At 64.3% G+C, this 53637-nt stretch carries 61 protein-coding genes, 1 pseudogene and 1 riboswitch (2 of these 63 cut by a window edge); of the genes and pseudogenes, 30 read left to right on the top strand and 32 right to left on the bottom strand.

The features are described 5' to 3' along the window. From ACNJX8_RS15630 to ACNJX8_RS15620, 3 genes are all read right to left on the bottom strand, one after another. Nucleotides 1-269, bottom strand: the start of a protein-coding gene (locus ACNJX8_RS15630) for a sulfurtransferase (protein ID WP_128938699.1). Its footprint begins 610 nt before the window's first position; 269 of the gene's 879 nt are visible here — the first part of the coding sequence; it begins with the start codon at nucleotides 267-269; its stop codon lies beyond the left edge, outside the window. Nucleotides 270-345: 76 nt separating this feature from the next. Further along, nucleotides 346-1479, bottom strand: a complete 1134-nt coding sequence (locus ACNJX8_RS15625; RefSeq protein ID WP_439361294.1) for an acyl-CoA dehydrogenase family protein — start codon at nucleotides 1477-1479, stop codon at nucleotides 346-348. A 37-nt stretch (nucleotides 1480-1516) separates the two neighbouring features. Continuing rightward, complete coding sequence (locus ACNJX8_RS15620; protein WP_439361293.1) at nucleotides 1517-2059, bottom strand: OsmC family protein; 543 nt, start codon at nucleotides 2057-2059, stop codon at nucleotides 1517-1519. Nucleotides 2060-2305: 246 nt separating this feature from the next. Between ACNJX8_RS15620 and ACNJX8_RS15615 the strand changes: the two genes are divergently transcribed. After that, nucleotides 2306-2965, top strand: a complete 660-nt coding sequence (locus ACNJX8_RS15615) for a TetR/AcrR family transcriptional regulator (protein WP_128938701.1) — start codon at nucleotides 2306-2308, stop codon at nucleotides 2963-2965. A 125-nt stretch (nucleotides 2966-3090) separates the two neighbouring features. Here the strand turns inward: ACNJX8_RS15615 and ACNJX8_RS15610 are convergent, their stop codons facing one another. Further along, complete coding sequence (locus ACNJX8_RS15610; RefSeq protein ID WP_439361292.1) at nucleotides 3091-4290, bottom strand: TrmJ/YjtD family RNA methyltransferase; 1200 nt, start codon at nucleotides 4288-4290, stop codon at nucleotides 3091-3093. A 329-nt stretch (nucleotides 4291-4619) separates the two neighbouring features. Here ACNJX8_RS15610 and ACNJX8_RS15605 point away from each other — a divergent pair, with 329 nt between their 5' ends. Beyond that, nucleotides 4620-5834, top strand: coding sequence for an NADP-dependent isocitrate dehydrogenase (locus ACNJX8_RS15605; protein ID WP_439361291.1), 1215 nt, complete (start codon nucleotides 4620-4622; stop codon nucleotides 5832-5834). Nucleotides 5835-5989: 155 nt separating this feature from the next. Next, nucleotides 5990-6490: a DUF3455 domain-containing protein gene (locus tag ACNJX8_RS15600; RefSeq protein WP_439361290.1), complete on the top strand. Its 501-nt coding sequence runs from the start codon at nucleotides 5990-5992 to the stop codon at nucleotides 6488-6490. A 16-nt stretch (nucleotides 6491-6506) separates the two neighbouring features. Here ACNJX8_RS15600 and ACNJX8_RS15595 read toward each other — a convergent pair whose 3' ends face one another. Next, nucleotides 6507-7739 carry a cyclic nucleotide-gated ion channel gene (locus ACNJX8_RS15595; RefSeq protein ID WP_128932880.1) on the bottom strand — a complete coding sequence of 411 codons (1233 nt, stop codon included), beginning with the start codon at nucleotides 7737-7739 and terminating at the stop codon, nucleotides 6507-6509. 6 nt (nucleotides 7740-7745) lie between these two features. After that, entirely contained in the window at nucleotides 7746-10424 is a 2679-nt protein-coding gene (alaS, locus tag ACNJX8_RS15590; protein WP_439361289.1) for an alanine--tRNA ligase, read from the bottom strand. Between the two features lie 235 nt (nucleotides 10425-10659). After that, nucleotides 10660-10751, top strand: a riboswitch (glycine riboswitch). A gap of 163 nt (nucleotides 10752-10914) precedes the next feature. Here alaS and gcvT point away from each other — a divergent pair. The 3 genes from gcvT to gcvP all read left to right on the top strand — a co-directional run bounded on the left by gcvT (nucleotide 10915) and on the right by gcvP (nucleotide 15471). Beyond that, nucleotides 10915-12063, top strand: coding sequence for a glycine cleavage system aminomethyltransferase GcvT (gene gcvT / locus ACNJX8_RS15585; protein ID WP_439361288.1), 1149 nt, complete (start codon nucleotides 10915-10917; stop codon nucleotides 12061-12063). A gap of 10 nt (nucleotides 12064-12073) precedes the next feature. Then, nucleotides 12074-12442, top strand: coding sequence for a glycine cleavage system protein GcvH (gene gcvH / locus ACNJX8_RS15580; RefSeq protein WP_439361287.1), 369 nt, complete (start codon nucleotides 12074-12076; stop codon nucleotides 12440-12442). 161 nt (nucleotides 12443-12603) lie between these two features. Beyond that, nucleotides 12604-15471, top strand: a complete 2868-nt coding sequence (gene gcvP, locus ACNJX8_RS15575; RefSeq protein WP_439361917.1) for an aminomethyl-transferring glycine dehydrogenase — start codon at nucleotides 12604-12606, stop codon at nucleotides 15469-15471. 140 nt (nucleotides 15472-15611) lie between these two features. Here gcvP and ACNJX8_RS15570 read toward each other — a convergent pair whose 3' ends face one another. The 5 genes from ACNJX8_RS15570 to recA form a co-directional block, all read right to left on the bottom strand. After that, nucleotides 15612-15965, bottom strand: coding sequence for a hypothetical protein (locus tag ACNJX8_RS15570; RefSeq protein ID WP_439361286.1), 354 nt, complete (start codon nucleotides 15963-15965; stop codon nucleotides 15612-15614). Beyond that, entirely contained in the window at nucleotides 15944-16585 is a 642-nt protein-coding gene (locus ACNJX8_RS15565) for a hypothetical protein (protein ID WP_439361285.1), read from the bottom strand. Before ACNJX8_RS15565 ends, ACNJX8_RS15570 begins: the two co-directional genes overlap by 22 nt. A 204-nt stretch (nucleotides 16586-16789) precedes the next feature. After that, the gene (locus ACNJX8_RS15560) at nucleotides 16790-17788 is read right to left on the bottom strand and encodes a hypothetical protein (protein WP_439361283.1); all 999 of its coding nucleotides are present in this window, start codon (nucleotides 17786-17788) and stop codon (nucleotides 16790-16792) included. Nucleotides 17789-17798: 10 nt separating this feature from the next. Further along, nucleotides 17799-18014: a hypothetical protein gene (locus tag ACNJX8_RS15555; RefSeq protein WP_208758131.1), complete on the bottom strand. Its 216-nt coding sequence runs from the start codon at nucleotides 18012-18014 to the stop codon at nucleotides 17799-17801. A gap of 326 nt (nucleotides 18015-18340) precedes the next feature. After that, nucleotides 18341-19426, bottom strand: a complete 1086-nt coding sequence (gene recA, locus ACNJX8_RS15550; protein ID WP_128932875.1) for a recombinase RecA — start codon at nucleotides 19424-19426, stop codon at nucleotides 18341-18343. A 384-nt stretch (nucleotides 19427-19810) separates the two neighbouring features. Here recA and ACNJX8_RS15545 point away from each other — a divergent pair, with 384 nt between their 5' ends. Beyond that, complete coding sequence (locus ACNJX8_RS15545; protein ID WP_439361282.1) at nucleotides 19811-19978, top strand: hypothetical protein; 168 nt, start codon at nucleotides 19811-19813, stop codon at nucleotides 19976-19978. Nucleotides 19979-20042: 64 nt separating this feature from the next. Here the strand turns inward: ACNJX8_RS15545 and ACNJX8_RS15540 are convergent, their stop codons facing one another. Beyond that, entirely contained in the window at nucleotides 20043-20333 is a 291-nt protein-coding gene (locus ACNJX8_RS15540; RefSeq protein WP_439361281.1) for a hypothetical protein, read from the bottom strand. 143 nt (nucleotides 20334-20476) lie between these two features. Between ACNJX8_RS15540 and ACNJX8_RS15535 the strand changes: the two genes are divergently transcribed. Beyond that, nucleotides 20477-20644 carry a hypothetical protein gene (locus ACNJX8_RS15535; RefSeq protein WP_164934493.1) on the top strand — a complete coding sequence of 56 codons (168 nt, stop codon included), beginning with the start codon at nucleotides 20477-20479 and terminating at the stop codon, nucleotides 20642-20644. A gap of 794 nt (nucleotides 20645-21438) precedes the next feature. On the opposite strand, the gene ACNJX8_RS15530 is transcribed toward ACNJX8_RS15535, so the two are convergent. Further along, entirely contained in the window at nucleotides 21439-21744 is a 306-nt protein-coding gene (locus tag ACNJX8_RS15530; RefSeq protein WP_245474140.1) for a DUF2798 domain-containing protein, read from the bottom strand. Between the two features lie 262 nt (nucleotides 21745-22006). Between ACNJX8_RS15530 and ACNJX8_RS15525 the strand changes: the two genes are divergently transcribed. Then, the gene (locus tag ACNJX8_RS15525) at nucleotides 22007-22195 is read left to right on the top strand and encodes a hypothetical protein (protein WP_091889179.1); all 189 of its coding nucleotides are present in this window, start codon (nucleotides 22007-22009) and stop codon (nucleotides 22193-22195) included. Between the two features lie 162 nt (nucleotides 22196-22357). Continuing rightward, nucleotides 22358-22603 (top strand): DUF6894 family protein, encoded by a 246-nt coding sequence (locus tag ACNJX8_RS15520; protein WP_128932872.1) that lies wholly within the window; start codon nucleotides 22358-22360, stop codon nucleotides 22601-22603. Nucleotides 22604-22701: 98 nt separating this feature from the next. Here ACNJX8_RS15520 and ACNJX8_RS15515 read toward each other — a convergent pair whose 3' ends face one another. Then, the gene (locus ACNJX8_RS15515) at nucleotides 22702-22956 is read right to left on the bottom strand and encodes a hypothetical protein (RefSeq protein ID WP_164940180.1); all 255 of its coding nucleotides are present in this window, start codon (nucleotides 22954-22956) and stop codon (nucleotides 22702-22704) included. A gap of 100 nt (nucleotides 22957-23056) precedes the next feature. Beyond that, nucleotides 23057-23350 (bottom strand): hypothetical protein, encoded by a 294-nt coding sequence (locus ACNJX8_RS15510; protein ID WP_128956109.1) that lies wholly within the window; start codon nucleotides 23348-23350, stop codon nucleotides 23057-23059. 123 nt (nucleotides 23351-23473) lie between these two features. On the opposite strand from ACNJX8_RS15510, the gene ACNJX8_RS15505 reads away from it, so the two are divergent. Beyond that, nucleotides 23474-23683 (top strand): hypothetical protein, encoded by a 210-nt coding sequence (locus tag ACNJX8_RS15505; RefSeq protein ID WP_164939634.1) that lies wholly within the window; start codon nucleotides 23474-23476, stop codon nucleotides 23681-23683. Nucleotides 23684-23720: 37 nt separating this feature from the next. Then, the gene (locus ACNJX8_RS15500; protein ID WP_091889104.1) at nucleotides 23721-24185 is read left to right on the top strand and encodes a PaaI family thioesterase; all 465 of its coding nucleotides are present in this window, start codon (nucleotides 23721-23723) and stop codon (nucleotides 24183-24185) included. A gap of 81 nt (nucleotides 24186-24266) precedes the next feature. Here the strand turns inward: ACNJX8_RS15500 and ACNJX8_RS15495 are convergent. Continuing rightward, nucleotides 24267-24562, bottom strand: a pseudogene (locus tag ACNJX8_RS15495) (HdeA family protein). A 177-nt stretch (nucleotides 24563-24739) separates the two neighbouring features. On the opposite strand from ACNJX8_RS15495, the gene ACNJX8_RS15490 reads away from it, so the two are divergent. After that, nucleotides 24740-24982, top strand: coding sequence for a PilZ domain-containing protein (locus tag ACNJX8_RS15490; protein WP_091889108.1), 243 nt, complete (start codon nucleotides 24740-24742; stop codon nucleotides 24980-24982). Between the two features lie 44 nt (nucleotides 24983-25026). Here the strand turns inward: ACNJX8_RS15490 and ACNJX8_RS15485 are convergent, their stop codons facing one another. Together ACNJX8_RS15485 and ACNJX8_RS15480 are read right to left on the bottom strand one after the other, a co-directional pair. Continuing rightward, nucleotides 25027-27063 carry a pyrroloquinoline quinone-dependent dehydrogenase gene (locus ACNJX8_RS15485; protein ID WP_439361280.1) on the bottom strand — a complete coding sequence of 679 codons (2037 nt, stop codon included), beginning with the start codon at nucleotides 27061-27063 and terminating at the stop codon, nucleotides 25027-25029. Between the two features lie 13 nt (nucleotides 27064-27076). After that, nucleotides 27077-27307, bottom strand: coding sequence for a hypothetical protein (locus tag ACNJX8_RS15480; protein ID WP_091889110.1), 231 nt, complete (start codon nucleotides 27305-27307; stop codon nucleotides 27077-27079). A gap of 154 nt (nucleotides 27308-27461) precedes the next feature. On the opposite strand from ACNJX8_RS15480, the gene ACNJX8_RS15475 reads away from it, so the two are divergent. Together ACNJX8_RS15475 and ACNJX8_RS15470 are read left to right on the top strand one after the other, a co-directional pair. Further along, complete coding sequence (locus ACNJX8_RS15475; RefSeq protein ID WP_439361279.1) at nucleotides 27462-27866, top strand: hypothetical protein; 405 nt, start codon at nucleotides 27462-27464, stop codon at nucleotides 27864-27866. A gap of 110 nt (nucleotides 27867-27976) precedes the next feature. Further along, on the top strand, nucleotides 27977-28309 hold the full coding sequence (locus ACNJX8_RS15470; RefSeq protein ID WP_128932866.1) for a hypothetical protein: 333 nt from the start codon (nucleotides 27977-27979) through the stop codon (nucleotides 28307-28309). Nucleotides 28310-28388: 79 nt separating this feature from the next. Here the strand turns inward: ACNJX8_RS15470 and ACNJX8_RS15465 are convergent, their stop codons facing one another. From ACNJX8_RS15465 to ACNJX8_RS15455, 3 genes are read right to left on the bottom strand one after another with little or no spacing between them, the layout of a single operon-like run. Beyond that, nucleotides 28389-28745 carry a carboxymuconolactone decarboxylase family protein gene (locus tag ACNJX8_RS15465; RefSeq protein WP_128938715.1) on the bottom strand — a complete coding sequence of 119 codons (357 nt, stop codon included), beginning with the start codon at nucleotides 28743-28745 and terminating at the stop codon, nucleotides 28389-28391. 20 nt (nucleotides 28746-28765) lie between these two features. Then, the gene (locus ACNJX8_RS15460; RefSeq protein WP_439361278.1) at nucleotides 28766-29233 is read right to left on the bottom strand and encodes a DUF6691 family protein; all 468 of its coding nucleotides are present in this window, start codon (nucleotides 29231-29233) and stop codon (nucleotides 28766-28768) included. A gap of 5 nt (nucleotides 29234-29238) precedes the next feature. Then, nucleotides 29239-29667, bottom strand: coding sequence for a YeeE/YedE family protein (locus tag ACNJX8_RS15455; protein ID WP_439361277.1), 429 nt, complete (start codon nucleotides 29665-29667; stop codon nucleotides 29239-29241). A gap of 93 nt (nucleotides 29668-29760) precedes the next feature. Here ACNJX8_RS15455 and ACNJX8_RS15450 point away from each other — a divergent pair, with 93 nt between their 5' ends. From ACNJX8_RS15450 to ACNJX8_RS15440, 3 genes are all read left to right on the top strand, one after another. Beyond that, nucleotides 29761-30081, top strand: coding sequence for an ArsR/SmtB family transcription factor (locus tag ACNJX8_RS15450; protein WP_128932862.1), 321 nt, complete (start codon nucleotides 29761-29763; stop codon nucleotides 30079-30081). 32 nt (nucleotides 30082-30113) lie between these two features. Continuing rightward, nucleotides 30114-31553 carry a cytochrome c oxidase accessory protein CcoG gene (gene ccoG, locus ACNJX8_RS15445; RefSeq protein ID WP_128932861.1) on the top strand — a complete coding sequence of 480 codons (1440 nt, stop codon included), beginning with the start codon at nucleotides 30114-30116 and terminating at the stop codon, nucleotides 31551-31553. Between the two features lie 164 nt (nucleotides 31554-31717). Further along, a complete protein-coding gene (locus ACNJX8_RS15440; RefSeq protein WP_439361276.1) occupies nucleotides 31718-32881 on the top strand; it encodes a GNAT family N-acetyltransferase in 1164 nt (387 codons plus the stop codon). A 1-nt stretch (nucleotide 32882) separates the two neighbouring features. On the opposite strand, the gene ACNJX8_RS15435 is transcribed toward ACNJX8_RS15440, so the two are convergent. Continuing rightward, complete coding sequence (locus ACNJX8_RS15435) at nucleotides 32883-33548, bottom strand: DsbA family oxidoreductase (RefSeq protein WP_439361275.1); 666 nt, start codon at nucleotides 33546-33548, stop codon at nucleotides 32883-32885. A 166-nt stretch (nucleotides 33549-33714) separates the two neighbouring features. Between ACNJX8_RS15435 and ACNJX8_RS15430 the strand changes: the two genes are divergently transcribed. Then, a complete protein-coding gene (locus tag ACNJX8_RS15430) occupies nucleotides 33715-34515 on the top strand; it encodes a thioesterase family protein (protein ID WP_439361274.1) in 801 nt (266 codons plus the stop codon). On the opposite strand, the gene ACNJX8_RS15425 is transcribed toward ACNJX8_RS15430, so the two are convergent. Both ACNJX8_RS15425 and ACNJX8_RS15420 read right to left on the bottom strand, forming a co-directional pair. Then, nucleotides 34503-35327, bottom strand: coding sequence for a helix-turn-helix domain-containing protein (locus ACNJX8_RS15425; protein WP_439361273.1), 825 nt, complete (start codon nucleotides 35325-35327; stop codon nucleotides 34503-34505). The two genes, ACNJX8_RS15430 and ACNJX8_RS15425, sit on opposite strands and share 13 nt — an antisense overlap. 40 nt (nucleotides 35328-35367) lie before the next feature. Next, nucleotides 35368-36189, bottom strand: a complete 822-nt coding sequence (locus ACNJX8_RS15420) for a helix-turn-helix domain-containing protein (protein ID WP_128932856.1) — start codon at nucleotides 36187-36189, stop codon at nucleotides 35368-35370. 101 nt (nucleotides 36190-36290) lie between these two features. Here ACNJX8_RS15420 and ACNJX8_RS15415 point away from each other — a divergent pair, with 101 nt between their 5' ends. Continuing rightward, nucleotides 36291-36521, top strand: a complete 231-nt coding sequence (locus ACNJX8_RS15415) for a hypothetical protein (protein WP_128932855.1) — start codon at nucleotides 36291-36293, stop codon at nucleotides 36519-36521. A 31-nt stretch (nucleotides 36522-36552) separates the two neighbouring features. Continuing rightward, the gene (locus ACNJX8_RS15410) at nucleotides 36553-36951 is read left to right on the top strand and encodes a hypothetical protein (protein WP_128938722.1); all 399 of its coding nucleotides are present in this window, start codon (nucleotides 36553-36555) and stop codon (nucleotides 36949-36951) included. Between the two features lie 209 nt (nucleotides 36952-37160). Here the strand turns inward: ACNJX8_RS15410 and ACNJX8_RS15405 are convergent, their stop codons facing one another. Further along, entirely contained in the window at nucleotides 37161-37736 is a 576-nt protein-coding gene (locus tag ACNJX8_RS15405) for an SET domain-containing protein (RefSeq protein WP_128932853.1), read from the bottom strand. Between the two features lie 238 nt (nucleotides 37737-37974). Further along, nucleotides 37975-38703, bottom strand: coding sequence for a TetR/AcrR family transcriptional regulator (locus ACNJX8_RS15400; RefSeq protein ID WP_439361272.1), 729 nt, complete (start codon nucleotides 38701-38703; stop codon nucleotides 37975-37977). 106 nt (nucleotides 38704-38809) lie between these two features. Between ACNJX8_RS15400 and ACNJX8_RS15395 the strand changes: the two genes are divergently transcribed. The 6 genes from ACNJX8_RS15395 (at nucleotide 38810) to ACNJX8_RS15370 (ending at nucleotide 43247) form a co-directional block, all read left to right on the top strand. Continuing rightward, nucleotides 38810-40204, top strand: coding sequence for a carotenoid oxygenase family protein (locus ACNJX8_RS15395; RefSeq protein WP_128932851.1), 1395 nt, complete (start codon nucleotides 38810-38812; stop codon nucleotides 40202-40204). A 136-nt stretch (nucleotides 40205-40340) separates the two neighbouring features. Continuing rightward, nucleotides 40341-40604, top strand: coding sequence for a hypothetical protein (locus tag ACNJX8_RS15390; protein WP_128956102.1), 264 nt, complete (start codon nucleotides 40341-40343; stop codon nucleotides 40602-40604). Nucleotides 40605-40681: 77 nt separating this feature from the next. After that, the gene (locus ACNJX8_RS15385; protein WP_439361271.1) at nucleotides 40682-41257 is read left to right on the top strand and encodes a hypothetical protein; all 576 of its coding nucleotides are present in this window, start codon (nucleotides 40682-40684) and stop codon (nucleotides 41255-41257) included. Between the two features lie 12 nt (nucleotides 41258-41269). Then, on the top strand, nucleotides 41270-41824 hold the full coding sequence (locus ACNJX8_RS15380) for an inner membrane-spanning protein YciB (protein ID WP_439361270.1): 555 nt from the start codon (nucleotides 41270-41272) through the stop codon (nucleotides 41822-41824). A 190-nt stretch (nucleotides 41825-42014) separates the two neighbouring features. After that, nucleotides 42015-42311, top strand: a complete 297-nt coding sequence (locus tag ACNJX8_RS15375) for a hypothetical protein (protein WP_439361269.1) — start codon at nucleotides 42015-42017, stop codon at nucleotides 42309-42311. Between the two features lie 15 nt (nucleotides 42312-42326). After that, nucleotides 42327-43247, top strand: coding sequence for an SH3 domain-containing protein (locus ACNJX8_RS15370; protein ID WP_439361268.1), 921 nt, complete (start codon nucleotides 42327-42329; stop codon nucleotides 43245-43247). Between the two features lie 149 nt (nucleotides 43248-43396). Here ACNJX8_RS15370 and ACNJX8_RS15365 read toward each other — a convergent pair whose 3' ends face one another. Beyond that, nucleotides 43397-45052 carry a fumarate hydratase gene (locus ACNJX8_RS15365; protein ID WP_439361267.1) on the bottom strand — a complete coding sequence of 552 codons (1656 nt, stop codon included), beginning with the start codon at nucleotides 45050-45052 and terminating at the stop codon, nucleotides 43397-43399. Nucleotides 45053-45265: 213 nt separating this feature from the next. Here ACNJX8_RS15365 and ACNJX8_RS15360 point away from each other — a divergent pair, with 213 nt between their 5' ends. The 3 genes from ACNJX8_RS15360 (at nucleotide 45266) to ACNJX8_RS15350 (ending at nucleotide 47045) form a co-directional block, all read left to right on the top strand. Beyond that, entirely contained in the window at nucleotides 45266-45739 is a 474-nt protein-coding gene (locus ACNJX8_RS15360) for a hypothetical protein (protein WP_128932844.1), read from the top strand. Between the two features lie 340 nt (nucleotides 45740-46079). After that, entirely contained in the window at nucleotides 46080-46253 is a 174-nt protein-coding gene (locus ACNJX8_RS15355) for a hypothetical protein (RefSeq protein WP_164934497.1), read from the top strand. 117 nt (nucleotides 46254-46370) lie between these two features. Next, nucleotides 46371-47045, top strand: coding sequence for a methyltransferase family protein (locus tag ACNJX8_RS15350; protein ID WP_439361266.1), 675 nt, complete (start codon nucleotides 46371-46373; stop codon nucleotides 47043-47045). Nucleotides 47046-47073: 28 nt separating this feature from the next. Here ACNJX8_RS15350 and ACNJX8_RS15345 read toward each other — a convergent pair whose 3' ends face one another. The 5 genes from ACNJX8_RS15345 to flhB all read right to left on the bottom strand — a co-directional run. Continuing rightward, nucleotides 47074-47781 carry a glutathione S-transferase gene (locus ACNJX8_RS15345; RefSeq protein ID WP_439361265.1) on the bottom strand — a complete coding sequence of 236 codons (708 nt, stop codon included), beginning with the start codon at nucleotides 47779-47781 and terminating at the stop codon, nucleotides 47074-47076. A gap of 238 nt (nucleotides 47782-48019) precedes the next feature. Then, nucleotides 48020-48700, bottom strand: a complete 681-nt coding sequence (locus tag ACNJX8_RS15340) for a lectin (RefSeq protein ID WP_128932839.1) — start codon at nucleotides 48698-48700, stop codon at nucleotides 48020-48022. Nucleotides 48701-48860: 160 nt separating this feature from the next. Continuing rightward, a complete protein-coding gene (locus tag ACNJX8_RS15335) occupies nucleotides 48861-49850 on the bottom strand; it encodes a Tim44 domain-containing protein (RefSeq protein ID WP_439361264.1) in 990 nt (329 codons plus the stop codon). A gap of 556 nt (nucleotides 49851-50406) precedes the next feature. Then, nucleotides 50407-52989 carry a cell cycle histidine kinase CckA gene (gene cckA, locus ACNJX8_RS15330; RefSeq protein WP_128932836.1) on the bottom strand — a complete coding sequence of 861 codons (2583 nt, stop codon included), beginning with the start codon at nucleotides 52987-52989 and terminating at the stop codon, nucleotides 50407-50409. Between the two features lie 154 nt (nucleotides 52990-53143). Then, nucleotides 53144-53637: the 3' portion of a flagellar biosynthesis protein FlhB gene (gene flhB, locus ACNJX8_RS15325; protein WP_439361263.1), read on the bottom strand. It continues 586 nt past the right edge of the window; only the last 494 of its 1080 coding nucleotides appear in the window; the start codon falls outside the window, past its right edge; the stop codon is at nucleotides 53144-53146.

Below are 53637 nucleotides of genomic sequence, written 5' to 3'. Positions count from 1 at the left end.
AAACCGGAGTTCATCGACTGCTCATAGACCACCGCTGTCTCCGTTCCGGAGAGACCAGCGGCACCAAAGGCGTCGGCAAATTTGGTCTTGAGCTCGTTGATGCCCTCGGGCGTCGAGGTCGCAAGATAGGTGAATATGTCGTGCACGTTCACGGCATTGGGGAGGTGCCCGGCGCCGTAGGCGTCGGGATTGCGGGTGTCGATGACAACACAGGGCTCGGTCTTCAAGAGATCGGCAAGTTCGCTGGCAGAGATCAGAACGTCCGTCATTGGCAGCCTCTCCGTTGAGGTTGGTGGTGGTCTTAACAGTCGTCTTGGCAGTGGTCTTCGGGTGGTCTCGTGAAGATCAGGAATCGGCGAGCATCTTGCGTAATTGCTTGGTGGCAGGCGTGACGATCGCGACGAAATAGGCCTCGCGCAGTCGCCGCTGAGCGCGGTGGCTTTTGAGATAACCGCGTGCGCCACAATGCAGCATCGCCGCATGCGCCGCCGCGACGCTGGCTTCGCCGGCACGAAGCCTGAGTGCGATCACCTTGCGCCAGTAGGTCTCCTCCTCGTTGTAGGGATCACGCGCCAGCGCCATCGTTTCGGTCTCGAGCTCGGCGGCGAGATCGCGAAAATGCACCGGCTGCTGCGGCAGATAGCGGTTGATATGGCCAAGGGGGCTGTCGACTTCGTCCATGATGTTGATGCAGTCCCTGATCACGCCGAGCGCCATGCCGGCCTGAAGCAGGATGAAGCCAGCGCGGATCTTCTTGACGAAGGGACCCGCGGGATCGGCCAGGATCAGCTCGTCCGGCACGAAGACGTCGCGGAACTGGACGCCATAGGTGCCGGTGCCGTCCATGGCGAGGAACGGCTTGCACGGCGTCAGCGTGATCGCTGGGTCCGAGCAATCGGCCAGAAACATCACCGTGCCAGGCTCGCCTTTTGCGATGCCCTGATCGTCCTCGCGTTCGAAGATCGCGCCGAAATAATGGTCAGGACCGAGATTGGAGACCCAGGGCAGCGCGCCGCGCACGATGTAGCCGCCCTCGACCTTGCGCCCCTTCAGTTTCAGCTTCTCGATGCCGAAGAAGCTCTTCATCGGGTTGGAGAGGCCGGTGCCGCCGAGCACCCGCCCAGTCGAGAAGGCGTCGCCGAAGCGCTTTGCCAGCTTCAAATTTGTTGAGTTCGCGGCGTACCAGACCAGCGTGTTCTGGCACCAGGCCATGAAGGCGGTGGCGCCGCAGACCTCGCCGATAACAGCCATCGCCTGGATGGCGCAGCGCAGATCCGCGGGGCCTTCGTGCGGGACGTGACTGCCCCAGGCGCCGACCGCGCCGAACTTGCGCAGCACGTCGGCCGGATAGACCGTGCCGGCGTCGATGCCGGCAGCGAGCGGCGCGAGCTGCTCCCGCGCGATCCGCGCCACCTCTCCTGCAATGGACGGTGCGGGATGATCCAAAATGTCGACCCGCGATAAAGCCAGTGAACCCATGATCGCCTCCCGCACCGAAGTTCCTGATTGCCGTCTGCTAGATGCCGACCTCGAGATTGACCGGGCGGGTGAAGGTATTGGCGACCGGCGACCATTTCTTCACATGGGCGACCAGCGCGTTGATCTCGCCCGGCGCGATGCCCTCGCACTCCATGTCGACCTTGACGCGGACGTCAGTGAAGCCGACCGGCTTGTCGGAGGTGTCGCCGGTGCCCCAGACCGCAGTGATGTTGAGGTCGCCCTCGAGCTCCAGCTCGAGCTTGTTGACGATCCAGCCGCGATGCACGGCGTTGGCGTGCAGGCCGACCGCGAGGCAGGAGCCGAGCGCGGCGAGCGAGGCTTCCGACGGATTGGGCGCGGTATCGTCGCCCAGAAGCCCCGGGGGCTCGTCGACGATGTAGGGCGGCAAATTGCGGATGTAGTTGGCGTGGCGGAATTTTCCCTCCGCGACCGTCTTGCACTTCAAGGTCTTGACGACCTTCGGATTGGCCTTGCCGCTCGCGATCAGTTGCTCGAGGCCATTCTTGTCGATGGGCGCGAGGCACCCCGTCAGCACTGTCTTCTGAACGACGGCAGTCATCAGTCTTCTCCCTGGCAGAAGTGGAAATCGGTAGGATACCGAACGGTCTGTTTCCTTGCATGGAGCGTGCCAGAGCAAACCGAAAACAAAACGCGAAGCATTGGAGCCGCTTAGTGTCCCTGCCTGCGGATTGATCAGCCGCAGCTTGCTTAAAGGCGAAGCAGATGCGCTTGCGCATGCGAATCTTTTCGGCGCGGAACAGATGCGGCTTGCTGATGCGGCGCAGCTGCGGGTAAGTTCGAGTCCATGGCTAAGACGTCATCGAAGAAAAGATCGAATTCGCCGCACGCCGGTGCTGGCGCAGGCGACGACGAGTCCGCGCGCGGGCGTTTGCTGAGCGCCGCGACACATCTGTTCTGCAAGAACGGCATCAATGCCACCGGCATCGATGCGATCATCGAGGAAGCCGGCACCGCGAAGACCACGCTCTATAAGTTGTTCGGCTCCAAGACCAACCTGGTCAACGCGGTGCTGGAGAGCGAAGGCAAGCAGTGGCGCGAATGGTTCATTGGCGCGATGGAGCAAGGCGGCGGCGACGCGCAGGCGAAACTGACGCGCATCTTCCCCGCGCTGAAGAGCTGGTTCGCCGAAGAACGCTTCTACGGCTGCCCCTTCATCAACGCCGTCGGCGAGCATGACAAGGACGCCAAGCAGTTCCGCAACATTGCGCTGAAGCACAAGAAGATCGTGCTCGGCCACATCGAGAAGCTCGCCGGCGAGCTCGGCTCCAGCGAGCCCGCGGTGCTGGCGCACCAGCTCGGCCTCATCATCGACGGCGCCATCGTCGCGGCCATGATCTCGCGCGATCCGGGCGTCGCCGATACCGCCGCGCTCACGGCGGGTCCCCTGCTCGGCCAGGCGAAGGCGAAGAAGAAGCGCGCAGCGGATCAGCTCGAGGCAGTGTAGGTCCAAATTCGTAGAGTGGGCAAAGGCGCGCAGCGCCGTGCCCACCATTCTGTCTCAGCTGCGTTGATCGACATGGTAGGCACGCTGCGCTTTGCCCACCCTACAAGACCGATGCGCGACGAGACCTACGCGCTCTGCGCCATCATCCCAGCAAGCCGCACCAGCTCCGCCTCCAGATCGCGCTCGACATCCACTGCCCGAATGTCGAGCACCCGATAGTCCCGCGCTTCGAGCCACGCACGCCGCGACGCACGGTCGGCGGCGATGGTCTCCCCCTCGCCCGGGTTGACCAGCTCGATCGCGATCCGGTGCGGGAATGAGACGAAATCCGGGATGTGCCGCCCCACGGGGGTCTGGCGCTTGAACCCACCTGCGAAGCGGCGGTCGCGGGTCAGGGCATGCCAGAGCAGGCGCTCGGCATCGGTCGGGTTGCGGCGGAGCAGGCGGGCGAGGCCGCGCACGGTGGAGCCGCTGTCGGGCACGCCGCCGCACTGCCCGTGCTCGGCCAAGAGCGCGCGCAGGCGCGTGGCCTGCTCGCCGTCGAGCACGCCGCCCTTGGCCGGGCCCTTGCGCCCTTCCGCGATCGCCATCACCACGCCGTGGAGCGTGTGCATGTCCTGCTTGGTCGGCTCCATCCGGCTGAAGATGTTGCGCAGGTTGACCAGCATGGTGTCGCGTTTCTCGGCGGGGCGCAGGAATTCGACCTTGTCGAGCTCGCGCACGAGGTTGTCGAAGAAGGCCTGCATCTGGTGCTGCGAGGCGCGCTCGGACCGCTCCGGCATGGCGTGCGGCAGCTCGCCGGATGTGGCTCGTTTGAACCATTCGTAGCCGACCAGCAGCACGGCCTGCGCGAGGTTGAGCGAGGCAAAGCCCGGATTGACCGGGAAGGTGATGATGCGGTTGGAGAGCCCGACCTCCTCGTTGGTCAGGCCCCAGCGCTCCCGGCCGAACAGGATACCGGCCTTGCCCCCGGTGGCGATGTGCCCCGAGATCTCGGCGACGGCGGCTTCCGGCCCGACCACCGGCTTGGCCTGGTCGTGGGCGCGGGCGGTGGCGGCGAACAACAGGTCGAGATCGGCGACCGCCTGCTCGACCGTCTCGAACAATTCGACCTTTTCCAGAATGTGATCGGCGCCGGCGGCGGCACGCTGGGCCGCGATGTTGGGCCAGCCGTCGCGGGGATTGACGATGCGAAGCCGGCTCAGGGCAAAATTGCCCATGGCGCGGGCGGCCATGCCGATGTTCTCCCCGAGCTGCGGCTCGACCAGGATCACGATGGGACCGTCGAGAGAAAGCCCCGCCTTGCTCTTGTCAGTCCCCGACATCTCGCTTCACTTTCACACTGTCTCTCAAGGCCTTGCAGAGGCCACTTCAGGAGTTGATTCAAGCCTGCCCGCCGGGCCGGCCGCACCGCCGCCTGTCGTTTGCCTGTCCTGAGAAAATTCTCAAGGGAAATAACGGGTTGGATTCGACTTTTGAATCTCGCCTGGAACATGACCCCGGGCCCGGCCGAGGGCGGGCTGCCGCTGCCCGTCTGCGGAAGCTGGATGAGCTAAAAGTGCATAATCCCTTGGCTTTCGCCCGCCGCGCGGCGGTGCTAAGAGGCGCCGGATATTCCCACCACAAGCGCCGTTCCCAAGAGGCTTCCCCGATCATGGCAAAAATCAAGGTATCCAATCCCGTCGTCGAACTCGATGGCGACGAGATGACCCGGATCATCTGGCAGTACATCAAGGACAAGCTGATCACTCCGTTCCTAGATGTCGAGCTGCTCTATTTCGACCTGGGCATGGAGCACCGCGACCACACCAACGATCAGGTCACCATCGACGCCGCCGAGGCCATCAAGAAGGTCGGCGTCGGCGTCAAGTGCGCCACCATCACCCCGGATGAAGCCCGGGTGAAGGAGTTCAACCTCAAGCAGATGTGGAAGTCGCCGAACGGCACCATCCGCAACATCCTCGGCGGCTGCATCTTCCGCGAGCCGATCATCTGCAAGAACGTGCCGCGCCTGGTTCCCGGCTGGACCAAGCCAATCATCATCGGCCGCCACGCCTATGGCGACCAGTACCGCGCCACCGATTTCAAGTTCCCCGGCAAGGGCACCCTGTCGATGAAGTTCGTTGGCGAGGACGGCACCATGATCGAGAAGGAAGTGTTCAAGGCCCCCGATGCCGGCGTCGCGATGGGAATGTACAATCTCGACGACTCCATCATCGACTTCGCCCGCGCCTCCTTCAATTACGGCCTGCTGCGCGGCTATCCGGTCTATCTGTCGACCAAGAACACGATCCTGAAGGTCTATGACGGCCGCTTCAAGGACATCTTCCAGGACATCTTCGACCGCGAGTTCAAGAAGGAATTCGACGCCAAGGGCCTGACCTACGAGCACCGCCTGATCGACGACATGGTGGCCTCGGCGCTGAAATGGTCCGGCGGCTATGTCTGGGCCTGTAAGAACTACGACGGCGACGTGCAGTCCGATACGGTCGCGCAGGGCTACGGCTCGCTCGGCCTGATGACTTCGGTGCTGCTCACCCCGGACGGCAAGACGGTCGAAGCCGAGGCTGCCCACGGCACGGTGACCCGCCACTACCGCGAGCACCAGAAGGGCAAGGAGACCTCGACCAACTCGATCGCGTCGATCTTCGCCTGGACGCGTGGCCTGTCGCATCGCGCCAAGCTCGACAACAATGCCGAGCTCGCCAAGTTCGCAAACACGCTCGAGAAGGTCTGCGTCGACACCGTCGAGGCCGGCTACATGACCAAGGACCTTGCGCTCCTGGTCGGCGCCGACCAGCGCTGGCTCTCGACCACCGGCTTCCTCGACAAGGTCGCCGAGAACCTGACCAAGGCGCTGGCGGCGTAAGCTGCCAACTCCACGCGTCATTGCGAGCGTAGCGAAGCAATCCAGAACCCCTCCGGGGAAACAGTCTGGATTGCTTCGTCGCATCAGCGCAAAATTGCTCTGCAATTTTGTCGCGAGCTCCTCGCAATGACGACACATGCACCCGAAGTAGCATCATGCCGTCCCTCAAGAGCCTTGCATTCGTGGCCTTCGCGCTGACCAGCGCGTCCGCGCTCGCCGCCGAGCCTCTTCCGGCGGCCATCGCCGCACCGGGCGAGAGCGTCGTGCTCAGCGTGCACGCCGAGGGCGCGCAGGTCTATGAGTGCAAGGCCGGCACCGACGGCAAGCTCGCCTGGACCTTCCGCGAGCCGATCGCGACGCTTCTCGCGGACGGCAAGACCATCGGCCGCCACTATGCCGGCCCGAACTGGGAGCATGCCGACGGCAGCGCGGTGGTCGGCAAGGCCATCGGCAATGCGCCCGGCGCAACGGCGAGCGATATCCCCTGGCTGAAGCTGGAAGTCACCTCACACCGCGGCAGCGGCGTGCTCACGCCCGTGACCACGGTCCAGCGCATCAACACCCGTGGCGGCAAGCTCGACGGCGCTTGCGACAGGGCTGGCGAGTTCAGGAGCGTGCCCTACTCCGCCGAGTATGATTTCCTGAAGAAGGGCTAACCCGCGGCGGACCTCGTCAGCGCGCCTTGCCCCCATCTTCCTTCTCCGCCTGCGCCAGCTCCGCCGCGGCGAGATCGCCGGTGTCGGCGAGCCTCGCTTTCGCAGTGTTGTGGACGTGGGCGGCCAGCGTCGGCATGCGCGCGATCAGCGCGTGGAAATCCTGGGCGTCGAGCACGAGCAGCCTGGTCTTGCGCGTCGCCGTCACCGTGCCGCTGCGTTTTGTTTTGTGCAAGAGCGCGATCTCGCCAAAGAAGGTGCCGTCGGCAAGCCGCACCTGCTGGCTCGGCAGCGCGATCTCGACCTCGCCGGCGGTGATGAAATACATCGAGGAGGCGACATCGCCCCGCCGCACCAGGATCTCGCCCTGCTCGATGGTGCGTGCCCTGAGCAGCCGCATGATGTCGGCGATCTCGGCGGCCGACAAATGCGAGAATAGCGGCACCCGCGCCAGCATGCCCCAGGTGACGACGAAATCGCGCCGCTTCACCTCTTCGGCAAAGGCGGTGGAGATGATCGCGACCGGCAGCGCAATCATGGCGAAGCCGCTGACGATAGCGAAGGTGGAGACAAACTTGCCGAGCGGCGTCACCGGCACGACATCGCCATAGCCGACGGTGCCGAGCGTCACGATCGCCCACCACATCGCCTGCGGGATGGTGCCGAGCTTGTCCGGCTGCACGTCGCGCTCGATGGCGTAGAGCAGCGAAGCAAAGGTCAAGACCACGCCGACCAGGATGACGATGCAGCCGATCAGCGCGCGCCGCTCGGCATGCACGGCGGCAAGCAGCGAGCGCATCGCCGGCGAATAGCGGATCAGCTTGAAGAACGGCAGTACGCCGAGAGCTGCCAGCGTCGCATGCCGGCCCGTGGCCAGCACGATCGCTGCGGGGAGGAACGCCATGAGGTCGATGATACCGAGCGCGGAGAAGGCGTAGCCGAGCCGGTCGGACAGCGCGGACGCCTTGCGCTGCGTGTGGCCGGCCACGGTCCACAGCCGCGCCGCATATTCCAGCGCGAACACGATCACGGACAGGATGGTGATGCCTGCGAACAGCGTGCCGAATTGCGCGTCCAGCTCAGGCACCGAGGCGAGGATCATCGCCGCCACGTTGATCACGATGACGCCGATGATCACCTGGATGAAGCGCGACCCGACCGAATAGGCGAGCGGATCGTGCTCCAGCAATTCGAAGAGGCGATCCCTCAAATCGGGATCGCGAAGCCCACGTCCTCGCGGAACGGGGGACATGGGGCTTTAAGCGCCTGCCATCGCTTTTTCGATCGCCGAGAGCGCCGCGGCCGCATTGGCGCCGTCAGGGCCGCCGGCCTGGGCCATGTCGGGCCGGCCGCCGCCGCCCTTGCCGCCGAGCGCTTCGGAGGCGATGCGCACCAAATTCACGGCGTTGAAGCGCGCGGTGAGATCCTGCGTGACGCCGACTACGACGCCGGCCTTGCCGTCCTCGGTGACGCCGACGATGGCGACGACGCCGGAGCCGATCTGCTTCTTGCCGTCGTCGGCAAGGCTCTTGAGATCCTTCATCTCGATGCCCTCGACGGCGCGCGCCATCAGTTTGACGCCGCCGGCTTCGCGCACGCCTGCCGCCGCGCCGTTGCTCGACGACGCACCGCCGCCCATTGCCAGCTTCTTGCGCGCGTCGGAGAGCTCGCGCTCGAGCTTCTTGCGCTCCTCCATCAGCGCCGTGATGCGCGCCGGCACGTCGTCGATGGACGTGCGCAGCTCGTTAGCCGCGGTCTTCGCCAGCGCCATGGTGTCATTGGCGTGCTTGCGCGCATAATTGCCGGTCAGCGCCTCGATGCGGCGAACGCCGGAGGCGACCGCGCTCTCGCTCGTGAGCGTGATCAGGCCGATGTCGCCGGTGCGCCTCACATGGGTGCCGCCGCAGAGCTCGACCGACCAGCCGAGCGCGTTGGCGCCGCGCTCGCGCGCGGTCCTGCCCATGGAAACGACGCGGACCTCGTCGCCATATTTCTCGCCGAACAGGGCGCGCGCCCCCGCCTCACGGGCTTCATCGACACCCATGATGCGCGTGGTGACCTCGTCGTTCTCCAGCACCACGTCGTTGGCGATGTCCTCGATGCGGGACAGCTCATCTGCCGTGATCGGCTTCGGATGCACGAAGTCGAAGCGCAGGCGGTCGGGCGCGACCAGCGAGCCGCGCTGCGCGATGTGATCGCCGAGCACCTGACGCAGCGCCTCGTGGATGAGATGCGTCGCCGAGTGATGGGCGCGGATCGAAGAACGACGCCCATGATCGACCTCGAGCTGGAGCGCGGTGCCGAGCTTCACTTCGCCGCTCTCGACCGTGCCGATGTGGACGAAGAGATCGCCGAGCTTTTTCTGCGTGTCGGTGATGCGGACCTTGATGCCGCCCTCCCCGAGCAGCACGCCGGTATCGCCGACCTGGCCGCCGGATTCCGCGTAGAACGGCGTCTGGTTCAGCACCAGCGCACCGGTCTCGCCGGCCTTGAGGCTGTCCGCCTCCTTGCCGTCCTTGACCAGCGCCGCGACCACGCCTTCGGCGCTTTCGGTCTCGTAGCCGAGGAATTCGGTCGCACCGAGCTTCTCGCGCAGCGGGAACCAGATCGCCTCGGAAGCCGCTTCGCCCGACCCCTTCCACGACTCGCGCGCCTTGGACTTCTGGCGCTCCATTGCATCGGAGAAGGCCGCCTGGTCGACGCCGATGCCGCGCGACTTCAGCGCGTCCTGCGTCAGGTCCAGCGGGAAGCCGTAGGTGTCGTAGAGTGTGAAGGCGACGTCGCCATCGAACATGTCGCCCTTCTTCAGGCCCGCACTCTTTTCGTCGAGGATGGCGAGGCCGCGCGCGAGAGTTTTGCGGAAGCGGGTCTCTTCCAGCCGCAGCGTTTCCTCGATCAAATTCTCCGCGCGCATCAGCTCTGGGTAGGCCTGGCCCATCTCGCGCACCAGCGCCCAGACCAGGCGATGCATCAGCGGCTCTTTCGCGCCCAGCAGCTGCGCATGGCGCATCGCGCGGCGCATGATCCGGCGCAGCACATAGCCGCGGCCTTCGTTCGAGGGCAGCACGCCGTCGGAGACGAGGAAGGCCGAGGAGCGCAAATGGTCGGCGATGACGCGGAACGAGGCGGCGTTCTGCTCGGTCGGGCCGGCGCCGAGCGCGGAGGCCGTCGCATCGATCAGATTGCGGAACAGGTCGGTCTCGAACACGCTCTCGACGCCCTGGAGGATGCAGGCCATGCGCTCCAGGCCCATGCCGGTGTCGATCGAGGGACGCGGCAAGCCTACGCGCTCTTCCTTCGTCACCTGCTCGTACTGCATGAACACGAGATTCCAGAATTCGAGGAAGCGGTCGCCATCCTCTTCCGGCGAGCCCGGAGGCCCGCCCCAGATGTGCTCGCCGCGGTCGATGAAGATCTCCGAGCACGGGCCGCATGGGCCGGTGTCGCCCATCGCCCAGAAATTGTCCGAGGTCGGAATCCGGATGATGCGGTCGTCGGAGAAGCCGGCGATCTTCTTCCACAGGCCGGCCGCCTCGTCGTCGGTGTGATAGACGGTGACGAGCAGCTTGTCCTTCTTCAGCCCGAACTCGGCAGTGATCAGCTTCCAGGCGAGCTCGATCGCGCGCTCCTTGAAATAGTCGCCGAACGAGAAGTTGCCGAGCATCTCGAAGAAGGTGAGATGGCGCGCGGTGTAGCCGACATTGTCGAGATCGTTGTGCTTGCCGCCGGCGCGCACACATTTCTGCGACGTGGTGGCGCGCTGATAGGGCCGCTTCTCGACGCCGGTGAAGACGTTCTTGAACTGCACCATGCCGGCATTGGTGAACATCAGGGTCGGGTCGTTGCGCGGCACCAGTGGCGAGGACGGCACGATCTCGTGGCCGTTCTCGGCAAAGAAGTTCAGAAAGGTCGACCTGATCTCGTTGACGCCACTCATGTTCATCCAATCGGGTGTGCTTGGACCCGCACTTCTCGCCATAAAAACCGGACGTTAAGGCTGATATCTGCGGGCCAAAGCGCTTTTAGACAAGGCCAGCTTCGCTGTCCAGAAACTGTGCAAGCAGATCAGTGGGTTGCCGCAGGCGCGCAATCCCGTAGCAATCCCGGTTGAAAGCCGAAGCCGCCGCGTTGACAGGCTTGGCCGCCCTGTGGTCTTTACCTATCTATATCGTACGGCCACGTCGGGAGAGATCGGCTTTAGGCAGCCGGCGCCGAAGGAGCAACCGCCCCGGAAACTCTCAGGCAAAAGGACCGAGTGGCTTTGACGTCATCTGGAAAGAGGCGCCGACGGGCAATTACCTTGTAAAAAAGGGTGGCCCGGACCAGCGTCCGCCGACGGGATAATACTCTCAGGCACAGCGACAGATGGGGCTTCGACTGGTTGCTCCCGGGGAATCGTCCCCGGGGAACCGCCGAGGGCCCCTGTGATGCTTTCAACCGACAACCACGCCCCCCTCAGACGTACGCCCCTTTACGACCTTCATGTGTCGCTTGGCGGCAAGATGGTGCCGTTCGCGGGCTATGACATGCCCGTGCAATACCCCGCGGGCGTCCTGAAGGAACATCTCCATACCCGCGCCTCTGCCGGCCTGTTCGACGTCTCCCACATGGGCCAGATCGCACTTCGGCCGAAGTCCGGCAGGGTCGAGGACGCCGCCCGCGCGCTGGAACGGCTGGTGCCGCAGGATATCCTTGCGATTGCACCGGGCCGGCAGCGCTACGCCCAGTTCACCAATGCCGATGGCGGCATCCTCGACGATCTGATGGTCGCCAATTTCGGCGATCACCTGTTCCTGGTCGTCAACGCCGCCTGCAAGGACGCGGACGAGGCGCATCTGCGCGCGCATCTCTCCGGCGACTGCGTCATCGATTCGCTTGCCGACCGCGCGCTGATCGCGCTCCAGGGCCCGAAGGCGGAATCGGCGCTGGCGAAATTGTGTGCAGCGGCACCCTCCATGACATTCATGGACGCCGGCCCTCACGAGGTCGCCGGCCTGCCCTGTTTCGTCTCGCGCTCGGGCTATACCGGCGAGGACGGGTTCGAGATTTCCGTTCCCGCTGGCGATGCCGAGCGTCTCGCCAAGACGCTGCTCGAAAACCCCGACGTGATGCCGATCGGGCTTGGCGCCCGCGACAGCCTGCGGCTGGAAGCCGGCCTCTGCCTCTACGGCCACGACATCGACACCACGACCACGCCGGTCGAGGCCGCGCTGGAATGGTCGGTGCAGAAGAGCCGCCGCACCGGCGGGATGCGCCCCGGCGGCTTCCCCGGCGCCGAGAAGATTCTCGCTCATTTCGATCACGGTGCATCCCGCCGCCGGGTCGGCCTGCGCGCCGAGGGGCGCGCGCCGGTGCGCGAGGGCGCGCTGCTGTTTGCGGATGCGACGGTGGGCGAGCCGATCGGCAAGGTCACATCGGGCGGCTTCGGCCCGAGCCTGAACGCGCCGGTGGCGATGGGCTACGTGCCCACGAGCCAGAGCGCGCTCGGCACCAAGCTGTTCGCCGAAGTGCGCGGCCAGCGCCTGCCCTTGCAGGTCGCCGCCATGCCCTTCGTCAAAAACACCTACAAACGCTGAGGATTCGACAATGACCACGACGCTGTACACCTCCGACCATGAATGGCTCGCCATCGAGGGCGACGTCGCCACCGTCGGCATCACCGACTACGCGCAGCAGCAGCTCGGCGACGTCGTGTTCGTCGAACTGCCCAAGCTCGGCCGCGTGCTGAAGAAGGCGGAAGCTGCCGCCGTCGTCGAATCCGTCAAGGCTGCCTCCGACGTCTATGCCCCGGTCTCGGGCGAAGTGCTCGAGATCAACCCCGCACTCGCCGCCGAGCCGGCGCTGGTGAACTCGGATGCGCAAGGCGCGGCCTGGTTCTTCAAGATCAAGATGGCCGACAAAAGCGAGCTCGGCGGCCTCATGGATGAAGCTGCGTACAAGGCCCATACGGCGTGAGATGAAGCGAACTGTAACCTCATTCTCGATGTCATCGTCCGCGAAGGCGGACGATCCAGTACGCCGCAGCTTCTCGGTTCAATTCCCGCTGCCGGTGACTACTGGATGCCCCGCCTTCGCGGGGCATGACGGCGTCAGATGATTAAAGCGAGGACCCAATGATGACCGCGCACCGCAAATCCAATGGCGACATCGCAACCAGCTTCGTTCGCCGCCACATCGGCCCCTCGGCAGGCGACGTCACCGCGATGCTCGAGGCGGTCAGCGCGAAAAGCGTCGACGCGCTGATGGCGGAGACGCTGCCGGCCTCGATCCGGCAGGCCGCCCCGCTCGATCTCGGCAAGCCGTTGAGCGAAACCGAGGCGATTGCGCATATGGCCGAGCTGGCGCGGCAGAACCAGGTCTTCACCTCGCTGATCGGCCAAGGCTATTCCGGCACGATCCTGCCCGCGGTGATCCAGCGCAACATCCTCGAAAATCCGGCCTGGTACACGGCGTATACGCCCTATCAGCCCGAGATCAGCCAAGGCCGCCTGGAAGCGCTGCTCAACTTCCAGACCATGATCTGCGATCTCACCGGTCTCGACGTCGCCAACGCTTCGCTGCTGGATGAGGCGACCGCGGCGGCCGAAGCCATGGCGCTGGCCGAGCGGCACTCGCAGGTGAAGGCAAAGGCGTTCTTCGTCGACAAAGACGTGCATCCGCAGACGCTCGCGGTGATGCGCACCCGCGCCGAGCCGCTGGGCTGGAATTTGATCGTCGGCGACCCCGTCACCGATCTCGCTAAGAGTGACGTGCTTGGTGCGCTGCTGCAATATCCGGGCTCTTCGGGCGCGGTGCGGAACTTGCGGCCCGCGATCGCGGCGCTGAAGGCCAAGGGCGCGCTGGCGATCATTGCCGCTGACCTGCTGGCACTGACGCTGCTCGCCTCGCCCGGCGAGCTGGGCGCCGACATCGCAATCGGCTCGGCGCAACGTTTTGGCGTGCCGATGGGTTATGGCGGACCGCACGCGGCCTATATGGCGGTGCGCGATGCGCTCAAGCGCTCGCTGCCCGGCCGCATTGTCGGCCTCTCCGTGGATTCGCGCGGTGCACCGGCTTATCGCCTGGCGCTGCAGACTCGCGAGCAGCACATCCGCCGCGAGAAGGCGACCTCCAACATCTGCACCGCGCAGGTGTTGCTCGCCGTGATCGCCTCGATGTATGCGGTCTATCATGGCCCCGAGGGATTGATGCAGATCGCGCGCAACGTGCACCGCCGCGCCGCGGTGCTCGCGAGCGGCCTGCGCAAGCTCGGCTTTGCGCTCCAGTCGGACAGCTTCTTCGACACGCTCAGCGTCGATGCCGGCGCCAAGCGCGTCGAGATCGTCGCGCGCGCCGCTGCCGAGAAGATCAATCTCGGCATCGGTGAAACCGCGCTTCGCATCGCGCTCGACGAGACCACGACGCCCGCGACGGTGGAAGCGGTCTGGCGCGCCTTCGGCGGCACCCTCGCCTATGCCGAGATCGACGCCGAGACGCGCGAAGCGCTGCCGGAAGACTTGAAGCGCACCACCGCGTTCCTCACCCATCCGGTGTTCCACGCGCATCGCTCGGAGACCGAGATGCTGCGCTACATGCGCAAGCTCAGTGATCGCGACCTCGCGCTCGACCGCGCCATGATTCCGCTTGGCTCCTGCACCATGAAGCTGAACGCGACCACCGAGATGATGCCGCTGACCTGGCCGGAGTTTGCGACGCTGCATCCGTTCGCTCCGCGCGAGCAGGCCGCCGGCTATCACGCGCTGTTCGCGCGGCTTGAAAAGTGGCTGTGCGACATCACCGGCTATGACGCGATCTCGCTGCAGCCGAATTCGGGCGCGCAGGGCGAATATGCCGGCCTGCTCGCAATCCGTGGCTATCACGCGTCGCGCGGACAGAGCCAGCGCAAGATCTGCCTGATCCCCTCCTCCGCCCATGGCACCAACCCGGCTTCGGCCGCGATGGTCGGCATGGACGTGGTGGTGGTCGCTTGCCAGAAGAACGGCGACGTCGATGTCAACGATCTCCGCGCCAAGGCGGAAAAGCATTCGAACGATCTCGCCGCGGTCATGATCACCTATCCCTCGACCCATGGCGTGTTCGAGGAGCACATCAGCGAGATCTGCGACATCGTGCACGGCCATGGCGGCCAAGTGTACCTCGACGGCGCCAACCTCAACGCACAGGTCGGCCTTAGCAGGCCCGGCGATTACGGCGCCGACGTCAGCCACCTCAATTTGCACAAGACCTTCTGCATTCCGCATGGCGGCGGCGGCCCCGGCATGGGCCCGATCGGCGTAAGAGCGCATCTCGCCCCGTTCCTCCCCGGCCATCCCGCAACAAAGGCGGACGCCCAGGTCGGCCCGGTCTCGGCCGCGCCGTTCGGCTCGGCCTCGATCCTCACCATCTCCTACATCTACATCTTGATGATGGGCGGTGAAGGATTGAAGCGTGCGACCGAGATCGCGATCCTCAACGCCAATTATATCGCAGCGCGCCTCGATCCGCACTTCCCGGTGCTCTACAAGAACGCCAAGGGCCGCGTCGCCCATGAGTGCATCGTCGACCCCCGTCCGCTGAAGACGACGTCGGGCGTCACGGTGGACGACATCGCAAAACGCCTGATCGATTACGGCTTCCACGCGCCGACCATGAGCTTCCCCGTACCGGGAACGCTGATGATCGAGCCGACCGAGTCGGAATCGAAGGCCGAGCTGGACCGGTTCTGCGACGCCATGATCGCGATCCGGAAAGAAATCGCCGAGGTCGAAGCTGGTCGCTTTGAGATCGCGGCCTCGCCCTTGCGCCACGCTCCGCACACCGTGCACGACATCGCGGATGATGCGTGGAATCGCGCCTATACCCGTGCCGAGGGCTGCTTCCCCGACGGCGTCTCGCGTACCGACAAATATTGGAGCCCGGTCGGGCGCGTCGACAATGTCTACGGCGATCGTAACCTCGTATGCTCCTGCCCGCCGGTGAGCGATTACGCGGAAGCGGCGGAGTAAGACGCGACGGAGGTCTCGGGTGGGCAAAGCGGCTTGTCCGCCGTAGCTCGAAGAGCGAAGGCGGAAGCGTGCCCACCACCTTGCCTTTATTGAAATATGGTGGGCACGGCGCTTGCGCACCTTTGCCCATCCTACGGCACTTACGGCGCGATCAACGAGCGGGTCTCGGCGTCCCGGCGCCAGAGCCGTTCGTTGGTCAGTTCGGTACCGCCCCACCAACGTTTGATCGTGTTGTGATGCCACACGTCGTCTTCGCGCGCGACAAGTGAACGTCCAAGTTCAGTCAGCGTGACCTTCCACTCGCTCTCGCCGCGGTAGCGGGCCTCATTGTCGAACGACGGATCGCCCAGCAGGACGGGCGGTGCCGAATGTTGCGCCAGTTCGATCAAAGCATCGCTCGCTTCGCCATCTTCGAGCACATCACGAAGCCACCTCGCCTCACAGACGCGCTTTGGCTCGGTGTGCCCGTCGTTCACAAAGTCCAGCATGTCCATTCGCTGGCTCCGAGCCCCGTCAACCTGTCCGGAAGCTCTTCAAGCATCGCAATGAGCGCCGATCGAAGTCTCGGCAGGATCATCAGATCCGTCATCAGCTGATCGAAACAGGGTTCTGGCGTCGACGCCCGATAGGCCCGCCAAGCGCGGCTTGCCGTCATCAAATGATTGTCGACCACCTTGAAGGCCGGCAGCTTCCATTTTGCGACCGATTGCGGTGCATAGTTCGCAACAATGTCATCCGTATGCACCAAGCTCAGCTTCGTCGTGATCTCCTTGTAGGGGCGAAGAAGGTCGAGCAGCCAGACGAGCACAAGCTGATCATTGGGCAGGGGATCGACCCATACTTCGATTGAGTCGAACTTCGCACACAGCTCGAAGAAACCGATATCGCGCGTGCCGAAACCTTCCAGCGAGCCGCGACAAACGTCGTCGAGCCAATGATCGCCTGGATTACGGTGCTTTTCCGATCGCCGCTCCAGCCCCATCAAAAGTTGCTCCTCGGAAGGTAATTTCCCCGAGACGAAGCGTAGACAGAATCCGAGCGCGATTTTCGCCGCACCCGATTGGCGAAGCGTGTTTGCCGCAAGATCGTTCGTGGCCAGGATCAGATGTGACACGATCGCATCTCAAATTGATACGTAATACAGGGGCACTTTTGCCGAAAGATCAAGGGGACGACCATGTCAGCACGACCGGCATAGGTGAGACCAACGCCGGACGAACTGGTCAAGATCACACGCTTCATAGCCCCGGCGTCCTACTCCAAAAACGAGACACGATCGCGTCTCAAATTGATTACCCAACACTCTGAGCGATACGCATCAAACCGGCGGGACCAATAAGCGGCTTTCGCGATCCCACCGCCGGAGCCGTTCGGTGGTGACAAGCGTGCCGCCCCACCAGCGCGCGATCCGATTATGGCGGCAGAAATCCTCATCGCCTGCCAGCACCGCCTTCCCCAGATCTGTAAGCGACAAGCGGGATTGCTTGTATCGTGCGTGACGGAGAGCATCGTCATGCATGTCGAGCGAGAATGGCCCCTCGTCCAGCCCTGCTACGGCCGGCACCGGACATCGCGCGAGCCCATCAAGCAGCGCGCCCACTTTCCAGTAGTCGAATACGCGACGCTCGTTGGGCTTCTGATGGCCTGGGAAGACATCGAAGGGCTGCACGTTGCCTGGTGCGATCAACCCAAGAATCCGCATCTCAGTGGCTCCGAGACCAGTGGCAACGCTCGGAAGCTCTTCGAGCAGGTCAACGGCGCCCCGCTCAAGCTGCGGAAGCAAACTCAAATCCGTTTTGAGAAGGCCGAACCAATCCTGCGGCGTCGGCGCACGATAGGCCCGCCACGCACGAGCTGCGATTTCAAGGTGATCAGGCCTGAGCTCAACAATCGGCGGGTTCAGCTTGGCAAGCCGCTCCAGATCGACACGACCAACGGCAATGTCCAGCTGACGTATCACGAGTTTGGAAACCGCCGCTCTTTCATTGCCGCAATGGTCGAGCGGCCAGAGCAGAAGCAATTGCGCATTCGGCTCTGGCCCCATCCACAATTCGGCCGAGTCGCATTCCGACAGCAGCTCGATCAGTCCACGGTCTTTCACTCCCGACCCTTCGAGACGCCAGGACGGCGTGTTGTCCAACCAATGAAGACCGCAAGGCTGCGTCGTGCGCGGCGCAAAGAAAGCCCCCAATTCCTCCTCGGACGGCAGCGGCCCCCAGATGAGCCGGCGCTCGATCGCGATGACGAGATCGGCAAGGTCCGCGCGTAGCAGAGCGCCGGCAGCGGATGAATCTGTTGTCACGATGAGCCGCGTCATCCTCGCAGCCTCACGGTTTCGTCAAACCGAGACCGTACCGCCACAGGCGATCGCCCCTCATCACGATCAGATCGTCCGGCACAAGGCGCAGTTTGAGTTTTTGCGCCGGCCCGGAATGAGATCTGAGGTGATCGAGCAACCAAATCAGTTGCAACTGATCTTCGGGATTCGGGTCGAACCAGAGTTCGATCGCATCGTAGGGTTCACAGAACTCGATAAGGGACAAATCCTTGCGGTTTCGGATGGCACTAGGCCAGCGGATGCCCCATCGGGCCAGTGATCACCGGGTGAAAGCGTCTCCGAACGCGCCGCAAAATAGGCCGCAAGCATTTCAGGTGAAGGCAAGGGTCCCCACTGAAAGCGAAAAGAAAACGCAACGACAATTTCGGCCAATCCCGATTTGGCGAGCCCAAATCCGGACGAACTGGTCAAGATCAGACGCTTCATCGCGGACGCATCCCACCCCACCCCAAAACGAAACGGGCACCGAAGACGTCGGCAACTCAACGTCCTCAGCGCCCGCTCCTCGCGAAAACTCTACTGCTTTAAGGCTTACTCCGCCGGCTCCTCGCCGTCGGCGTCGCGCTCCGGGGTGCCGGCGAGAATCTGCTCGGCGATCAGGCCGGAGTTCTGGCGGATCGAGGTCTCGATCTTGGCGGTGATGTCGGGGTTGCCCTTCAAGAACGCCTTGGCGTTCTCGCGGCCCTGGCCGAGGCGCTGGCTGTCATAGGAGAACCAGGCGCCGGACTTCTCGACGATGCCGGCCTTGACGCCGAGATCGAGGATCTCGCCCATCTTGGAGACGCCCTCGCCATACATGATGTCGAATTCGACCTGCTTGAACGGCGGCGCCAGCTTGTTCTTCACCACCTTCACGCGCGTGGTGTTGCCGACGACTTCGTCGCGCTCCTTGATCGCGCCGATGCGGCGGATGTCGAGGCGGACGGAGGCGTAGAATTTCAGCGCGTTGCCGCCGGTCGTGGTCTCGGGCGAACCGTACATCACACCAATCTTCATGCGGATCTGGTTGATGAAGATCACCATGGTGTTGGACTTGTTGATCGAGGCCGTGAGCTTGCGCAGCGCCTGGCTCATCAGGCGGGCCTGCAGACCCGGCAGCGCATCGCCCATCTCGCCCTCGAGCTCGGCCTTCGGCACCAGCGCCGCAACCGAATCGACCACCAGCACGTCCACAGCGCCGGAGCGCACCAAGGTGTCGCAAATTTCCAACGCCTGCTCGCCGGTGTCGGGCTGCGAGATCAGCAGTTCGTCAATGTTGACGCCGAGCTTGCGGGCATAGACCGGATCGAGCGCGTGCTCGGCGTCGATGAAGGCGCAGATGCCACCCTTCTTCTGCGCTTCCGCCACCGTATGCAGCGCCAGCGTGGTCTTGCCCGACGATTCCGGCCCGTAGATCTCGACGATGCGTCCCTTGGGCAGGCCGCCGATGCCGAGCGCGATATCGAGCCCGAGCGAGCCCGAGGACACCGCCTCGATGTCCATGGAGCGGTCGCTCTTGCCGAGCTTCATCACCGATCCCTTGCCGAACTGGCGCTCGATCTGAGAGAGCGCGGCAGCCAGGGCTTTACTCTTGTCCATGGAAGATCCTTCGACGATACGCAGGGCAGTGGCGGACATTGGGTCGTGCTCCTTATGGCGAGGATTCGCTAGGGGGACAAACGATTGAGAGGGCGGGCCGGCGATAAAAATAATGTACCCCATTTGTTCTCAGTTCGCAATATGTTCTTTGCGGCTGTCCCAATCCCCTTGCTCGTGCCTGAATCGAAAAGGGGCCGCCCTTCAGCGACCCCTTTGCCGGTTGCAATCTCGTTTCGGGATGAAATTCCAGCCCCGGCGGGAGGCACCGTACCGGTGTCCAGATGCCAAGTGGATTCCGGGCAACTACCGTTCGTAGCACTGTCCTAATTGGCGTTTCGCTGGATCTCTTGCGCCTGAATGCTACTTTTTGTAACGCTAGTATATGTAGCGTTATATTTCGTACCCTTGAATCCAGGAGGTGTGATGAAATCGGTTTTCAAGATCGTTGTGGCCCTGGCCATCTTCGTCGGCTCGGCCTCGACGCAAGCGCAGACATCGAACACTCCGATCTCATCGGGCGCTCCGAAAGTCGGTGCAAAAATTACGAAGAAATCGCAATTGCACGACGGTTGCCACAGCCGGTACGCGTAGATGCTTGGCAAGCCCTGCCACTAACGCGCGATGAGATGACGAAGCATCGTCATCGCGCTTTCGATTATTGTTTGAGCATGATCTCCGCGCAAACGCGGTCCACCTTTATCGCGAGAAAAACCGCTGCACGCTTTGCGCCAACGCGGCCCTTCGGGTCCGGATCATGCTTCAGCAGGCCAGCAGATGAAGCCGCCGAGGGCCGCCTCGGCGGCCTCTTTCGTTTCACGCCATGCTTGGAATCATTCCTGCGAGATCGGGTGAGCGCGATCGTCGCTTTCGTCGGCGCGCGCGTCCTGACCAGACGTGCACGCGCATTTGCCCTCGGCATGAACGCTGTGAGCGTCTGCTCTGCCACGATGGGATCCTCGTCCGAAACTGACGCGCATCAAAGACGCACGGGCCCAAGCGCCGTCATAAATCCTTAATCCTGAGGCACCGAACCTTTTAGCGGTCTGTGGCCTTCTTCGGGATGGGACCGCAACTCTGGGGACCCCTGGCATGACTGAAGACACACACCACGGCGCCATCAGGCGCAACCACCTCCTGGAGGCCGCGCAGGAGGAGATGATCAAGTTCGAGCGCAAGGAAAACGAGTTTCGCAAGAAGGACCGTGACGAGCGCGCCGCCGAGCTGCGGTTGCCTCTCGGCGAGATCAAGGTCCACTAAGGCCCACGACGGCGAGCGGTAGCGCCTGGGCACGCTGCAGAACCTGACCGCCGCTAGCGGCCGCCGTTGACCGCGCGGGAATCTAGCATCGCGCGCCGGGATACGCTTGGCTGAGCATCCCGCGTGATTATGGCATCTAAATACTTCCAGTAAGCCATTGATGGAATGACGAAATCGCCGCACAGCCTACTGTGCATGGGGTTGTTTTCCTCCTTTTTGAAAGATTGGTGCCCATTCACCATCGGCGAAGCGCGCCGGCGCGGAGCTCCGGCCGCCTCCCCGCACCTGCGCTTGATGCCGCCTTACAGCAGCGCCAGCAGCACGAGGCCGATCACCAGCACGACGAAGCCAGCCGCCGTCGCGGCGGCGAAAGACCGCTCTACGTTATCCATGATGCCACCCCGTTGCCGCCGCGCCACGTTTCCCCCATGGCTGCGCCGGACGGTGTGGAATCTTGCCGACCCGTGTGTCGCCAGTTGTGCGGCCGGATGTCGAAATTGGGACGGGCGCGAGGCCAGTCTGCGGCCCGCGCGATCGCGACTTGCACAGACACCGTCAGGCGCGTGTAAGCCTGATCGCCTAGTCTCGTCGTGCCCGGTGGACCAACACCGGGTCTCCATACCCAGCCGACGACCCCGCTCCCCGCGAGCGGGGTTTTCTGTTTGCGGGCATGGACGAACGCGGCGCGACGAACGGGACGCCGACGCCGGCCCCGCTCCGCTTTGGCGCCCTGTCAGGCTGACGTAAGTCGAACCAGTTAGGGTCTCTTGGCTATGGTGTTGCAGCCCAGCACCTCAGCCTCCAACAACTCTTTGCCCCGCTTGGCTCTCCCCAGGCGGGGTTTTTTCATAGCTACCGGTTCGCAGCTCCTTCTCCTCCCGCGTCAGCCGCAGCGAGACGGCGCGGATCGCGGGCGCCGCCAGCAGCACGATCGGCAGCATCGCAGCCCACGCGATCAGCCACGACACCATCCAGTGCCCGAGGAAGACCATCGCGCTGCCTGCAGGAAGGCTGGCGATGCCTGCCGCGATCAGCGAGGTCAGTCCGGACTGGATGATGCCGAAGACGAAATGAGAGTAGCGGCGGGGAATGCCGAGCATGAGGCGCCCATGGTTGCTTGCCGTCATCGGGCCAAGCAAGGCCCATGCCGTCGCGCGCGGATTGTTCCGTGGTTCTCCGACCATGAACAGAGTTCCGGGGCGGCGCGCAAGCGGCGCCGAATCCGACCTCGTTTGCTTCGGAATGCGCGCCCTCGCGGTTTCCGTCAACGGTCCGGGACTTATCGACAGATTTCACTTGTTGCGGGCATATGATGACGCCCAACATGTTACGGGCATGGAAGGTGAATCGTGGGAGGTGACCATGAATCACAGGGGCGTCGAGTTCACCGTCGCCAAGACGGCAGTTCCGGGAATTTGGCAGTGGCAGTTCCGAATCGGCGACCAAATCAAGACCGGCAGAACTGAGACAAAGATCGACCTCTTGGCGATCCGGCGGGTGCAGCTGCGTATCGACCGCGAGCTGAAGGCCATCGAGCGCAAGACGGCCTGAGCAAGACGGCCTGAACCCGCCCGTCTGGGTGAGATCAGCGGCGGCGCAGCGCCCCAGGGGATTTATCCCGTAGCCGCCCGGAATTGATCTGATCGAGGTTTGGGATTGCACTGCGCGCCCGTGGCCTTGGGGTTGGGCCGTCACGCGTGATCGGTGCCAGCCATGCCGCTCTACTTCTTTCGAATCCGGAACGGCCGTTATTCCGGCTGCGCGGACCAGGCAAGCGAATTTGACGATCGCGATTCGGCCTGGAAGGAGATGACCAGCGTCTGCGCCGACATGGCCGCCGGCATCGCCCGCAAGCTTCAGCAAAATTCCGAATGGCACATGGAGCTGCTGGACGAGGCCAAGGAGCCCGTATTCCGGATCCGCATCGTCGCAGAAACGATCGAAAAGGTGAGGCCCTAAAGCGCGATGCGATTAGGACGAATCGTCATCGCGCTTTAGGCTCTTGTTTGAGCATGATCTTTCCGGAAATCCGCTGCACACTTTTTCCGGATCATACTCTAATCCGCGCTGGGCAGCCGCCGCATGGTGAATTCGATGTCGCCACCGGGCAATTCGCGCCAGGTCTCGACCGCGCTCATATAGCCGGCCTTGGGGTAGCGGGCGAAGAAGGCCTCCGCCCTCGCCCTTGCCGCTGCGCGCGGCAGCGTGAAGGTCTCACGCAGATAGCCGTCGCCGGTCGCATGGTCCGGCTTGCCGCCCATCTTGCGCCGGCGCGCCATCCGTTCGGCGAGATCCCGCGGACGATCGGCCATGTCCCGTCCTCCTCTACGCAATACTCTCTTGCGAGATGTAGGAGGCCGGCAGGGCAAAGAGGAGTCCCACCCGGAGGCCCGCCCCCCGGGCGGTGGCAGGTCAATTGGCGGCCGTGCCGGATTTCTTCTTCGACGCGCTGGTCGCGGCCGAGGCCTTCGGCGCCGCCGATTGTTTCGGCGGATCGGCGCGCATGCCGCCCCAGGGATCGTTGGATGCCTTGGAGTCCGGAATCTTCTTCAGCGTTTCCTTGTAGGCCTTTTCACGCTCGGCGTCCGCGGCCTTCTCCTCGGGGGTCTTGCCCGGGCCTTCCTGCAGCAAATTGAGATTGGGCATTTGCGCGTAGGCCGGTCCCGCCAGCACGGCCAGCACCGCGGCCAAACGGAAAAGCTTCATCATCCACTCCTTGATCATCCATGAAGCGCGGATCGCCCGCGCCTCGTCATCCTTGTCGCGGCCGACCGCGACCTCAGCGCCGCCTGGCCGCTAGAGCCGGTCCGATCTGCACGATTTCGGCGCATGCAGCCAGTCGTCCCAGATCGGGCCGCATTTGGTGCACCCGTTCAGCGCAAGGCCGAGCGCAGCCAGACAAAAGACCAGGACACATCGACGCAACATCATCCACCCGTACCCAAGCGCGCCATCATATCGGGCGAAGTCGGGCATTTTCAAGCCGAAGAGACCGGCGCCAGACCGGGTGACTTTGCCGCGCCGATGCGCGCAGAATGAGGCGAAACATCCGGCCATAATGGAGGGAACGACAGCAATGCAAACGCAGCCAGACGCCGAGTTCGGCATCACTGACGCCAAACGCATCCTCGGCGAAGTCTTTGCGCCCTGGGTCCAGGATCTCGACCTCTCGGTCGAGCGCATCGAGCACGCACAGCCGGCGGATGCGCCGGACTGGCAGCCGGGTGCCCTGCTGCGCATGCCGTTTTCGGAACGGCTGTGCCGGAACGGCGGCGTGGTCTGCGGCCAGGCGCTGATGGCGCTCGCCGACACCGCGATGGTGATCGCGATCCTCGCCGCCAACCGCGGCTATCGCCCGATGACCACGGTCGACCAAACCACGCATTTCATGCGCGCAGCCTCCTCCTCGGACGTGCTGGCGGATGCCCGCGTGGTGCGGCTCGGGCGCACCATGAGCTTTGGCCGCGTCACGCTGCTCTCGGCCTCCGACAACAAGCCGATTGCGATGGTGTCGAGCGCGTTCGCGATGCTGCCGGGCTGATCGTGCTTTGAAAAGGAGAGAGCCGCGGAAGCGCCAGGCGCAATGCGGCTCTCGACGAATCCCATGTCGAGACAGGGAACGTTACTTGCCGAGCACCTCGTCGGCCGCGGTCACGATGCTGACGTTCGGATTTTTTTTCCGCAATAGGCGCCGAACTTCTTGGCGTTCTGGATGAACACGTCGGTGTCGATGATCGCGTTGTCCTCGTCGCCCTTGTACCAGCCGTCCATCCAGGTCAGTACGACTTGGATGTTGTCTTCGCCGCTCTCGAGAAATTGCTTGCAGCTCATGGTCGAGAGGTCCCACTTGATGGCGTGGGCGGGCATGGACGACAGCGAGAGCGCTGCAGCGAACAGAATCGAAAGCATGGTCTTCATCAGTATCTCCATCGGCGCGAACGCCATAAAGGGCTTGTCAGGAAAGTCGGCGGAGAGATTGTCCGCGTCAACGTGGTAAACGAAGCCTGAAGCGCTGTGCAAGTAGCGCCAGTATTGAGTTGAGTTCAAGGTAATTTCTATGCGCTATTTCACAATGGTCATTGTGGATGGACGCAGATGATTGAGAGGCGTGCAACGCAGCGTCACCGTGTTTTCAAGGGGGGCAGGATCACCTTTGAAAATAGCGGAATCGCATGCACGGTGAGAAACATATCGACCGGCGGCGCTGCCGTCGATCTCGACGGTCCCACAACGCTGCCGCAGAGCTTCAAGCTATCGATTTCGTGCGACAATTTCGTGCGGACTTGCCGCCCCGTGTGGCGCAGCGACAAACGCGTCGGCCTTGCTTTCGTGCAATAGCGCGCGCGATGTGAACGATCGTTCGCATCGCATCCACAACACGATCATGATCGCGCGATACGACGGCGGCGACGCCAGCGCAGGCTTGCAATCGCAAACGCGACGACCGCGAGCGCGATCACTGAGGACGCCGCAAGAAATCGTCCGCCGGGACGATCGATGGTGCGCGACCATAGCGATGGTGCCTCGCCCGGCCGCGCCAGGCGAAACGCAACGACGCTGTCGCCGATCGAAGTGCCTGCCTCGGAGTGGCCGCCGGCGCCGATCGCGACATATTGCTCGCCCTGCCAGAGATAGGTCATGGGATTGGCGACACCCGGGACCGGCAACCGGCCCTGCCACAGCTCCCTGCCGCTCCGCGCATCGAAGGCGCGCAAATAGGCGTCCATCGCTCCGGTGAAGACGAGCCCGCCTGCGGTGACCGCGAGCCCGTTGACGAGCGGCGCGCCCCACGGCAGCGGCACGCCGAGCGGTGCAAGATCCTCGGTGGTGCCGACCGTCGAACGCCAGAGGACTTTTCCGGCCTTCAGATCGACCGCGACCATCTCGCCCCAGGGCGGCTTGTTGCAGAGCAAACCGAGCGGCGACATCACCACCGCGCGCGTCATCGCGAACGGCGTGCCACGCTGCTGGCCGAAATCATGACCGGGCGGCGGATTGAACCCGACAGCTTCCGCGCGCGGGATCAGCTTGACGCGATGCACGGCGCGGCTGGTGTTGGCGTAGAGGATCTGGCTGACCGGATCGAAGGCCGCACTGCCCCAGTTCACCCCGCCACCGGTGAATGGAAACAACAGCGTGCCCTGCCTCGAAGGCGGCGTGAACAGGCCCTCATTGTGCGCCTCCGCGAATTGCCGCTCGCAGGACGAGCGACGCAGCGCAGGCAATAGCGCGAGCGCATCATCGGTCGAGATCGTCTGCGACGTCAGCGCGGGCACGTGCGTCGGGAACGGCTGGGTCGGCGACAATCTTTCCCCTTCCGCGCCGTCCTGCGGCACGGCGCGCTCCTCAACGGGCCAGACCGGCTTGCCGGTGTCGCGATCGAGCACGAAGACAAAACCCTGCTTGGTCGGCTGGATCACGACGTCGCGCTGGCCCTCGCCCGTGTCGAGGCGCGCCAGCGTCGGTTGCGCCGCCAGATCGTAGTCCCAGACATCGTGATGCACGATCTGAAAGGCCCATACGAGTTCGCCGGTCTCGATGTGCAGCGCGACCACCGAATTGGCGTGCTCGTTGTTGCCCGGCCGCTTGCCGCCCCAGAAATCCGGCGAGGGCGACGACGTCGGCAGGAATACGAGTCCGCGCGCGTCATCGACCGACATCGGCGCCCAGACATTGGCGTGACCGGCTTCGATGCCTTCGCGCTCGAGCGGCTCGAAGGTCCAGCGTGGCTGGCCGCTGCGCGCATCGAACGCTCGCACCACGCCGCTCGGCGCGTCGACACGGCGGTTGTCGCCGATCGCAGATCCGACTACGACGACACCGCGGCCGACCGCCGGCGGCGAGGTGATCTGGAATTCGCCCGGCCATTCCAGGGCCATTCCGATATCGAGCTTGATCTCCCCGCCATTGCCAAAACCGGTACAGGGAACGCCTGTCTTCGCATCGAGCGCGATCAGGCGGACGTCGTTCGTGCCCATGAAGATGCGCGCGCGGCAGGCGGCATCCGGCGGTGCCGTATCGTCGACCCAATAGGTGACGCCGCGGCAGACATAGCGATTGGCGGGGCGCTGGTTGATCGCGATCTTCGGATCATAGCGCCATTTCTGCGCGCCCGTGCCGGGATCGAGCGCGATGACCTCGTTGAAGGGCGTGCAGAAGATCAGGCTGCCTTCGACGAACAGCGGCGTCGCCTGGAATTTGGTTCGCCGCATCAGCTCGGGCGAGCGTGCCGTGAGATCGCCGGTGTGATAATCGAAGGCGCGGACGAGCTGGCCGACATTGCCCGGCGAGATCTCCCGCAATGGCGAGAAGCGCGAACCGCCGGGATCGCCGCCCCAGCTCTCCCAGGCGAAAGACGGCGGCACGGCAAACGACAGGAGCGTAACGAATGCGGCAGCAACGCGCAGGTGGATCCGCAACGCCCGCCTCGTTCTATTTCGACTTCTTGGCGGGTTCGCTGGGGCGGGCCCCACCCCACGGATCGTACTTTTCCTTGGGCTCGGGAATGCGCTCGAGCGCGGCCTTGTAGGCCTTTTCGTCGACCTTGGGCTTGTTGTCCGCCTTGGCGTCGTTGCCATGGCGCTTGCTGCCGGCGCCCATCTGCGCCTGAGCCACGCTTCCCGCCAGCGCCAGCACCGCGGCCGCTATCACCAGAATCCTCATGAATGCAATCCCCCTCGCCTGGGGTACAAGCTAGCCTGCAATCGCGAAATAGCAAATGCCGCGGGTTCCAAGACTTCAGCAAATCTTGATCGGGCGGGACTTCGCCTGATCGCATTCGTGCCTATGTGTTGGCGCGCAGGGGGGACCTTCAGGTATGTTGCGGATCATTGCTCATGCGGCGCTGCTCGCCGGCGCGTTCGCACTCGGTGCCTGCGGCTTTGCCGACAGCCGCGCGCCGGTGCCCGAGTTCATGCGCATGAAGGAAGCCGAGCAACCGCCGCCCGAGCCGGCCCCCGACGTCAAGCGCGTGGTGCGTGAGCAGATCGACGTGGTCTTCCTGAACACGTCCTATCCGCGCGAGGTGCACGTCGCCCCGCCCCATCGCGAGGTGCGAGGACCGGGCTGGATGGCCTGCGTCCGCGCGCAGCTCACCTCCGCGACCGGTACGTCGCTGGGCGCCCAGACCTACATCGTGACCATCACCGGCGGAAGGGTCGTCGACCGCCGGCGTGCGGAAGCCGACGACATCTGCGGGACCGAGACTTACCAGCCGATTTAGGAACAAATCGCTCTAACGAAGCTGCGGTTCCGGGGAAAAAGCAGCATCGCCGACGGGAACGAACACCGCCTCCCTTTCTTGTTACCGCCGAGGGCAGTTTCGAGGAGGACATGATGAGGACGTTGACTGTTGCGCTGTTGGCGGGCGTCGGTGCTTTGGCAGCCGCATCGAGTGCGAAGGCTTCCGACATCTACACGAGCAGCGAGTACACCAATCCGGATCTCGTCCAGCAGGTACGACTTGTCTGCGACGACGCCGGCCGCTGCTATCGCACGCGCAGCGGTTCGCGTGTGATCGTGCGAGATTCCTATGACTACATGCCGCGCGAACGCTATTATGAACGTCGGACCTACCATCGCGATTGGGATGACGGTCCGCGCGCCGGCGTCGGCATTCGCGCACCTGGCGTCAGCGTTGGCGTCGGTGTCGACGACCGCTGGTAATCGATGAAGGCTTGATGGCCGGGACCGGACGAGACAACTCGCCCGGTCCCGTTCGCATGATCGTATCGAATGACCGCAACTAGGCAACAACCGATTGCTGCTGAAACTGCTCGTAGGCCGCGATCGCGTCCGCAGCGTACATCAGCGACGGACCGCCGCCCATATAGACCGCCATGCCGAGCGTCTCCTCGACCTCCTGACGCGTCGCGCCGAGCTTGACGAGCGCTTCGGCGTGAAAGCCAATGCAGCCGTCGCAATGCGCAGCGACGCCAAGCGCCAGCGCGATCAGCTCCTTCGTCTTCTTGTCGAGCGCGCCGTCGTGCGTGGCCGCCTGAGCGAGTGCGGCAAATCCCTTCATGGTCTCGGGAATGTCGCTCCGGAGCTTGCGCATGTTGGCCGAGATTTGTCGGGTGATCTCGGGATAATTCTTGTCCATGATTTACTCTCCGGGTTACTTCAGGTTTCGAGCGGATCGGCAGGCGTGACGAAGCGCGTCAGCGACGGCAAGCGGGCGATGAAGCGCGCCAGCACCATGCCGGCACTCATCGCCGCGACAAAGATCACGGCGGACACCGATCCAAAACCGAGCGCGGTCAGCGCCGGTCCCGGACAGAAGCCTGCCAGTCCCCAGCCGATGCCGAAGATCGCGGGACCTGCGATGATCCTGGGATCGATGTCCCTTCGCGTGGGAAGATAGAACCGTTCAGCGAAGAACGGACGCGCACGCCTCAGGACGCCGTTGAAGCCGATGAAGGTCACCGCGATCGCACCGGCCATCACGAAGGCAAGGCTCGCATCCCACGTTCCCGCCGAAATGCCGCCGATGTCGAGGAAGTTCAGAACCTTGGCCGGGTTCGACATGCCGGACACGATGAGGCCGAGACCGAAGATCAGGCCGACGACGAATTGAACCAGGATAGCCATCGGCGTCAGCTCCAGTGCCGCATCACGAAGACTGTCGCAACGCCGGTCGCCATGAAGGTGATGGTCGCAACCAGTGAGCGCGCCGAGAGCCGCGACAGGCCGCAGACGCCATGGCCGGAGGTGCAGCCACTGCCCCACACCGAACCGAAACCGGTAAGCAACCCGCCGACGATCAAAACGGCCGGCCCGGCCGCTATCGTCTGCGCCGGAAGACTTCCGGTGACGAACAGGACCAGCACGGGTGCGGCGACGAGACCGGCGACGAAGGCGAGCCGGCCGGCGAACTCGCCGTCCTCGTAAGGCGGAAACAGCCGTGCCGCGATGCCGCTGACGCCGGCGATACGTCCGTTCGCCCACATCAGCAGAACGGCGGACAACCCGATCAGTGCACCGCCGACGAGGGAGGCGATCGGCGTAAATGATGTCGAAACCATCAGAACCCTCCGCAGCGAGAGCACCTTCAGGAACCCTCGCACAAACGATTTAGTTATTTCTTATTTTCGAATATACTAATATATATAGCATCCATGAAGCGCAAGCCCCGGAATCAAGAATTGCTCGCTCTGGAGGAGAAGGCCGAGGAGGCCTCCCGCCTCCTCGCCGCCATGGGTAACCCAAAACGGCTCCTGGTTCTCTGCAACATGCTGGATGGCGAAAAGTCCGTCGGCGAGCTCGCCGACATCGCGGGCCTGTCGTCGGCGGCACTATCCCAGCATCTCGGAAAGATGCGTGCATTGAGCCTGGTCAAACCCAGACGGGAGGGTCAGACGATATACTACAGCATCGCGAGCCAGGAGGTCCGCTCGGTGCTGGAGACTCTGTACCGCCTCTTCTGCGCACCGGAATAGATCTTCGCTGGCAATAACGCCGGGAGCGCGGCATGACCGACGATACTTTCATCGAGGGACCTCTCTACGAGAAGCGCAAGAAGGTCTATCCGCAGTCGGTTCGCGGGCCCTTCCGCCGCATTAAATGGGCGATCCTCTGCGTCACGCTCGGCACCTATTATCTGCTGCCGTTCGTACGCTGGAATCGCGGCCCCGGCCTGCCGGATCAGGCCGTGCTGATCGACTTCCCGCATCGCCGTTTCTATTTTTTCTTCATCGAGCTGTGGCCGCAGGAAGTCTACTATTTCACCGGTCTGCTGATCATCGCGGCGATGACGCTGTTCCTGATGAACGCGGTCGCAGGCCGGCTGTGGTGCGGCTACATGTGTCCGCAGACGGTATGGACCGACTTGTTCTACGCAGTGGAGCGCTGGATCGAGGGCGACCGGCGCGAGCGCATGCAGGGCGACAAGCGCGGCTGGACATTCGATCACATCCGAAAAGTTGCCCTGAAGCACTTCCTCTGGATCATGATCGCCTGGTGGACCGGCGGCGCCTGGGTGCTCTATTTCGCCGATGCGCCGACGCTGGTGAAGGAGCTCGCGACGTTCCAGGCGCCATTCATCGCCTATCTCTGGATCGGCATCCTGACTGCCACAACCTATGTCTTCGCAGGCCATGCTCGCGAGCAGATGTGCATCTACATGTGCCCGTGGCCCCGCATCCAGGCGGCGCTAACCGACGAATGGGCGCTGAACGTCACCTATCGCCGCGACCGCGGCGAGCCGCGCATGTCGGTGAAGAAGGCGGAAGTCGCCCGCGCCCATGGCGACGTCGCCGGCGACTGTGTCGACTGCCACCAGTGCATCAATGTCTGCCCGACAGGCGTGGATATCCGCCACGGAATCCAGCTCGGCTGCATCCAGTGCGGCCTGTGCATCGATGCCTGCGACAACATCATGCGCGAGATCGGTCGGCCCGCCGGCCTGATCGGCTACGACACCGACATCAACATGCAGCGCCGGCGCGACGGCAAGCCGCCGATCTATCGCATCATCCGCCCGCGCACGCTGATCTACGCGGCAGCAATCGCAATCGTCGGCAGCATCATGCTCTACGCACTCGCGACGCGCGCGACCATGGACGTCAACGTGCTGCACGAGCGCAATCCCCTCTTCGTCCAGCTCTCGGATGGCGGGGTGCGCAACGACTATATCGTGCGCATCCTCAACAAGGGCGCAGAACGATCGTTTGTGCTCGAGATCTCCGGACTACCCGGCGCGACCAGTCGCGTCGCCGGCATCGAGGCCGGGCCGGACGGCAAGCCGGTCGTCGCGGTCGGCCAGGATCAAACCCGGGAGGTGCGCTTATCCGTGCAGGTCGGCCCGGCACATTTGCCACAGACGTCCCGCGACATCGACATCACGATCTCGGACACCGCCGGGGGCGGACGGGCAAGCGCCCGCGACCATTTCGTCCCGGGTGACCAGTAGCAAGCCTCCGGCAACGCACCCGACGGCTCGCCACCGCTCAGATGCTCAACGAGACGTTAACGCTACCGCTCGAATTGAGGCAGCGTCCCAACGGTATTTTCCAATCTTTGCGCTAAGCATCGCCGTAACGCGGCCTTGGACCGCGTGAACGGGGACGACTGGACGTGGTCGACATCGCGCAGGAGACAGCGAGCAATCCGGCATCGACATGGGATGCCGCACGCGCGCGCGTTCCGCTCACCTCCATCGACCCCGGTCAATGGCGTGCGCTGGCGCAACGCACGATCGAACCGAACGGCTATTACCTGCCGGGCTGGGAGCTTGCCGTCAGCGCGACCGCGCGCGGCCGCACCGAGGCCTCAGCGCTTGCCGCACTCGACGCATCTTCGACGCGACTGATCGGGCTGATGCCGGTGATCTCGCTCTGGCGCGCCTGGAAAATTCCCCTGCCCGCGCTGGTGAGCGCGCATCCCTATGGCACGCTGTGCAGCCCGCTGATCGACCGTGACGCCCCAATCGAGGCCGCCACGCGTCTGTTGCAGCAGGCGCGCGAGGCCGGAGCCCATGCGCTCGTGCTGAATGACGTCGCGCTCGACGGCGCTGCGATGACCGCTCTCAATCAGGTTCTGAATCGTGATGGCCTGAAGCCGCGCCTGCTCAGCTCCTACATCCGCGCCAGCCTCGATGCGACGCATGACGGCGAGACGCTCTTGCGCGAGGCACTCGGTGCCAGGAAGCTCAAGGAGCTGCGGCGCCAGCGCCATCGGCTCGAAGAAACCGGCCCCGTCGCGTTCGAGGTCGCGCGAGGGCGCAACGAGATCGGACCGGCGCTCGAAACGTTCCTGCAACTCGAGGCCAGCGGCTGGAAGGGCGAGCGCGGCACCGCGCTGATCCAGCATGCGGGCGATGCGAGCTTCATCCGCCGCGCCGTCGCGACGCTGGCGGAAACCGCGCAATGCGAGATCATCACGCTACGCGCTGGAACGATACCGGTCGCCGCCGGCATTGTGCTGCGCCATCAGGACCGCGCCTTCTTCTTCAAGCTCGGCATCGACGAGCGCTTTGCGAAATATTCGCCCGGCGTGCAGCTCACGCTCGACCTCACCCGCCATCTCTGCGCCGATCCCGCCATCGCCAGCGCGGATTCGATGGCGTGCGCCGATCACCCCATGATTAATCCGATCTGGCGAGGACGCTTCGCGATCGGTGACGTGCTGATCCCGCTACGGCGGAATGATCCGGTCGTCGCGCTCATTCATGCCGCGCTGGCCGGCCTCAACGTCGCGCACCAGGCCGCGCGACGTGTGGTCCATCGACTCCGCAAATAGACTACTCCGCCGCCTGCGCGTTGATCTCCGCCGAGACCTGGCGGATCGCGCGGGCGAGCAAGTTCGGATCCTGCGCGCCGGAGACGGCGTATTTCTGTGCGAACACATAGGTCGGCACGCCGGAGATGCCTTTCTCGGCGGCCTCCTGCGCGTCCGCCGAAACGCGCGCGACGTCCTTGTCGGTGGCGAGGCGCTCGCGCACGTCGTCGGCATCGAGGCCGACATCGGCGGCTGCCTGCACCAGCACGTTCACGTCGGTGAGATCGCCGCCGTCGCGGAAATAGAGCTCCATCAGGCGCTGCTTCATCTCGGGCGCCTTGCCGATTGCCTCGGCCCAGAGGATCAGGCGATGGCAGTCGGTCGTGTTGGGTTGACGCGCCACCATCTCGGGCCGGTAGACGAGGCCCTCCTCGCTCGCAGCTGCGACGACGCGCCCGGCAATGCCTTTGTAAGCTTCGACCGAGCCGAACTTCTTGGTGAGATAATCCTCACGGCTGATGCCCTCGCGCGGCACCCAGGGATTGAGGAAGAACGGGCGAAAATTGAGCTTGACCGGAACATCGGGCACGAGCGCCAACGCGCTCTCGATCCGGTGCTTGCCGATATAGCACCAGGGGCACACCACGTCGGAGACGACGTCGATCTGGAGCGGTTTCAGCGTGCTCATGGGCGCCTCCTTCGGGCATTCTACGGGTCTGTCGGAAGATAAGCCGAGCCCGGGGCCGCGCAAGGCGCCCGTCCCGCATAGCTCACGACTTCACCTCTGCGGTTATTGTGAAAGGTGCGCCCCGCCCCGATACTCGCGGCCAGGATCGGACCAGCGGGAGACTGCAATGACAGCCATTTTCAGGCCGGAAGGTCATCATTTCCGGGCCACCGAGCATGCCGGCGGTCCGTGGTCGCCGGACATGTTGCAGGGTAGCGCCACCACCGCCCTCATGGCCCGTGAAGTCGAGCGGTTCGCGACCGAATCAGGCTTTGCGGTACGGCGCCTGACCTTCGACCTCTGGCGACCGGCGGGCCTGCGCGCCTTCAGGACGATCGCCGAATTGCTGCGCGACGGCCGCAAGGCCAAGACCGCGCAGGTGCGGCTAATGGACGGCGAGACCGAGATCGGCCGCTGCACGGCGCTGCTGACAGCGCAGAGTGGAGAATCGCCGGCCGATCCTTTCGCCGGGCCCGCAACGCTCGACAAGGCACCCGAGGCAGGCAGTCCGCCGCCGGCCTTCGCGCAGAAATGGAGCCGCTATTTCCAGAACGTGTCGGTGCAGCTGATCGAGGGTGCGCTGGAAAAGCCGGGTCCCGCGGCCGCCTGGATGCGGCTCGACGCGGCGTTGGTCGAAGGCGAGCCCAACACTCCGATGCTCCAGGCCGTGCAGGCCGCGGATTTTTCCAGCGGCGTCGCGCAGATCGTCGACATGCGCGACTGGACCTTCATCAATCCCGAGATCAGCCTCTATTTCTTTCGGCCGCCCGAGGGCGAATGGATCCTGATCCGTGCCGCCACGCGCGTCGGCGCCAATGGCGCGGGCCTCACCACGGCGACGTTGAGCGACCGCAACGGTCCGTTCGCCGAGGTGATGCAGGCCATGAGCTTCGAGCGGCGTGACGCCGTGCAAGCTCAGGCGTCCTGAGATGCAAGCGTGACCAGGGTGGCCTCGGACGCGGCATCCGCCGGCATGAACATCTCGACGCGGAGCTCCTGAAGCGTCACGTCCTGTGGCGTGCCGAGCGTCAGAACCGCACCGATCAGGCCGATTGCGACTTCGCCCCTGCGCAGGCGCACCTCGCAGAGCGGCCCCGGCACGGCGTAGTCCTCGAACTGAGGCGCAGGAAGCTCCGGCAAGCGCATCAACTCGCGCCAGGTCGATTGCACGGCCTCATCGAGCGGCGCGGCCATGGCTTCATGACGCGCGCGCGACAACAGTGCCGCCGCCACGCCCGGCCAGTTCTCTACGAACGGCCTGAGCTCGTTTGACGCAAGGAACATGCGCATATGGTTGAGCGGCCGCTGCATGCGCTCGGGCCCGAGCAGCATGGTCATCAGGCGTGAGGCGGCGCGATTGGCCTGCTTCACGTTCCAGCGCCGATCGGTCACGATCGCGGGGAACGGCTCGTGCCGCCGCAGCAGGAGATCGATGGCACGTCGCGCCTCGGCAAGCTCCGGCGCCGCAAGATCTCGCTCGCCATATTGCCGCGCGAAACCGCCGGCCTCGAGCAGCGCGTTGCGGTCACGCAGCGACAAATCGAGGGCGGAGGCGAGTTGCAGCAGGATGTCCCGGCTGGCGGCCGCCTTGCCGGTCTCGACATAGCTCAGATGCTTGACCGAAATGCCGGCCTCGAACGCCAGCTCCGCCTGGCTCAACGCACGGCGTGTGCGCCAGGCGCGCAGGAGATCCCCGACCGGATTGGCCGGCCGCAAGGGTCGGGAGGAACGTGTGTCCATCTGCGGATTATGCGAGCGCAGCTGCGCTCTGTAAACGCCGCTAGGAAAGGCTGGCCGCCATCTGCTTCAGCCGTTCGGCGGTGCGCTCGTCCGCCGGGAAGAAGGTCTCCAGCGCCAGCTCCGACAATGTGATGTCGACGGGCGTGCCGAACACCATGGTGGTGGAGAAGAAGCTCAGGATCTCGCCCTGGTGGCGCAGCTTGAAGGGAATTGCGACATTGTCGCTCGACAGCGGCGCCGCGCGCGCCGGGATGGGGTAGCTCTTCAGATCATTGTAGAGCTTGATCAACTCAGGGTCGGCCGTCGCCTCGCATTGCCGGTGCAGCCGCTCGAGCAGATGCCCGCACCATTCCGCGAGATTGACCGTGCGCGGCGCCAGCGCCTCCGGATGGAACGCGAGCCGCAGCACGTTGAAGGGCTGGCCGAGCAGGCGCTGCGGGATGCCGTCGAGCAGCGGCGCCACCATGCGATTGGCCGACACCAGGTTCCAATGCCGGTCCACCGCCACGGCCGGATTGGGCTCATGCGCCTTGAGAACGAGGTCGATCGCCTGGCGCGCTGATTTCAAGGCAGGATCCTCCAGGGTGCGCTGCGGGAAGGCCGGCGCATAGCCGGCCGCGACCAGCAGCACGTTGCGTTCACGCAAGGGCACGTCGAGACGCTCGGCGAGTCTGAGCACCATGTCGCGCGAGGGCGCAGCGCGGCCGGTCTCGACGAAGCTCAAGTGCCGCGCCGAGACCTCGGCCTCGCCGGCGAGATCGAGCTGGCTCATGCGACGGCGCTGCCGCCATTCGCGCAAATGGTCGCCGATATGGACCGGCTGGCTGTGTTCGGCGCGTGCCGTGGATGCATGTGCGTTCATGATCGAAAACCTAGCACGCCGATTTCGGCCCTTCCATTACCCGCGAGGTAATCGAATTGGTGCGCGGACGTGCGCATCCTCGGTCGAAACAGGAGATGACCATGATCGCGCTGCTGCTCTACCGGACCATCGCAGAACACGTCTTGCCCTGGGCCATGGCCTTCGCAACCCGGATGCTGGCGCGCAGCCTCAACATGCCGGAGCCGCTGGTGCATTCGACCGGCGACTATGTCGTCGCGCAGGTCATCGCTTTCGAGCACGGCGTCGGCAGGAGCCTGTGCCCGTTCCGCCTCGCCCGCATTGTCCGCGCTTGGTGGCGCGGATTGCGGTGATTTCCCCCGACCTCAACCAAGGAGAACCACGATGATCGAAGCATCCACTTTCCTGCGCCGTGCACTGCTCGCCGATGCCCTCTTCAGCGGCGTCGCCGCGCTCGGTTTCACCTTCGGCGCAGGCGCGTTCGCCTCGCTGTTCAACCTGCCGGAAGCGCTGCTGCGTGAGACCGGCCTGTTCCTGATCGCCTACAGCGCGCTGGTCGGCTGGCTCGCCGCGCGTGCATCCGTATCCAAGGCGCTGGTGCTGCTGGTCGTGATCGGTAACGCGGCCTGGACAGCCGGCAGCATCGCGCTGCTGCTTTCGAGCGCGGTGTCGCCGAATCTCGCGGGCGAGCTTATGGTCGTGGCGCAGGCGATTGCGACCGGCGTGTTCGCCGAGCTGCAATATGTGGGGCTGCGAAGGAGCGCGAGTGCGGTGGCGGCGTGAGGCCACATACATGCTGTCGTCGCCCGGCTTGACCGGGCGCCCCAGTATTCCAGAGACAGTAAATGGATACGGAGACGCCGCGGCGTGTACTGGATGCCCCCGGTCCCGGCTCCGCCAAGGCTACGCCGGGGCCACAAGGGTGCTCGGCCGCCGAAGCTTTAGCGAAGGCGGCAAGCCGGGGGCATGACAGCTGAGTTGAAGGCCCAAGCTCAGGCCCGCGCGCGGCCGTTCGCCTTGCCGATGGCGTGGCCGTTGAGCTTCTTCTTTTTCGCGGCCTTGCTTTTCGGACTCCTGGCGCCCGCCTTCGTGGCCTTGCGCTCGGCTCGCGCCTTCACCTTGGCGCGTTCGGCCCGCGCCTCGGCGCGCAGCTTCTTGCGCTTCTTCTCGCAGGAGTCGCACTTGCAGCCGATCGGCTTCAGATAGGCTTTGAAATAGTCGGTGCCGTAGTCGTAGTTGATCTCGTCGCCCGGCTCGATGTTCTTGATGGCGCGGATGAAGACCTTGCGCTCGCGCGGGCGAACATCGGACTCGGCGTTGGGCCGGCAGGAATGATTGATGTAGCGGGCGAAGTTCTTGCGCACCGATCCGTCGATGGTCCAGCGGCCGTTGAGCTCGAACAGATATTTGTTCTCGATCTCGTCGTGCGCCGGAATCCGCGAATCCAGGATCGGCCCGAAATAGCGGATGATCCGGGTTCCCTTCTTGATCGGCTTGGTGGCGAAAAGGCCGAGCCCGGTTTTGGAGCGGCCGACGCGATAGGGTTTGTTCGAAGAGATGGCTGGCATGATCAAGAGAAAATGGACGCGAACGAGGCCGGATGACCCAAGCGAAGCCGCTCTTCTAGAACGATTCCGCGCCGCTGTCAGGTGCCTGATGGCGCTTTTGAGCCTTGCCCACAATCAAGGCGTCTGATGCTACGAAGTTCCAGCTACATCGAGCCGCCATCATGATCCCATCCTCACCGCGATGACGATTCATCCTAATCCCATCGCGATTTAGGCTCTTCTGCGGCTCCACAGCCCGCTACACTGGAAGTTTGGTGGTCACAGGCGCCGTCAGCATCGCCTCGAGTAGCCGTTCGGCCGTCGTGCCCTCGGGCAGCCGCTCCAAAATATCCTTGAGCCGCCCGTCGAGCAGCAGCGTGGTGAAGCCGTGCACCATCGACCAGGCGCGGGCGATCGCGGCGCCCTGGTTCAGCGTCAGCGCGTCTTCGCTGATCTGCTCCTGCCGCATCATGCCGATCGCATTGGCAAGCCCGGCGAAGGAGGCCTCGGCGGCCTCATGCAGCGAGGGCCTCGAATAATCGAGCCGTTCGGTGCGGAACATGATTCCGTACATGCCGGGATGGGCCTGCGCATAAGCGACATAGGCCTTCGGCCGCGCCAGCGCGCGCTCGAGCGGCGTGGTGGCAGCATTGCAGGACGAGGCCATCGCGGCGTTGAACTGGCGGAAGCCCACGGCCGCAAGCTCGCTGAGCAGCCCGGTGAGGTCGCCGAAATGATGGGTCGGCGCGGCATGCGAGACGCCCGCCTCGCGCGCCACCGCCCGCAATGTCAGGCCGGCAAGCCCATCACGCTCCAGCACCCGTTCCGCGGCCTGGAGCAACGCCTCGCGCAAGGCGCCGTGGTGATAGGGTGTCTCGGTCTTCGCCACCGCCGGGCGCCGCGGGGGACGCGGAGACGCACGCGAGGCCGATGGTGTCTTCTTCGGGGGGCGCACGCCGTGCGCGACCCTGGTTTCGCTCTTGCCCATGGACAAGCTATAGAGCGCAATATTGACAGTGTAAAGATTTCGCTTGACCGGAACGGCAATTAGCGTTATCCAATCTTTACGATGTAAAGATAGGGAAGGATTCGCCGTGCAGCAGGACGCCGTCATTGAGCGCCGCAACAACATCGCGCCGATCCCGTTCGAGGCCGACGCGCCATTCCTCAACATCATCGGCGAACTGCCGCGCGAGCTGAACGGCACGCTCTATCGCAACGGCCCCAATCCGCAGTTCTCTTCGCCCGGTGCGCACTGGTTCGTGGGCGACGGCATGCTGCACGCCTTCCACCTCGAGAACGGACGCGCCAGCTACCGCAATCGCTGGGTCCGCACCCCGAAATGGATGGCCGAGCACGACGCCGGCCGCGCCTTGTTCGGCGGCTTCGGCCGCAAGCTGCCCGATGCCCCGGCCAACCTCACCGATGGCGGCGTCGCCAACACCAACATCATCTTCCATGCCGGCAAGCTGCTGGCGCTGGAAGAAGCGCATCTGCCGACTGAGATCGAGCCTGGCACGCTGGCAACGCGCGGCTATCACAACTACCAGGGCCGCGTCGCCGGCAGCTTTACCGCGCATCCGAAGATCGATCCCATCACAGGCGAACTGGTGTTCTTCGGCTACAATGCCGCCGGACCGTTGACGCCTGCCCTCTCCTACGGATCGATCGATGCGTCGGGCAAGGCGACGCGCTTCGAGCGTTTCGAAGCGCCCTATGCCAGCATGGTGCATGACTTCATCGTCACCGCGAACCATGTGTTGTTTCCGATCCTTCCCATCACCGGCAGCGTGGAGCGCGCGATGAGTGGACGGCCGCCCTATGCCTGGGAGCCGGACAAAGGCGCCTATGTCGGCGTGATGAAGCGCAACGGCACGGCAAAGGACATCGTCTGGTTTCGAGCTGAGGCCTGCTACGTCTTCCACGTCATGAATGCGTGGGAAGACGATCACCGCATTATCGCCGACGTCATGCAGTTCGAGGAGGCGCCGCTGTTTCCGCATCCCGACGGCCGGCCGACGGATCCAGAGAAGTCACGCGCCCGCCACTGCCGCTGGACGTTCGATCTCTCGGGCAATACCGACCGCTTCCAGCAAACCTATCTCGACGATCTCACCGGCGAATTCCCCCGCATCGACGATCGCCGCGCCGGGCTGAGGAGCCGCCACGGCTGGTACGCCTGCGCCAATCCGAGGCTGCCGATGTTCGGCGCGCTCTCGGGCGTCGTCCATGTCGACGGCAACGGCAAACGGCTCGGCCATTATCTACTGCCGGCCGGCGACACCATCTCCGAGCCGGTGTTCGTCGAGGGGTCGAAGGATGCCGCCGAGGGCGACGGTTGGCTGCTCGCGGTGGTCTGGCGCGCGCGGGAGAACCGCAGCGACCTCGCCGTGTTCAACGCCACCGATGTCGAGGCCGGTCCCGTCGCGCTGGTGCAGCTCGGCCACCGCGTGCCCGACGGCTTTCACGGCAATTGGGTGGGGGCGTAGTTCTCACCTCGTCATTCCGGGGCGCGCGTTAGCGCGCCCGGAATCCATTTCGCCGCGTGTTCTGCCGCTCAATGGATTCCGACGCTTCGCGTCGCCCCGGAATGACAGCGCGGATGTGTCACCAAAGAGATTCCACATGCACATACCCTCGATCACCGCGGACTGCCTCGCCGTCCTGGCCCTGGCCTGCGCCGCATTCACATTGCAGACGATCCGGCTGCGGCGAAGCAGCCTTACCTTCTTCAACGGCGGCATCTTGCTCACCATCGGCCTTTTGATCGCCTCCGCGCTGCCGATCCTGTCGCGGCTGCCCTGGGCGGAATTGGCTGGCGAAGCCTCCGACCAAGTCGTTGCAGCACTTCATCTTTTAGAGGTCGCTTACGTCATTTTGACATTGTAAAGATTTCGCTTGACCCGACCTTCGCCGTCGATTACTTATCTTTACACTGTAAAGATTTGACCAGATCGAGGCGGCTCATGGCGATTTTCCTGATCCTCGCGCCCTACGGCGCCTTCGCGTTGCTGATGCTGGTGACCTCCGCCACGATCAGCGTGTTTGCGGCCGCTGCAATCTGCCTCGCCACGGTCGCAATCGATGTCATGCGCGGCCGCTCGGTGAAGATCCTGGCCACGGGCTCGGCGATCGTGTTCGCCGCAATCGGCCTCTATCTCGCGCTGCTCGATCCCGCGCTCGGCACGCTCGGTGTCAAGCTGTCGGTCGACCTCGGCATCTTCATCATCTCACTCGGCTCGATGCTGGTCCGCCGTCCTTTCACGCTGCAATATGCGCTTGAATCCGTCCCGGCCGAAACCGCGGCGATGCCCGGCTTCCGCCGCGCCAATTACGTCATAACCGGCGCCTGGACCGCAGCCGCGCTGTTGATGGCAGCCGCCAATCTCGTGCTACTCTACGTCCCCGGGCTGCCGCTCTGGTCGAGCCTTGCGGTCGCCTTCGCTGCCCGCAACAGCGCAATGTACTTCACAAAGTGGTATCCCGAGTATCGCGAGATCAAGTACGGTGCGCCCGCCCGCGCATTGCCCAACGCCCGCTGAACAGGATCGACGATGAAGAGCGTTTTCGCCCGCCTCGCCTCCGACTTCCTTTCCGCCATCGTCTTCCTGGTCATCTACCTCATCACCGACAACGTCGTCCTGGCGACGTCGGTGGCGATTGCCGGTGCAATCGCGCAGGTGATCTATGCCCGCGTCAAGGAACGAGAGCTCAACTACATGACCTATGCGAGCCTCGCGCTCGTGGTCGTGCTGGGCACGATCACGCTCTTGACCAATGATCCCCGCTTTATGCTGGCAAAGCCCGCGATCGCGCATTTCGCGATCGGCATCATCATGCTCAAGCGCGGCTGGATGCTGCGCTACATGCCGCCGATCGTCGTCGAGACCGTTCCGGAACATGTGACGGCTGCGGGCTATGCCTGGGCGGTGCTGATGTTCGTGATCGGCGTCGGCGTGATCGCCGTCGCATCGACCGGCGATCTGAAGCTGTGGGCGTTCTACCTCACGGTGGTCGCAGGCGGCGCCAAGATCCTGGCTTTTGCCGTGCAGTACGTCGTTCTGCGCCTCATCGTCACCAGTCGCCGGCGCGCCGCTGCCCGCGCCTAAAGCGCGATGTGACCGCGCTTTAGGATGTCGTTTGAGCCTGATCTTTTCGGAAAACCGCTACACACTTTTCCGGATCATGCTTCTACGCCTCCAATGCAGCGTTAGGCAGGCGCTGCGAGTTGGGTTATAGGCTCGCCCAGGACTGGCCGCGGATCGTCGCGGCCCGCCGGGATTTGTTCGGGAGATGGGAATGGCCGTTGACGGCAACTGGAATCTGACCATGACGACGCCGATGGGCGAGCGCCAGGCGACGCTGAGCCTGAAGGCCGCGGGCGGCGCGCTCACGGGCACGCAAGGCGCGGAAGGTAATACCGCCGAGATTTTCGATGGCACCGTCAGCGGCGACAACGTCTCCTGGAAGGTCTCGATCACGAACCCGATGCCGCTCACGCTCGAATTCACCGGCACCGTCTCCGGCGACAGCATCAGCGGCGAGATGGTCATCGGCCCGATGGGCAGCTTCCCGTTCACGGGCGCGCGGACATAAGGCCGCGCAGCAATCATGCGCGTGCTCCGTCTCATCGCGGCAACGATCCTGTGTGTCGCGACACAAGCGGCGAGCGCGGATGACACCGAACCGGTGTGGCGCGCAAGCGCGCTCGCCCTGGTGCCGGCGGGTTATGTCGCCGGCATGGCCTACCGCACCGAAGCCTCGACTGGTTACCTCGCCGTCTATCCGGCGACGTCGAATGACCCGAAGTCGCCGGCCAGCGTGTTCGCTGCGCGCCAGACCCTCGTGGTCGCGCTGACACCAGACGAGAAGCGCGCGGTATCGGCCGAATTGAAACCGCGCGTCGAGGCCGATGCAGCCGATGACGACGGCGATTATGCAAAGCTCCACGCCGAGCTGGCGGGCAAGCGCGCAACCCTGCCCGAGGGCACGGAGCCCTGCGATCTCGGCGCCTGGTCCATCGACAAGGATCCGAACGGACTCAACGTGCGGACCGAGCCATCGGTGAAGGTGCGCGTGCTCGGCACCCTGCCGCCGCCGTATCGACTAAGGCTTGGCGGCAGCGAGAACACGCCCGAGGGCGGCTGGCTCACCGAATTCCGCATCGTCGGTTTCAAGGACGGCTGGTTTCTGATCGAAGGCGCGAAACCGCCGGGCAAGGATTACGAGGACGAGAAAAAATATCCGCGCAATGCGCCAAAGCCCTATGCCGGACGCGGCTGGGTCGCCTCCAACAAGGTCGGCGCGAATTTCGCCAACGGCTACACGCGCGCGGGCGGGCTGTTCCAGGCCCCCTTCGTCGACGCCAAATGGATGCCGGCGCAACGCGAGCTCGGCGGCCCGATTGACGGTGACGGCGGCCCGAAGCGCCTGCTTGCCTGTAGCGGATATTGGGGTCTCGTCGAGAGCCACGACGGTGTGCGCGGCTGGTGGCGTTCGCTCTGCTCCAACCAGGTTACGAATTGTAGTTGAAGCTTCCGCATCGTCATGGCCGGGCTTGTCCCGGCAATCCATGTCTTGTTCGCCGTACCAAGAACGTGGATGCCCGGGACAAGCCCGGGCATGACGATCTTTCGTAAAGCACAGCTGCGATCACCCGCACGCAAGTGGGGATGAAGCAGCTAGCCCAAATTCAATTCCTTGAAGAAGTCGTTGCCCTTGTCGTCGATGATGATGAAGGCGGGGAAGTCGACGACTTCGATGCGCCAGATCGCTTCCATGCCGAGCTCGGGATATTCGAGCACCTCAACCTTCTTGATGCAGTGCTCGGCAAGGTTCGCCGCGGCGCCGCCGATCGAGCCGAGATAGAAGCCGCCATACTTCTTGCAGGCCTCGCGCACGGCAGGCGCCCGGTTGCCCTTGGCGACCATCACCATCGAGCCGCCGGCAGCCTGGAACTGGTCGACGAAGGAATCCATGCGACCCGCCGTGGTCGGGCCGAACGCGCCGGAGGCGTAGCCGTCGGGCGTCTTGGCGGGACCGGCGTAATACACCGGATGGTTCTTGAAGTAATCCGGCAGCGGCTCGCCCCTCTCCAGCCGCTCGCGCAGCTTGGCATGGGCGCTATCGCGCGCGACGATCATGGTGCCGGTCATCGAGACCCGGGTCTTGATCGGATATTTCGAGAAGGTGGCCAGAATGTCCTTCATCGGCTGGTTGAGATCGATCTTGACGACCTCACCGCCGAGCGACTGCTCGACCTGCGGCAGATATTGCGCCGGGTTGTGCTCGAGCTCCTCGAGATAGATGCCGTCCCTCGTGATCTTGCCGAGCACCTGGCGGTCGGCCGAGCAGGACACGCCAAGCCCGATCGGGAGCGAGGCGCCATGGCGCGGCATGCGGATCACGCGGACGTCGTGGCAGAAATACTTTCCGCCGAACTGCGCGCCGACACCGAGCGACTGCGTCATCTTGTGGATTTCCTTCTCCATCTCGACGTCGCGGAAGGCGTTGCCATCGGGCGAGCCGTGCGTCGGCAGCGCATCAAGATAGCGCGCCGAGGCGAGCTTCACCGTCTTCATGCACAGCTCGGCCGAGGTGCCGCCGATCACGATCGCGAGGTGATAGGGCGGGCACGCCGCGGTGCCTAGCGTCAGGATTTTCTCCTTGAGAAACGTGAGGAGCCGGTCCTTGGTCAGGACGGAAGGCGTCGCCTGGAACAGAAAGCTCTTGTTGGCGGAGCCGCCGCCCTTCGCCATGAACATGAACTTGTAGGCGTCGTCGCCTTCGGCGTAGATCTCGCATTGCGCCGGCATGTTGTTGGCGGTGTTCTTCTCCTCGTACATCGAGAGCGGCGCGACCTGCGAGTAGCGCAGATTGCGGCGCAGATAGGCATCGCGCGCGCCCTCCGACAGCGCCGCCTCGTCGTCACCATCGGTGATGACGTTGCAGCCCTTCTTGCCCATGATGATCGCAGTGCCGGTGTCCTGACACATCGGCAACACGCCGCCGGCGGCGATGTTGGCGTTCTTCAAAAAGTCGAGCGCAACGAACTTGTCGTTCGGGCTCGCCTCACCATCCTCGAGGATCGCGCGAAGCTGCTTCAGATGGCCAGGCCGCAGGTAATGGTTGATGTCGCCGAAAGCCGCCTCCGACAGCGCCCGCAGCGCCTCGCGCGACACCACCAGCATGTCCTTGCCCAGGACCTTCTCGACCCTGACACCCTCGGACGAAATCTTCTTGTAAGGCGTCTCGTCCTTGCCCAGCGGGAACAGCGGAGTGTGCTTGTAGGGCGGAACAGGCTTTGACTGGTCGGGAAAGGCGGTGGGAGCGTTCATGGGGTCGATCTCGGGGTTTTGGGGCCTCGCGCGGGCCCGCTGCGTAGAAGCGTTCTAAGCCCATTTCCGGCAGAAAAGAAAGGGACCGGAGCGCATGGGAGAGGGTGGCTAGGGCTCGGGAAGGCATTGGCACAGCACGTGGAAAGGCCCGTTCCCACCCTTGCGCTTCGCATCCGCCGACGCTTGAATGCGCGCCCTAAGGGGCTTTTCATCATGACATTGAACTTGAACGTCCGCGGCGCGATCCTGGTCGCCGCCGCCATCACCGGCCTTGTGGCCCTCACCTCCCCCGCGCGCGCCGACCGCTGCGACGACAGCGCCAAGGAGCTGGCGAACCAGATCGATCGGCTCAAGGTGAATTTCCGGGCCGCCAACATCGTGTATTTGACACACCCGGCGGCCAAGGAGCTGTCCGTCGGCTGCCGTGGCGACAAATATTCCATCGAGCTCTATGCCAAGGGCGATCGCAAGCCCAAGCCGGAGTTCTATGCGCTGGTGGGGTCGATGGCCGCGATCGTTTTCACCGTGACGAAGGACGACACCACGTCGGGCGCGACACGTTGCCTGAAGCGTATGGGCCTCCTGCGCGGCGACAAGATCAACATGCGCTACCGCCGGCTCAACATGGAATGCACCCGCACAAAGGCGGATGCGTCCATCGCGATCACGCGCGGCAAGGACGAATAGGCGCGGGGCTCCCCGCTTTCCGCAGGGTGGCGGCGCGCGTGTCGCGATGCCGCCCACCACGAATTCCGTCATTGCGAGCGCAGCGAAGCAATCCAGGATCTTTGCGCGGAGACAGACTGGATTGCTTCGTCGCATCAGCGCAAAATTGCTACGCAATTTTGTCGCGAGCTCCTTGCAATGACGTGGAGAGAGCCGCGATTCTCTTAAGACTTGCACGCGCGGAAGCTACAGGCAGCCCAATCCCACCGCGCCAATTCCCTCGCATTTTAACGATTGCCTTGAAGGAAACTTCGCTCCTCGCGGGGCAGGCTCAATTGTTTCCATGTGTGAGGATTTGCGGATGAAGGTTTCCACCGTTGCGCCGCCGCCGATCGCGATCGTGGTTCCGAGCTACGACACGACCAAGCAGCAGGACGATCAGGCCAAGGTCAACGACGACGATCCGACCTATAAGCCGCAGCCGCCCGCGCCGCTGCCCCCGGGTCAGGGCACGCGGATCGATCAGCTCGCCTGATCAGGCTTGCCAAAGCTGAAGCGCCCGATCCGGTCGATCGGGCCTTTTGCGCATCCGGCCGCATCTTTGCCGGATAGCAGGACCACTGTCGTGCGCGGTCATCCCGGGACTCTGCGCATGATCGCACGCCTCCTGTTGCAGAACACGATCTTCGTCGTCGGCATGGGCGCGTTGCTGTTCGCGTCCGCTGGAACGCTGCACTGGCCTTCGGCCTGGGTGCTCCTCGTCACCTCCGCCCTGCTCGGTCCGCTCTGCGGCTGGTGGCTCTACCGGATCGATCCGGCTCTGCTCGCCGAACGTCTGCGGCCGGTCCTGCAACGGGATCAGCCCGCCGCCGACAAAATGTTCATGACGGTCTTTGTCGTGGCGATGCTGGCCTGGCTGTGCGCGATGGGCCTCGACCGGCGCATTCAATCCTCCGAGATGCCGGTTGCGTTCCAGGTCCTCGGCCTCGTGCTGTTCCTGGCCTCGACACTGTTCACGATGTGGATCTTCCGCGAGAACTCGTTCGCCGCGCCCGTGGTGAAGCTGCAAACCGAGCGCGCGCAGCACGTGATCTCGACCGGTCCCTACGCCTATGTCCGCCATCCCATGTACAGCGGCATGGTCCTGTTCTTCACCGGCGTGCCGTTGTTGCTTGGGTCGTGGTGGGGACTTGCGATGATACCGCTCTTCATTGCCTTGTTCGCGGTCCGCATCCCTATCGAGGAGCGCACCTTGCGCGAGGGCCTTCCAGGCTATGCCGACTATGCGGCGCGGGTGCGCTACCGCCTGGTGCCGGGCGTTTGGTGAGGGCAGATCACTCTCCCGTCTGAGCCGGCTAAGCATCCAGTTCGCGATAGCGGCGGAAGATGCCCTGCTCGTTGAAGGCAATGCGGCGGTCGCTGTCGAGATAGGCCTTGATGTTGGGCCGTGCGGCGATGCGGTCGTGCAGGCCGACGAGGCCCGGGATATCTATCTCGAACGCCTTCATGCGCTTGGGGAAGGCATAGCGGAGCCCCGCGACGATCTGGAACAGCGAGAGATCGACATAGGTCAGTCTGCGTCCCGTGACATAGGTGCCGCCACTCTCGGTGAGAAGCTGCTCGAAATAGCCGAGATATTTCGGCACGCGCTCGCTCCAGAAATCGGCGGTGCGCTTCTTCGCCGGCGGCTTCTGGTCCTCGTAATAGAGCGAGGGCCCGAGCGGGTGATGGGTGTCGTGGATCTCGACGACGAGGTCGGTGATGGTGAGCTGGAGCTGGTGCACCCAAAGCCTGCCGCCTTCGGTCTTCGGCGCAAGACCATGGCGGGCGCCGAGATAGAGCAGGATGTTGGCGGTCTGGCCGATGACGAGCTTGCCCGCCTTCAGGAATGGCGGGGCGAAGGGCGGCGTGCCCCCATGCGCGTCCATCATCTTTATCATCGCAGCTGTCCCGCGCTGTCCGCGCGCGACATCGACGTAGGCGGCGCCCGCTTCCTCCAGCGCCAGCCGCACATATTCGCCGCGGCCCTGGATCTCGGGCCAGTAATAGAGCTCGTATTTCATGGGAGGAGTCCGTGAGCGTTGCGGGCGACGGGACCAATGTAACACGTAGCCGAAAGTTCCGTCGGAGTGAGACGGAGCGGCGGTACCACACACTCCGTCATTGCGAGGAGCCCTTGCGACGAAGCAATCCAGACTGTCTCCGCGGAGAGATTCTGGATTGCTTCGTCGCTTCAGCGCAAAATTGCTTCGCAATTTTGTCGCTACGCTCCTCGCAATGATGGAAGAGACAGCTCGCGCCTCAATTCGCCGCGAAACAATACAGCAGGCCGTCGCCGCCTGTGCTCTTCAGATCGGCCTGCGAGCAGCCGCCGTCGGGACCGCGCGAGGGGTGAGAGCTGTTCCAAGATTTCGAAGGCTCGTCGTCGCGCAGACCCCGTCGATCGAGATGGCCGACCATTGCGGCGCCTTGCGTGCTCGATGTCCAGTTCTTGCAGGTGCGATCGTCCGGACCGGCAAACGCGGTGCCGTCTGGTTGCGATCCCGTGAGCACGTCATGCCGGTTTGGCTGGTCGCCAACACCATTGATCCCCTCGCCCTTCTCGCTGAGCGCGGTCTGCTTGGTGAGGTTGTTGGCCGCGCCGTGCAGGTCGGCAACATCCCTGGCGATCACCGCGCCCTTGGCGTTCTGCCACGGTCCCTTGCCGATGCGATCCCGGGCGTTGACCGCCGGCTTGCCGTCCGCCGCCTGTGTCGAGAGATAGGCGCGCCAGGTCTTGGTGCCGGCGCCCGCGGCTTGTGCAAGCTTCTGGCATTGCGCGTCGGCTCCCTCGAGGCCGCCGAGATCGGCACCCTTGCCGGGGCCGTTGGACGTCACGAAGAATGTCATGTCGGCCGATTGCGCCTGCGCCGATGGCGCCGCAAGCAAGGCCATTGCGAGCGCGAGGCCTGAAATCGTCACGGATCTCTCGGTGCGGATCATGTTGTCCTCCGGTTGTGCTTGTCGTTGGCCGCCTGATTTCAACCCAACGCACGCCCGCTTATTCCGATGCGGCGATGCGGGGTACCCAAAAGAAGAGGCGCCCAAAAGAAAAAGGCGCCGTGCGGGAGCACGACGCCTTGGTTCCTCGTGTCGCAAGCGATCAGTTGGTCTGCTGGATCGCCGACAATTCCCAGCCGGTGCTCGGCCGGCGGGCGAACGTCCAGATCTCGGTCGCCTCGCCCGGCTGCTCGCTACCGGCAACGACTGCGCCGGTGTTGCGGTCGACCGTCTTGTCGATGAGCCCGAAGCGCAGCGCCACCGTGGCGTAGTCGGTCTCGCCTTCACGCCAGGCTTCCGCGAGGTCGCCCTGCAACAGCTTGACGTTGGTCACCTTGTTGACGACGTTGCGCGAACGGTTCTGGGCCAGATCCTGCTCGAAATAGGAGACCATCTCAGGCGTCGCGAGCGTGTGCAGCTTGGTCACGTCCTCGTTCGACCAGGCGGTCTGGATTTCGCCGAGCAGGCGCTCGAACGCCTCATAGTCGTCGGGCTTGATCTCGAGCGGCGCGCTGTTGGCGCCGAAGCCGAAGCCACCAAGACCACTGCGATAGTTCGGCTGCGGTCCCTGACCTGCGCCCGCATTAGCATTGGCATAGGCCGCCTGCGGCGTGTGGCGGCGTTGCCACCAGGACATCGCCAGCCGCACCACGAGCACCACCAGCGCGATCTGAATGATCAGGCCCAGGATCGAGGACAGGCCGCCGAGGCCGCCAAACAGGCCGCCGCCGAACAGCATGCCGAGCAGGCCGGCGCCGAGGAAGCCGGCCGCAAGGCCGCCCAGGAAGCCGCCGCCGCGGCCGAACAGGCCGCCGCGCGCCGGCGCGGTCGCGGCCGAATTCATGCCTGCGCCCGGCTGGGTGTAGGTGCGGTTGAACTGCGAGGCCGAGCCCGGCGCAGTCGTGGTCGACGGCGGCGCCGAATAGGTGCGCGAGCCGCGCGAACCCGACGAGAAGCCGCCGCCGACGCGGGCGTCAGCGGACGAGATCGCCAGTGCAGTCGGCAGCGCAAGCGCCAGCACGACGGCAATGGTCTTGAAGAGACTGCGGGAGCGTTGCGAGAAAGTCATGTGCGTTTCCCAAATCCCCGGCATGGGGACGTGCGCTTAAGATGGGCAGACTTCCCGAAAAGTGAAGCCGATTTCGGAACCTATTGCTGCGGCCCTCAGTCGCGGGGATGTGGCAAAATCCCATATTTGGCGGGGGTTTGGCCGCATTTGGCGGGGGTTTGGCCGCGCGGGGAACCGAGGTCGCGGGATACCGGCGCCTTTGCGACGGGATTTCCGCTTTTTCCTCGCCATTGCGAGCGCAGCTCTCCCACCACGTCATTGCGACGAGCCCTTGCGACGAAGCAATCCAGGCTCTTTCCAAAGAGACAGTCTGGACTGCTTCGCGGAGCCTGTCATCGGGCCGCGCTTTGCGCGGACCCGGTGGCTCGCAATGACGGTGTTGAAGCAGTCGCGCGCATACACTCCCGATGTCGTCCTGGCGAAAGCCAGGACCCATTACCCCGAGAGGCAATTTGGCGAAAGCTGGTCGTTCGGGATTGGCAGCGTGCGCAACCGAGAGATCACGCGGTATGGGTCCTGGCTTTCGCCAGGACGACGGCCGAGGTTGTCGCGCGTCAGTGCAATCTCTCGGGCACAACGCTCACCCCGCCTTCGTCATCGTCTCCTTCACCGCCGCCACGAGCTGGCTGAGCGTAAACGGTTTTGGCAGGAAGTCGAACTGCTGGCCCTCGGGGAGGCTCTTCTCGAACGCATCCTCGGCGTAGCCGGAAACGAAGATGAATTTGATGTCCGGGTTCTTCTCCCGCATCGCCTTCAGCAGCGTCGGGCCGTCCATCTCCGGCATTACCACGTCGGAGACGACGAGATCGATCGCGCCGCTCTCCTCCTCCAGCACCTCCATGGCCTCGACGCCGTTCTCGGCCTCGACCACGGTGTAGCCGCGCGAGCGCAGGCCACGCGCGTTCAGGGCGCGCAGGCCCTCCTCGTCCTCGACCAAGAGGATGGTGCCCTGCCCGGTGAGATCGGTGCGCGGCTTGGCCTCGGCCGCCGGTGTGGCCTCCTTCGCGGCGCCATTGACCGCGCTGACCAAAGCTGCGGGCTGCTCGACCTGCACCTCCGGCTCAGCATGATGGCGCGGCAGGAAGATATGGAACGAGGTGCCCTGCCCCGGTTCGGAATCGACATAGATGAAACCGCCGGTCTGCTTGACGATGCCGTAGACGGTGGAAAGCCCGAGCCCGGTACCCTTGCCCACCTCTTTCGTCGAGAAGAACGGCTCGAAGATCTTGTCGCGGATGTCGGCGGGGATGCCAGTGCCGGTGTCGGCGACCTCGATCCGGACATAGTCGGCGGCCGGCATGCCCTTGTAGGCGAGCTTGCCCGCGTCTTCGGTGCTGACGTTTAAGGTGCGGATGATCAGCTTGCCACCATCAGGCATAGCGTCGCGCGCGTTCACCGCGAGATTGACGATCACCTGCTCGAACTGGGAGACGTCGACCTTCACCGGCCAGAGATCGCGGCCGTGGACGAGGTCGAGCTTGACCTTCTCGCCGATCAGCCGGCGCAGCAGCATGGTGAGATCGCTCAAGGCATCGCCGAGATCGAGCACCTGCGGCCGCAGCGTCTGCCGACGCGAAAACGCCAGCAGCTGCCGCACCAGCGTCGCGGCGCGCGTCGCGTTCTGCTTGATCTGCATGATGTCCTGGAACGACGGATCGGTCGGCTTGTGCGCGTTCAGCAGGAAATCGTTCGCCATCATGATGGCGGAGAGCACGTTGTTGAAGTCGTGGGCGATGCCGCCGGCAAGCTGGCCGACCGTCTCCATCTTCTGCGACTGGTTGATCTGGTTCTCCAGCGCGCGCCGCTCGGTGGTCTCGAGCATGTGCACGATGGCGGCTTCCGCCTCGTTCTCGGCCGCATCGACCGGCGTGACGAAGAACTGGCCCCAGCGCTCCTTGGTCCCCTCCAAGGCGACCTCGACCGGCGCGATGTCGGCCTGGCCTTCGGCGGCCTGGTTGATGGCCGCGATCAACAGGTGCCGATCGCGCGAATTGACCGCGCGGAAGATCGACTTGGAGGCGCTCTCGAGCCCGAGCGCCTGCCCGAGCTTGGCGTAGCGCGCATTCGCGCGCACGACGTTGCCGCCGCGGTCGACGGTCGCAATCGCCATCGGCGTGTGGTCGAAGAAGCGCATGAAGCGCACTTCGGCGGCGCGGTCGGGATCGCTGCGCTCGTCGCGGGCGCGGCTGATCACGAGCGTGCGCGACGGCCCCGGCGCACCGTCGGCGCCGAAGGCGAGCTTGTGATAGAGCCGCACCGGCATGGTCCTGCCCGTGCGCATGCGCAGGTCGATGTCGAAGACCTCGGTCTTCACCTCGCCCGGCACCGCCACGATCGAGGTCAATAGCGAGGCGCCGTCGCCGGAGACGATGTCGGTGAGCTTCAATCCACCCGAGCCGATCTCGGCGAGGTCGTAGTCCAGCCAGTTCGCCAGCGTCGCGTTGACATAGGCGAGCTCGCCGGCCGGATTGACCGAGAAGAAGCCGCAAGGCGCGTGATCGAGATATTCGATGGCGTGCTGGAGCTCCTGGAACACGTCTTCCTGGCGCTCGCGGTCGCGGGTGATATCGGCGATCGACCACACCGCATATTTCGCCTCGCGCTTGCCGGTGCCGAGCGGGCGCACCCGCATGCGCAGCCAGCGGCCCTGATTGCCGTCCTGGCCGGAGATGCGCACCTCCTCCTGCTGCCGCTTGCCCTCGCGGGCGGCTTTGAGCAGGCGGAACACGGCTTCGGAGACGTCAGGGTTGCCGATGAAGACGCGCTCGACGGGACGCACGTCCTGTGGGCCGGTGGCGCCGGTCAGCGTCAGATAGGCCGCATTGGAATAGACCACATGCCCGCGCGCATCGGTGACCGCGAGCCCGTCGAACGAGTGATCGGAGATGCGGGCAATGATGGGATCGTCGAGATTACGGTCGGCGAAGCGGATAATGCCGGCGGCGAAGGCGAACAAGTTGAACAGGCCGACCATCGCCAGCACGGCGAGGATGCCGAGGATATAGGGCTGCGCCTGCGCGCGCCCGAGCGTCATCAGCCCGACGGCGACCGCGACGAGGCCGGCGGCCACCAGCAGCACCAGCGCGATGCTACCCGAGCGCGGCGACGGCTCGTGCGCCGCTACGGGCTCGCGTGTGAGGTCGTGGTCGGTCTCAGCAGTCATCTCAAGCTGGCGCAGCCTGTCGGCAGAGAATCAACGCGCTACGGCGCGCACGGGGTCCTCCCTGCCTGAATCGGACCCAAAGGTGCAAGAGCGGCAGCAGCGAAAGGTACGCTGATTCCCAGATTACGGCCATGTCCGGTACTTTTCCGGCATTTTATCCCCGCCCGGCGCCGAATCCGCGCTTCAGCCGCATGACGTAGCCGATGACTTCGGCGACCGCATGGTAGTGCTCGGTCGGGATTTCCTGGTCGATGTCGACGGTGGCGTAGAGCGCGCGGGCGAGCGGCACGTTCTCGACGATGGGAATATCGTGCTCGCGCGCGATCTCCCGGATCTTGAAAGCGAGGTTGTCGACACCTTTGGCGACGCAGATCGGCGCCGACATGCCGCGCTCGTAAGACAGCGCCACCGAATAGTGGGTCGGGTTGGTGATGATCACGGAGGCCTTGGGAACCGCCGCCATCATGCGCTTCTTGGCGCGCTGCTGTCGGAGTTGCCTGATTTTGCCCTTGATATGGGGGTCGCCTTCGGACTGCTTGAACTCTTCCTTGATCTCCTGGAGCGACATCTTCTGCCGCTGGAACCAGCTGCGGTACTGGAAGAAATAGTCGGCGATGGCGACGATCGCGAGCGCCGCCACCACCGCGC

This window comes from Bradyrhizobium sp. SPXBL-04 (assembly GCF_051853035.1).
GTDB classification, from domain to species: Bacteria; Pseudomonadota; Alphaproteobacteria; order Rhizobiales; family Xanthobacteraceae; genus Bradyrhizobium; species Bradyrhizobium zhanjiangense.
The sequence above is the reverse complement of the archived record's forward strand: the minus strand, read 5'-3'. Positions and strand labels throughout refer to the sequence as shown.

Bases quoted from the DNA above. Each gene is read 5' to 3' on its own strand.
- ACNJX8_RS15450 (WP_128932862.1), top strand. From the start codon at position 29,761: ATGAAGCGCAAGCCCCGGAATCAAGAATTGCTCGCTCTGGAGGAGAAG.
- ACNJX8_RS15435 (WP_439361275.1), bottom strand. From the start codon at position 33,548: ATGAGCACGCTGAAACCGCTCCAGATCGACGTCGTCTCCGACGTGGTG.
- ACNJX8_RS15515 (WP_164940180.1), bottom strand. From the start codon at position 22,956: ATGGCCGATCGTCCGCGGGATCTCGCCGAACGGATGGCGCGCCGGCGC.
- ACNJX8_RS15405 (WP_128932853.1), bottom strand. From the start codon at position 37,736: ATGCCAGCCATCTCTTCGAACAAACCCTATCGCGTCGGCCGCTCCAAA.
- ACNJX8_RS15545 (WP_439361282.1), top strand. From the start codon at position 19,811: ATGAAATCGGTTTTCAAGATCGTTGTGGCCCTGGCCATCTTCGTCGGC.
- ACNJX8_RS15355 (WP_164934497.1), top strand. From the start codon at position 46,080: ATGAAGGTTTCCACCGTTGCGCCGCCGCCGATCGCGATCGTGGTTCCG.
- ACNJX8_RS15535 (WP_164934493.1), top strand. From the start codon at position 20,477: ATGACTGAAGACACACACCACGGCGCCATCAGGCGCAACCACCTCCTG.
- ACNJX8_RS15425 (WP_439361273.1), bottom strand. From the start codon at position 35,327: ATGGACACACGTTCCTCCCGACCCTTGCGGCCGGCCAATCCGGTCGGG.
- ACNJX8_RS15480 (WP_091889110.1), bottom strand. From the start codon at position 27,307: ATGAGGATTCTGGTGATAGCGGCCGCGGTGCTGGCGCTGGCGGGAAGC.
- ACNJX8_RS15470 (WP_128932866.1), top strand. From the start codon at position 27,977: ATGATGAGGACGTTGACTGTTGCGCTGTTGGCGGGCGTCGGTGCTTTG.
- ACNJX8_RS15430 (WP_439361274.1), top strand. From the start codon at position 33,715: ATGACAGCCATTTTCAGGCCGGAAGGTCATCATTTCCGGGCCACCGAG.
- ACNJX8_RS15595 (WP_128932880.1), bottom strand. From the start codon at position 7,739: ATGTCCCCCGTTCCGCGAGGACGTGGGCTTCGCGATCCCGATTTGAGG.
- gcvT (WP_439361288.1), top strand. From the start codon at position 10,915: ATGCTTTCAACCGACAACCACGCCCCCCTCAGACGTACGCCCCTTTAC.
- ccoG (WP_128932861.1), top strand. From the start codon at position 30,114: ATGACCGACGATACTTTCATCGAGGGACCTCTCTACGAGAAGCGCAAG.
- ACNJX8_RS15475 (WP_439361279.1), top strand. From the start codon at position 27,462: ATGTTGCGGATCATTGCTCATGCGGCGCTGCTCGCCGGCGCGTTCGCA.
- alaS (WP_439361289.1), bottom strand. From the start codon at position 10,424: ATGAGTGGCGTCAACGAGATCAGGTCGACCTTTCTGAACTTCTTTGCC.
- ACNJX8_RS15520 (WP_128932872.1), top strand. From the start codon at position 22,358: ATGCCGCTCTACTTCTTTCGAATCCGGAACGGCCGTTATTCCGGCTGC.
- ACNJX8_RS15525 (WP_091889179.1), top strand. From the start codon at position 22,007: ATGAATCACAGGGGCGTCGAGTTCACCGTCGCCAAGACGGCAGTTCCG.
- ACNJX8_RS15360 (WP_128932844.1), top strand. From the start codon at position 45,266: ATGACATTGAACTTGAACGTCCGCGGCGCGATCCTGGTCGCCGCCGCC.
- ACNJX8_RS15570 (WP_439361286.1), bottom strand. From the start codon at position 15,965: ATGGACATGCTGGACTTTGTGAACGACGGGCACACCGAGCCAAAGCGC.
- ACNJX8_RS15390 (WP_128956102.1), top strand. From the start codon at position 40,341: ATGCACATACCCTCGATCACCGCGGACTGCCTCGCCGTCCTGGCCCTG.
- ACNJX8_RS15335 (WP_439361264.1), bottom strand. From the start codon at position 49,850: ATGCCGGGGATTTGGGAAACGCACATGACTTTCTCGCAACGCTCCCGC.
- ACNJX8_RS15510 (WP_128956109.1), bottom strand. From the start codon at position 23,350: ATGAAGCTTTTCCGTTTGGCCGCGGTGCTGGCCGTGCTGGCGGGACCG.
- ACNJX8_RS15560 (WP_439361283.1), bottom strand. From the start codon at position 17,788: ATGACGCGGCTCATCGTGACAACAGATTCATCCGCTGCCGGCGCTCTG.
- ACNJX8_RS15420 (WP_128932856.1), bottom strand. From the start codon at position 36,189: ATGAACGCACATGCATCCACGGCACGCGCCGAACACAGCCAGCCGGTC.
- ACNJX8_RS15380 (WP_439361270.1), top strand. From the start codon at position 41,270: ATGAAGAGCGTTTTCGCCCGCCTCGCCTCCGACTTCCTTTCCGCCATC.
- ACNJX8_RS15375 (WP_439361269.1), top strand. From the start codon at position 42,015: ATGGCCGTTGACGGCAACTGGAATCTGACCATGACGACGCCGATGGGC.
- ACNJX8_RS15340 (WP_128932839.1), bottom strand. From the start codon at position 48,700: ATGATCCGCACCGAGAGATCCGTGACGATTTCAGGCCTCGCGCTCGCA.
- ACNJX8_RS15370 (WP_439361268.1), top strand. From the start codon at position 42,327: ATGCGCGTGCTCCGTCTCATCGCGGCAACGATCCTGTGTGTCGCGACA.
- ACNJX8_RS15465 (WP_128938715.1), bottom strand. From the start codon at position 28,745: ATGGACAAGAATTATCCCGAGATCACCCGACAAATCTCGGCCAACATG.
- ACNJX8_RS15410 (WP_128938722.1), top strand. From the start codon at position 36,553: ATGATCGAAGCATCCACTTTCCTGCGCCGTGCACTGCTCGCCGATGCC.
- ACNJX8_RS15490 (WP_091889108.1), top strand. From the start codon at position 24,740: ATGATTGAGAGGCGTGCAACGCAGCGTCACCGTGTTTTCAAGGGGGGC.
- ACNJX8_RS15385 (WP_439361271.1), top strand. From the start codon at position 40,682: ATGGCGATTTTCCTGATCCTCGCGCCCTACGGCGCCTTCGCGTTGCTG.
- ACNJX8_RS15625 (WP_439361294.1), bottom strand. From the start codon at position 1,479: ATGGGTTCACTGGCTTTATCGCGGGTCGACATTTTGGATCATCCCGCA.
- recA (WP_128932875.1), bottom strand. From the start codon at position 19,426: ATGTCCGCCACTGCCCTGCGTATCGTCGAAGGATCTTCCATGGACAAG.
- ACNJX8_RS15620 (WP_439361293.1), bottom strand. From the start codon at position 2,059: ATGACTGCCGTCGTTCAGAAGACAGTGCTGACGGGGTGCCTCGCGCCC.
- gcvP (WP_439361917.1), top strand. From the start codon at position 12,604: ATGACCGCGCACCGCAAATCCAATGGCGACATCGCAACCAGCTTCGTT.
- ACNJX8_RS15365 (WP_439361267.1), bottom strand. From the start codon at position 45,052: ATGAACGCTCCCACCGCCTTTCCCGACCAGTCAAAGCCTGTTCCGCCC.
- ACNJX8_RS15350 (WP_439361266.1), top strand. From the start codon at position 46,371: ATGATCGCACGCCTCCTGTTGCAGAACACGATCTTCGTCGTCGGCATG.
- ACNJX8_RS15455 (WP_439361277.1), bottom strand. From the start codon at position 29,667: ATGGTTTCGACATCATTTACGCCGATCGCCTCCCTCGTCGGCGGTGCA.
- gcvH (WP_439361287.1), top strand. From the start codon at position 12,074: ATGACCACGACGCTGTACACCTCCGACCATGAATGGCTCGCCATCGAG.
- ACNJX8_RS15530 (WP_245474140.1), bottom strand. From the start codon at position 21,744: ATGCTCGGCATTCCCCGCCGCTACTCTCATTTCGTCTTCGGCATCATC.
- ACNJX8_RS15500 (WP_091889104.1), top strand. From the start codon at position 23,721: ATGCAAACGCAGCCAGACGCCGAGTTCGGCATCACTGACGCCAAACGC.
- ACNJX8_RS15610 (WP_439361292.1), bottom strand. From the start codon at position 4,290: ATGTCGGGGACTGACAAGAGCAAGGCGGGGCTTTCTCTCGACGGTCCC.
- ACNJX8_RS15505 (WP_164939634.1), top strand. From the start codon at position 23,474: ATGCAGCCAGTCGTCCCAGATCGGGCCGCATTTGGTGCACCCGTTCAG.
- cckA (WP_128932836.1), bottom strand. From the start codon at position 52,989: ATGACTGCTGAGACCGACCACGACCTCACACGCGAGCCCGTAGCGGCG.
- ACNJX8_RS15615 (WP_128938701.1), top strand. From the start codon at position 2,306: ATGGCTAAGACGTCATCGAAGAAAAGATCGAATTCGCCGCACGCCGGT.
- ACNJX8_RS15605 (WP_439361291.1), top strand. From the start codon at position 4,620: ATGGCAAAAATCAAGGTATCCAATCCCGTCGTCGAACTCGATGGCGAC.
- ACNJX8_RS15400 (WP_439361272.1), bottom strand. From the start codon at position 38,703: ATGGGCAAGAGCGAAACCAGGGTCGCGCACGGCGTGCGCCCCCCGAAG.
- ACNJX8_RS15345 (WP_439361265.1), bottom strand. From the start codon at position 47,781: ATGAAATACGAGCTCTATTACTGGCCCGAGATCCAGGGCCGCGGCGAA.
- ACNJX8_RS15415 (WP_128932855.1), top strand. From the start codon at position 36,291: ATGATCGCGCTGCTGCTCTACCGGACCATCGCAGAACACGTCTTGCCC.
- ACNJX8_RS15460 (WP_439361278.1), bottom strand. From the start codon at position 29,233: ATGGCTATCCTGGTTCAATTCGTCGTCGGCCTGATCTTCGGTCTCGGC.
- ACNJX8_RS15600 (WP_439361290.1), top strand. From the start codon at position 5,990: ATGCCGTCCCTCAAGAGCCTTGCATTCGTGGCCTTCGCGCTGACCAGC.